The 57671-nt window shown below is 70.1% G+C and carries 46 protein-coding genes and 1 pseudogene (1 of these 47 running past the window's edge); 15 read left to right on the top strand and 32 right to left on the bottom strand.

Annotated features, from left to right (window positions below; translation table 11 throughout):
- On the top strand, positions 1-599 hold the 3' portion of the coding sequence (locus ACGFY9_RS20885) for a FadR/GntR family transcriptional regulator (RefSeq protein ID WP_393756073.1). Its footprint begins 130 nt before the window's first position; the window shows 599 of its 729 coding nt (coding positions 131-729); its start codon lies off the left edge, out of view; the stop codon is at positions 597-599.
- 309 nt (positions 600-908) lie between these two features.
- Here ACGFY9_RS20885 and ACGFY9_RS20880 read toward each other — a convergent pair whose 3' ends face one another.
- Genes ACGFY9_RS20880 through ACGFY9_RS20850 form a run of 7 tightly spaced genes read right to left on the bottom strand, consistent with a single transcriptional unit; the run spans position 909 to position 9065 of the window.
- Entirely contained in the window at positions 909-1376 is a 468-nt protein-coding gene (locus tag ACGFY9_RS20880) for a DUF4231 domain-containing protein (RefSeq protein ID WP_393756071.1), read from the bottom strand.
- A gap of 47 nt (positions 1377-1423) precedes the next feature.
- Complete coding sequence (locus ACGFY9_RS20875) at positions 1424-4438, bottom strand: alpha-mannosidase (protein WP_393756069.1); 3015 nt, start codon at positions 4436-4438, stop codon at positions 1424-1426.
- A 56-nt stretch (positions 4439-4494) separates the two neighbouring features.
- The gene (locus ACGFY9_RS20870) at positions 4495-4674 is read right to left on the bottom strand and encodes a hypothetical protein (RefSeq protein WP_393756067.1); all 180 of its coding nucleotides are present in this window, start codon (positions 4672-4674) and stop codon (positions 4495-4497) included.
- Complete coding sequence (locus ACGFY9_RS20865; protein ID WP_393756066.1) at positions 4671-5927, bottom strand: glycosyl hydrolase; 1257 nt, start codon at positions 5925-5927, stop codon at positions 4671-4673. Before ACGFY9_RS20865 ends, ACGFY9_RS20870 begins: the two co-directional genes overlap by 4 nt.
- Before the next feature lie 50 nt (positions 5928-5977).
- Positions 5978-6880: a carbohydrate ABC transporter permease gene (locus ACGFY9_RS20860; RefSeq protein WP_393756064.1), complete on the bottom strand. Its 903-nt coding sequence runs from the start codon at positions 6878-6880 to the stop codon at positions 5978-5980.
- The gene (locus ACGFY9_RS20855) at positions 6877-7764 is read right to left on the bottom strand and encodes a carbohydrate ABC transporter permease (protein ID WP_393756062.1); all 888 of its coding nucleotides are present in this window, start codon (positions 7762-7764) and stop codon (positions 6877-6879) included. The genes ACGFY9_RS20860 and ACGFY9_RS20855 overlap by 4 nt, the downstream gene beginning before the upstream one ends.
- 8 nt (positions 7765-7772) lie before the next feature.
- Complete coding sequence (locus tag ACGFY9_RS20850) at positions 7773-9065, bottom strand: ABC transporter substrate-binding protein (protein WP_393756060.1); 1293 nt, start codon at positions 9063-9065, stop codon at positions 7773-7775.
- A gap of 271 nt (positions 9066-9336) precedes the next feature.
- Between ACGFY9_RS20850 and ACGFY9_RS20845 the strand changes: the two genes are divergently transcribed.
- Positions 9337-10344, top strand: coding sequence for a LacI family DNA-binding transcriptional regulator (locus ACGFY9_RS20845; protein ID WP_393756688.1), 1008 nt, complete (start codon positions 9337-9339; stop codon positions 10342-10344).
- Positions 10345-10416: 72 nt separating this feature from the next.
- A complete protein-coding gene (locus ACGFY9_RS20840) occupies positions 10417-11220 on the top strand; it encodes an SAM-dependent methyltransferase (RefSeq protein WP_393756058.1) in 804 nt (267 codons plus the stop codon).
- A 66-nt stretch (positions 11221-11286) separates the two neighbouring features.
- On the opposite strand, the gene ACGFY9_RS20835 is transcribed toward ACGFY9_RS20840, so the two are convergent.
- A complete protein-coding gene (locus ACGFY9_RS20835; RefSeq protein ID WP_393756057.1) occupies positions 11287-11835 on the bottom strand; it encodes an ATP-binding protein in 549 nt (182 codons plus the stop codon).
- Between the two features lie 210 nt (positions 11836-12045).
- On the opposite strand from ACGFY9_RS20835, the gene ACGFY9_RS20830 reads away from it, so the two are divergent.
- Positions 12046-12297, top strand: coding sequence for a DUF397 domain-containing protein (locus ACGFY9_RS20830; RefSeq protein WP_393756055.1), 252 nt, complete (start codon positions 12046-12048; stop codon positions 12295-12297).
- Between the two features lie 160 nt (positions 12298-12457).
- Positions 12458-13363, top strand: coding sequence for a helix-turn-helix domain-containing protein (locus ACGFY9_RS20825; RefSeq protein ID WP_393756053.1), 906 nt, complete (start codon positions 12458-12460; stop codon positions 13361-13363).
- Positions 13364-13384: 21 nt separating this feature from the next.
- Here ACGFY9_RS20825 and ACGFY9_RS20820 read toward each other — a convergent pair whose 3' ends face one another.
- A complete protein-coding gene (locus ACGFY9_RS20820) occupies positions 13385-14932 on the bottom strand; it encodes an alpha-L-fucosidase (RefSeq protein WP_393756051.1) in 1548 nt (515 codons plus the stop codon).
- A 22-nt stretch (positions 14933-14954) separates the two neighbouring features.
- Complete coding sequence (locus tag ACGFY9_RS20815) at positions 14955-16622, bottom strand: glycoside hydrolase family 20 zincin-like fold domain-containing protein (protein ID WP_393756049.1); 1668 nt, start codon at positions 16620-16622, stop codon at positions 14955-14957.
- Positions 16623-16927: 305 nt separating this feature from the next.
- On the opposite strand from ACGFY9_RS20815, the gene ACGFY9_RS20810 reads away from it, so the two are divergent.
- A complete protein-coding gene (locus ACGFY9_RS20810; protein ID WP_393756047.1) occupies positions 16928-18271 on the top strand; it encodes an amidase in 1344 nt (447 codons plus the stop codon).
- A gap of 48 nt (positions 18272-18319) precedes the next feature.
- On the opposite strand, the gene ACGFY9_RS20805 is transcribed toward ACGFY9_RS20810, so the two are convergent.
- Positions 18320-18802, bottom strand: coding sequence for a GNAT family N-acetyltransferase (locus ACGFY9_RS20805; RefSeq protein ID WP_393756045.1), 483 nt, complete (start codon positions 18800-18802; stop codon positions 18320-18322).
- Between the two features lie 54 nt (positions 18803-18856).
- On the bottom strand, positions 18857-19030 hold the full coding sequence (locus ACGFY9_RS20800) for a hypothetical protein (protein ID WP_266865392.1): 174 nt from the start codon (positions 19028-19030) through the stop codon (positions 18857-18859).
- Between the two features lie 1211 nt (positions 19031-20241).
- Here ACGFY9_RS20800 and ACGFY9_RS20795 point away from each other — a divergent pair.
- Positions 20242-21558 (top strand): glycoside hydrolase family 16 protein, encoded by a 1317-nt coding sequence (locus ACGFY9_RS20795; protein ID WP_393756043.1) that lies wholly within the window; start codon positions 20242-20244, stop codon positions 21556-21558.
- Between the two features lie 44 nt (positions 21559-21602).
- On the opposite strand, the gene ACGFY9_RS20790 is transcribed toward ACGFY9_RS20795, so the two are convergent.
- Positions 21603-23066 (bottom strand): DUF6351 family protein, encoded by a 1464-nt coding sequence (locus ACGFY9_RS20790; RefSeq protein ID WP_393756041.1) that lies wholly within the window; start codon positions 23064-23066, stop codon positions 21603-21605.
- Between the two features lie 134 nt (positions 23067-23200).
- The gene (locus tag ACGFY9_RS20785) at positions 23201-23800 is read right to left on the bottom strand and encodes a molybdopterin dinucleotide binding domain-containing protein (protein ID WP_393756039.1); all 600 of its coding nucleotides are present in this window, start codon (positions 23798-23800) and stop codon (positions 23201-23203) included.
- A gap of 184 nt (positions 23801-23984) precedes the next feature.
- Here ACGFY9_RS20785 and ACGFY9_RS20780 point away from each other — a divergent pair, with 184 nt between their 5' ends.
- Positions 23985-24653: a Type 1 glutamine amidotransferase-like domain-containing protein gene (locus ACGFY9_RS20780; protein ID WP_393756037.1), complete on the top strand. Its 669-nt coding sequence runs from the start codon at positions 23985-23987 to the stop codon at positions 24651-24653.
- A gap of 40 nt (positions 24654-24693) precedes the next feature.
- On the opposite strand, the gene ACGFY9_RS20775 is transcribed toward ACGFY9_RS20780, so the two are convergent.
- Entirely contained in the window at positions 24694-25545 is an 852-nt protein-coding gene (locus ACGFY9_RS20775) for a serine hydrolase (RefSeq protein ID WP_393756035.1), read from the bottom strand.
- A gap of 306 nt (positions 25546-25851) precedes the next feature.
- On the opposite strand from ACGFY9_RS20775, the gene ACGFY9_RS20770 reads away from it, so the two are divergent.
- Complete coding sequence (locus ACGFY9_RS20770; RefSeq protein ID WP_393756033.1) at positions 25852-26427, top strand: HD domain-containing protein; 576 nt, start codon at positions 25852-25854, stop codon at positions 26425-26427.
- 25 nt (positions 26428-26452) lie between these two features.
- Positions 26453-27259, top strand: a complete 807-nt coding sequence (locus ACGFY9_RS20765) for an SDR family oxidoreductase (protein WP_393756031.1) — start codon at positions 26453-26455, stop codon at positions 27257-27259.
- Positions 27260-27272: 13 nt separating this feature from the next.
- Here ACGFY9_RS20765 and ACGFY9_RS20760 read toward each other — a convergent pair whose 3' ends face one another.
- The 8 genes from ACGFY9_RS20760 to ACGFY9_RS20725 form a co-directional block, all read right to left on the bottom strand.
- Entirely contained in the window at positions 27273-27506 is a 234-nt protein-coding gene (locus ACGFY9_RS20760; RefSeq protein WP_393756029.1) for a hypothetical protein, read from the bottom strand.
- A gap of 72 nt (positions 27507-27578) precedes the next feature.
- Positions 27579-29072: an SDR family NAD(P)-dependent oxidoreductase gene (locus ACGFY9_RS20755; RefSeq protein ID WP_393756027.1), complete on the bottom strand. Its 1494-nt coding sequence runs from the start codon at positions 29070-29072 to the stop codon at positions 27579-27581.
- Between the two features lie 106 nt (positions 29073-29178).
- A complete protein-coding gene (locus ACGFY9_RS20750; protein WP_393756025.1) occupies positions 29179-30504 on the bottom strand; it encodes a wax ester/triacylglycerol synthase family O-acyltransferase in 1326 nt (441 codons plus the stop codon).
- A gap of 155 nt (positions 30505-30659) precedes the next feature.
- Entirely contained in the window at positions 30660-32975 is a 2316-nt protein-coding gene (locus ACGFY9_RS20745) for a GH92 family glycosyl hydrolase (RefSeq protein ID WP_393756023.1), read from the bottom strand.
- A gap of 29 nt (positions 32976-33004) precedes the next feature.
- Positions 33005-35620, bottom strand: coding sequence for a PA14 domain-containing protein (locus ACGFY9_RS20740; RefSeq protein ID WP_393756021.1), 2616 nt, complete (start codon positions 35618-35620; stop codon positions 33005-33007).
- 186 nt (positions 35621-35806) lie between these two features.
- The gene (gene glgC, locus ACGFY9_RS20735) at positions 35807-37027 is read right to left on the bottom strand and encodes a glucose-1-phosphate adenylyltransferase (RefSeq protein WP_393756019.1); all 1221 of its coding nucleotides are present in this window, start codon (positions 37025-37027) and stop codon (positions 35807-35809) included.
- A 51-nt stretch (positions 37028-37078) separates the two neighbouring features.
- Complete coding sequence (gene glgA, locus ACGFY9_RS20730) at positions 37079-38230, bottom strand: glycogen synthase (protein WP_393756017.1); 1152 nt, start codon at positions 38228-38230, stop codon at positions 37079-37081.
- 39 nt (positions 38231-38269) lie between these two features.
- Entirely contained in the window at positions 38270-39019 is a 750-nt protein-coding gene (locus ACGFY9_RS20725) for a (2Fe-2S)-binding protein (RefSeq protein ID WP_393756015.1), read from the bottom strand.
- A gap of 209 nt (positions 39020-39228) precedes the next feature.
- Between ACGFY9_RS20725 and ACGFY9_RS20720 the strand changes: the two genes are divergently transcribed.
- A complete protein-coding gene (locus tag ACGFY9_RS20720; RefSeq protein ID WP_393756013.1) occupies positions 39229-40368 on the top strand; it encodes a DMT family transporter in 1140 nt (379 codons plus the stop codon).
- Here ACGFY9_RS20720 and ACGFY9_RS20715 read toward each other — a convergent pair.
- Positions 40358-41578, bottom strand: a complete 1221-nt coding sequence (locus ACGFY9_RS20715; protein WP_393756011.1) for a transglycosylase family protein — start codon at positions 41576-41578, stop codon at positions 40358-40360. The two genes, ACGFY9_RS20720 and ACGFY9_RS20715, sit on opposite strands and share 11 nt — an antisense overlap.
- Before the next feature lie 318 nt (positions 41579-41896).
- Here ACGFY9_RS20715 and gndA point away from each other — a divergent pair, with 318 nt between their 5' ends.
- Complete coding sequence (gene gndA, locus ACGFY9_RS20710; RefSeq protein WP_393756009.1) at positions 41897-43336, top strand: NADP-dependent phosphogluconate dehydrogenase; 1440 nt, start codon at positions 41897-41899, stop codon at positions 43334-43336.
- Positions 43337-43360: 24 nt separating this feature from the next.
- On the opposite strand, the gene ACGFY9_RS20705 is transcribed toward gndA, so the two are convergent.
- The 5 genes from ACGFY9_RS20705 to ACGFY9_RS20685 form a co-directional block, all read right to left on the bottom strand.
- Complete coding sequence (locus tag ACGFY9_RS20705; protein WP_393756005.1) at positions 43361-43714, bottom strand: VOC family protein; 354 nt, start codon at positions 43712-43714, stop codon at positions 43361-43363.
- Between the two features lie 751 nt (positions 43715-44465).
- Positions 44466-45113, bottom strand: coding sequence for an aspartate/glutamate racemase family protein (locus tag ACGFY9_RS20700; RefSeq protein WP_393756003.1), 648 nt, complete (start codon positions 45111-45113; stop codon positions 44466-44468).
- A 47-nt stretch (positions 45114-45160) separates the two neighbouring features.
- Positions 45161-45505 carry a GNAT family N-acetyltransferase gene (locus ACGFY9_RS20695; RefSeq protein WP_393756001.1) on the bottom strand — a complete coding sequence of 115 codons (345 nt, stop codon included), beginning with the start codon at positions 45503-45505 and terminating at the stop codon, positions 45161-45163.
- A gap of 22 nt (positions 45506-45527) precedes the next feature.
- A complete protein-coding gene (gene panD / locus ACGFY9_RS20690; RefSeq protein ID WP_393755999.1) occupies positions 45528-45947 on the bottom strand; it encodes an aspartate 1-decarboxylase in 420 nt (139 codons plus the stop codon).
- Between the two features lie 302 nt (positions 45948-46249).
- Positions 46250-47149, bottom strand: a complete 900-nt coding sequence (locus ACGFY9_RS20685) for a transcriptional regulator (protein WP_393755997.1) — start codon at positions 47147-47149, stop codon at positions 46250-46252.
- A gap of 636 nt (positions 47150-47785) precedes the next feature.
- On the opposite strand from ACGFY9_RS20685, the pseudogene ACGFY9_RS20680 reads away from it, so the two are divergent.
- Positions 47786-48860, top strand: a pseudogene (locus ACGFY9_RS20680) (ISAzo13 family transposase); the annotation flags it as partial.
- A 38-nt stretch (positions 48861-48898) separates the two neighbouring features.
- Here the strand turns inward: ACGFY9_RS20680 and ACGFY9_RS20675 are convergent.
- Together ACGFY9_RS20675 and ACGFY9_RS20670 are read right to left on the bottom strand one after the other, a co-directional pair.
- Positions 48899-49603 (bottom strand): response regulator, encoded by a 705-nt coding sequence (locus ACGFY9_RS20675; protein ID WP_393755995.1) that lies wholly within the window; start codon positions 49601-49603, stop codon positions 48899-48901.
- Entirely contained in the window at positions 49600-50895 is a 1296-nt protein-coding gene (locus ACGFY9_RS20670; protein WP_393755992.1) for a sensor histidine kinase, read from the bottom strand. The genes ACGFY9_RS20675 and ACGFY9_RS20670 overlap by 4 nt, the downstream gene beginning before the upstream one ends.
- 221 nt (positions 50896-51116) lie before the next feature.
- Between ACGFY9_RS20670 and ACGFY9_RS20665 the strand changes: the two genes are divergently transcribed.
- A complete protein-coding gene (locus ACGFY9_RS20665) occupies positions 51117-51809 on the top strand; it encodes an ABC transporter ATP-binding protein (protein ID WP_393755990.1) in 693 nt (230 codons plus the stop codon).
- Complete coding sequence (locus tag ACGFY9_RS20660; RefSeq protein WP_393755988.1) at positions 51806-54232, top strand: ABC transporter permease; 2427 nt, start codon at positions 51806-51808, stop codon at positions 54230-54232. Before ACGFY9_RS20665 ends, ACGFY9_RS20660 begins: the two co-directional genes overlap by 4 nt.
- A gap of 173 nt (positions 54233-54405) precedes the next feature.
- Here the strand turns inward: ACGFY9_RS20660 and ACGFY9_RS20655 are convergent.
- Positions 54406-57671, bottom strand: a 3266-nt coding sequence (locus ACGFY9_RS20655) for an amino acid adenylation domain-containing protein (RefSeq protein WP_393755986.1), incomplete at its 5' end; no start/stop codon positions are given.

The following is a 57671-nucleotide window of genomic DNA, read 5'->3' as shown; positions in this document are numbered from 1 at the left end:
CCACCGAGCGCGATCTCGCGGCCCAACTGGGCATCTCCCGCAGCTCGATGCGTGAGGCGATCCGCGCGCTCACGGTGCTGGGCGTGCTGGAGGCGCGGCACGGTTCGGGCATCTACGTCACGCAATTGGAGGCCGGTGACCTGCTGGAGACCTTCGGTGTCGTCGCCGATCTCTCACGGGGCCCGGGTCTGGTGGAACTCCTCGAAGTCCGCCGCATTCTGGAGTCGACGGCGACGGCCCTGGCCGCGGCCCGTATCACCCCGGACCAGTTGGCCGAGGTCGAGAAACACCTCACGGCGATGAACGCCACCGACGACCCGGAGGAGATCCTCGCGCACGATCTCGCCTTCCACCGCGAGATCGCGGCCGCCGCCGGCAACGACACCATGGCCGCGATCCTGGAGGGCCTGTCGTCCCGGACGTTCCGGGCCCGGGTCTGGCGCGGCTACCAGGAGGAGGGCGCCTTCGCCCGCACCCGCCGCGAACACGCCGCGATCCACCGGGCGTTGGTGGCCCGCGACCCGGAAGCGGCCCGCGCGGCGGCGGCCTCGCACGTGGGCGAGGTGGAGGAGTGGCTGCGGGCGCAGCTCGCCCCCTAGAAGCAGGGGTTCAGGCACCCTGGCATCCGCGCCGTGCCAGTCGTCACGGGCCCACGGGGAACAGCGGACAGGACAGCCACTCTGTGACTGTGCGCTCTGTCTCCACCCGCGCAGGGAGACCCGCCGGAGGAGGACTGAGCCCCAAAGGGGCGAGTCCTCCAGGGGCGCGGGGCTGCATCGACATGCGGCTCAGCCGCGCGGGCGCGACCAGCCCCCACGCACGCGCAGCGAACGACCGAGAGTATCCGCGCACTCCCCGCCCTCAGGAGCCCTCAGAGGACAGCGCCGGACATCCGCCCTGACCGACCTTCAAACGCCGGAGGCAGGCAGCGGCGGTTCGCCCCGCCGGCCCTGGACCTCCGCCCATCCGCGCAGTTCGCTGGTGCCCACCTCGTCGATCGCCCGGTGCAGGGCGGCCCGCGCTTCCGCGTCGCGCTCGCCCTGCGGGAGCAGCAGGTAGTGGTCGATCGCCCGCCGCAGGCTCTCCCGCGCCTGCGCTGCCAGGACCCAGCGGGAGCCCGGGCTGAACAGCTGGCGCATGCCGGTGAAGAAGACGGCGCTGCCCGCGATCAGGGCGGTGAGCCAGGCAGGCGCGTGCAGTCCGGCCGCCACGACCGTCGCGGACGTGGCGGCGAGTGCGCCGAGTTCCGTCGTGTAGTGCAGCCATCTGGCCCGGTCGCACGCTCCCGCGTAGAACTCCAACTCCTGCCGGGCAAGCCCCAGGAGAGGATCGGGTTGGGAGGCCCAGGCCTGGCCGACGACCGTTCTTCTTCTCATCGCCACATCATCGGGCGATCACGGCCGCCGGCGAAAGGCGTTCCGGCTCAGGACCGGCGAAGCCGCAGCGTCACCAGCTCGAACGGGCGCAGCTGCAAGTGGAGTTGATCGCCCTCACGGGTCACCTCCTCGGCCTCGGCCGACGGCCGCTCCAGCAGGTCTACGACCTCCACCGCGTCGAACGCGAAGCCCACCGTCAGTGTCGCCCTGGCCCGTCCCCCGTGCGCCTCGTGGAACCGGACCACGACATCCCCGCTCCCGTCATCGGCGAGTTTCACCGCCGTGACGACGACCGCGTCCCGGTCGACACTCACCAGCGGGGCGACCTCCTGCCCGCCCTCGACTCGTCGCTCCGGCAGGTTGATCCGCCACCCTTCCCGCACCGCGTCGCCGATGCCCGCGCCGGGCACCAGTGCGTGCCGGAAACGGTGGACACCCTGGTCGGTCTCGGGGTCCGGGAAGCGCGGGGCGCGGAGGAGGGAGACTCGGACCGTGGTGGTCGTCCCGTTGTCGCCGTCACTGCGGACCGTACGGGTCACATCGTGGCCGTACGTCGAGTCGTTGACGACTGCGACGCCCCAGCCGGGTTCCTCCATATGGACGAAGCGGTGGTTGCATGCCTCGAACTTGGCCGCCTCCCATGAGGTGTTGGTGTGCGTGGGCCGGTGGAAGTGCCCGAACTGGGTCTCGGACGCGTACCGTTCGGCGTGCACATCCAGCGGGAAGGCGAGCTTGAGGAACTTCTCGGTCTCGTGCCAGTCGACCTCGGTGTCGATGAGCAGTCGCCGCTCCCCGGGTGCCAGGGACAGGAGTTGGGTGACCTTGGACGCGCCGAAGGACCGTACGATCCGCACGGCGTTCCCGTCGGCCACGACCTCGTCGACATCCGTGAGGTCGGTGACCGTGTTGCGGTAGAACTCGTCGACGTCCCAGGCGTCCCACATGTTCGGGAAATCGGGGTGGAGTTGGAGCAGGTTGGCGGCCCGGCCGGGGGCGATCGTCTCGCGGTCGGCCTCGATGTCGTAGGCGGAGACGACGAGTCCCCGGCCGTCGATCTCGATGCGCAGGAGGCCGTTCTCCAGTACGTGTCCGCCGCCGACCCGGGTCGCGAGTGCCGACTCGCCGTGGACGGCCGGGGTCTGGGCGCCGCCTGCGGGGACGCCTTCGCGGCTGTGCGGCGCCGAGTTGAAGAGGAGAGGGGTTGTGCCCTCGCCCGCCAGCGCGTGCTGGGCCGCGTCGATGACGGCGTTCAGTTCCGCGGCGATCCGCTCGTAGGTCCGGCGGGCCTCGCGGTGCACCCAGGCGATGGACGAGCCGGGCAGGATGTCGTGGAACTGGTGGAGCAGGACGGTCTTCCAGATCCGGTCCAAGTCCTCGTACGGGTACGGGAATCCGGCCCGCACGGCAGCCGTGGCCGCCCACAGCTCCGCTTCGCGCAGGAGGTGTTCGCTGCGGCGGTTGCCCTGCTTGGTCTTGGCCTGGCTGGTGAGGGTGGCGCGGTGGAGTTCGAGGTACAACTCGCCCACCCAGACCGGGGGTTCGGGGTATTCGGCCTCGGCCTTCTCGAAGAACTCCTTCGGCGTCTCCCAGGCCACGGTCGCGGAGCCTTCGAGGTCGCGCAGACGGGCCGCCTTGGCGACCATCTCTCGCGTCGTGCCGCCGCCTCCGTCGCCCCAGCCGGTGGGCGCGAGGGAGTGCCGGGCGACGCCTTTGTCCTTGAAGTTCCGTGCCGCGTGGGCGATCTCGCGGCCCTGCATGGAGCAGTTGTAGGTGTCGACGGGCGGGAAGTGGGTGAAGATCCGGGTGCCGTCGATGCCCTCCCAACGGAAGGTGTGGTGCGGGAACTTGTTGGTCTGGGACCAGGAGATCTTCTGGGTCAGCAGCCACTTGGAGCCCGCCGCCTTGATGATCTGCGGCAGTCCGGCGGCGAAGCCGAAGGTGTCGGGCAGCCAGGCCTCCTCGTTCTCGATGCCGAACTCGTCGAGGAAGAACCGCTTCCCGTGGACGAACTGACGGGCCATCGCCTCCGAGCCCGGCATGTTGGTGTCCGACTCCACCCACATGCCACCGGCGGGCACAAACCGCCCGTCCGCCACCGCCTTCTTGACCCGGGCCCACACCTCGGGCCGGTGCTCCTTCACCCAAGCCCACTGCTGGGCTTGCGACATGGCGAAGATGAAGTCCGGCTCGTCCTCAAGGAGGGCCGTCATGTTGGACGTTGTGCGTGCCACCTTGCGGACCGTCTCGCGCAGTGGCCACAGCCACGCCGAGTCGATGTGCGCGTGCCCGGTCGCGCTGATGCGGTGCGCGGACGGGACAGCGGGCGTGGACAGGACGGCCGCGAGCTGTGAACGGGCGCGCTCCGCCGTGCCGTTGACGTCCTGGAGGTCGACGGCGTCCAGCGCCTTCTCGATCGCCCGCAGGAGGTCCCAGCGGCGGGCCGAGTCCACCGGCAGCTCGGCCATCAGCTCGCCGACGACCTCCAGGTCGAGGACGAGGTTCCACACGTTCTCGTCGAGGACCGCGAGGTCCATGCGGGTCAGCGTGTACTGGGGCTCGCTCCCGGCCGTCTCCTTGTCACCCAACTGTGTGGGCAGGAAGGGGTGGTAGTCGAGGACGACGGGGTTCGAGGCGGCCTCGATGTGCAGCCGCACCTCCTCGCCGCCGGCGACGGGCGCGCCGATCCTGACCCACTGGTTGCGCGGGTTGAGGCCCTTCACCGGGGTGCCGTCGGGCCGGTAGACGAGGCCCTCGCACTGGAACCCGGGCATGTTCTCGTCGAAGCCGAGGTCGAGCAGCGCCTCGACGGTCTTGCCGGTCCACTCCTGGGGGACGGTCCCGGTGACGCGGAACCAGCTGGTGCCCCAGGGAGCACCCCACCGGGCACCCACCTCGATCGGGTCAGGTGTGCCCGCGAGCCCCTCGGCCACGGGCACCGGCTCGTCGGGCGCGTGCCAGACGGCCACTTCCAGCGGCACGGACTCGGGGTACACGGCGGGACGGATGCGCTCTTCGAGGACGCGCTTGAGGCGGGCTTCGACCAGGCTGCGGTCGTCATGCATGTGGGGTGCTCCGTAGCTCGGTTGCGGGTTGGGTTACGGGTGTTGCCAGGCGGTGGCTACCAGGTGTGCGCGACGGTCACGGGGGCCGACGTTGTGTAGAGCTCCCCTGTCACGCGCAGTTCGAACCACGCCTGCGGCTCGCCCTGTTCGGCCTGCAAGCCTCCGACGGAGAAGGCGCGCCGGCAGGTGCCGCCGAGGAAGCGCGCGGTGCGTCTGGTGGGGCGTGCGGGGTTCACGCGCTGGTGCCTCCTTGTGGGGTGGGGAGTACCTGGTCGGGAGTGACGACTTCGGTGATGCCACGCGCGGTGAGGTGGTCCTTGTCGTCCGCGCGCACGTCCAGGACGGTCGCCGGGCGGACTCCGTCGGCGACGAGCCGGAAGTAGGCGTCGAAGACCGGGCCGCCGGGGCCGCAGACCGACCTGACCGACGGATCGGCGGGAACGACGAGCGCCGTGGTGCGGACGGCGGGTTCGTACGTGGGCTCGCGGGCCGCCTCGGCCAACACCAGCGCGATGTCCTTGGGTTGGCGGTCGTTGGTCAACAGGCCCAGCCCGTATTCGAGTTCGGGGAAGTCCGCGAGATCGCGGGACACGTCGTGCGAGCACCACCAGGTGATGCCCCAGAGGTCAGGACAGTCAAGGGCGTTGGCGATGGTCGCGGAGGCGAAGTCGGCCGCGTGCTCGGCGGGTACGAGCGGCTGGGGCGCACCGACCTCCTGGAGCCAGACGGGCCGGTGCGGTTCGTCGGCCCAGGCCTTGCTCAGCTCGATCAGGTACGCAGCGTGGTGCTCGGAGGGGACCGAACTGCGGCCGTGGCGTTGGGCGGTGCCGTTGAAGACCCAGGAGTGCACGGCCGTCATCGCTCCGTGCCGGGCGGCCTGGGCCGGGGTGAACGGCATGTCGTCCTGGTACCAGGTCGCGTCGTACTCGGCGTGCAGATGCGGCTTGCCGGGCGCGCCTTCCGCGCAGGCCGCGAGCATTCGCCCGAGCCAGTCGTCGATCTGGTCCTCCGTCGCCCGGTCGGGGTCCGGATGCGGGCCCGCCGAGAACTGGTTGACCTCGTTGCCGAGGGTCATGCCGATGAAGTTCGGGCGGTCGGCGAGGGCGGCGGCGAGCGTGCGCAGGTAGGCGGCCTGGCCGTCGAGGACGTCCGGGTCGGTGAAGAGGTTGCGCCGGTGCCAGGTCCGGGTCCACGCGGGCAGGTAGTCGAAACTGCTCAAGTGCCCTTGCAGACCGTCGACGTTGACGTTGAGCCCGCGTTCACCGGCCGCGTCGGCGAGCTGAACCAGCTGTTCTACGGCCTTGGTTCGGATCAGGGTCCGGTTGGGCTGGAAGTACGGCCACAGCGGGAAGACACGGATGTGGTCGAGGCCCAGCTCGGCGATCGAGTCGAGGTCGGCGCGTACGGAGTCGAGGTCGAAGTCGAGCCAGTGGTGGAACCACCCTTGGCTGGGCGTGTAGTTGACGCCGAAGCGCACGGCAGAAGACATCGGGATCCTGGTTCTGTAGTGCGTACGTGGGGGAAGTCGGCGCGTAGGTCTCAGCCCTTGACGGCGCCCTCGCCGACGCCCCGGAAGAAGTACCGCTGGAGGCAGGCGAAGAGGGCGATCAACGGTGCCACGGCGATGACCGTGCCGGCGGCCACCAGGCGTTCGTCGTTGGCGAAGGTGCCGTGCAGGTAGTTGAGGCCGATGGTGAGCGTGAACCTGGACGGGTCGCTGAGCACGATGAGCGGCCACAGGAAGTCGTCCCAGGCGCCCATGAAGGCGAAGATCGCGACGACGGCGATGGTGCCCTTCACGGACGGCAGTGCGATCCGAAGGAACCGCTGCCACACGTTGGCGCCGTCGACGAAGGCCGCTTCCTCGATCTCGTACGGCAGGTTGAGGAAGGCGTTGCGCATCAGCAGGACATTCATCGCACCGATGCAGCCCGGGAGGACCACGCCGATCAGGGTGTTGTTGAGGCCCAGCTCCCGCATGGTGGTGAACTGGGCGATGATGATGCCCTCCACCGGCACGAGCATCGCGAGGATGAAGACGAGGGTGGCCACGCGGCGGCCCCGGTAGCGCAGCCGGGCCAGGGCGTAGCCGGCGAGGGCCGAGCCGACGCAGTTCGTCACGACGTTGGCGGTGGCGACCTTCAGCGAGTTGAAGGCGTAGTCCCAGACGGGGATGGTGTCGGCGACCCGCTTGTAGTTGTGCAGGGTGGGGTGTTCGGGCAGGAAGGTCGGCGGTGAGCTGTAGATGTCCTCGGTCGGGCCCTTGAGCGAGGTGGACAGCTGCCAGACGAAAGGACCGACGGTGATGGCGAGGACGACGAGCAACAGCGTGTAACGCAGGGCGAGTTCCCAGACGCGGATGCGGCGGCCGTGCTCGTCGGTGATGCGGGGTTCGCGAACTGCCGTCTCCTGGATGGGCCTTGTGCGCTCGATGACGCTCAAGCGTCCTCCTTCCGGTCGGCCCGCAGTACGAGCAGCATCAGGGCGACGGTGACGACGAAGACGACGACCGAGAGCGCGGAGGCGTAGCCGACGCGGCCGGTCAGGCCGGTGCCGGTGCGCTGGACGAGCATCACAAGAGTGGTGTCCTCACCGGCCGGCCCACCGCTCGGGCCCGCCATCAGGTACACCTCGGAGAACACCTTGAAGGCGGCCACCGAGGACAACGCGCCCACCAGCACCATCGTGGACCGGACGGCGGGCACGGTCACCGTGAAGAAGCGGCGCACCGCCCCCGCGCCGTCGACCGAGGCGGCCTCGTGCAACTCGCGCGGCACACTCGCGAGCGCGGCCAGATAAATGATCATGTAGTAGCCGAGGCCCTTCCAGACCGTGACGGCCATGGCGCTCAGCAGGAGCAGCCACTGGTCGCTGAGGAAGCCGATCTTTCCGACGCCGATCGTCTCCAACAGCGAGTTGACCAGGCCGCGTTCGTCGAGCAGCCACACCCAGATCAGTCCGACCACGACGATCGACGCGACGACCGGCGTGTAGAACGCGGACCGGAAGAAGGTGATGCCGGGGATGTTCTTCTGCACCAACAGGGCCAGCAGCAGCGGGAGTACGACGAGTGCGGGGACCACCCCGACGATGTACAGGGTGCTGTTGCGCAGGCCGGTCCAGAACATGTCGTCGTGCCACAGCTCGCGGAAGTTGGCGAAGCCCACGAAGTGGCCCGGGATCAGGGTGCGCCGGTCCGTGAAGGAGTTGATCACGGTGGAGGCGAAGGGATACAGCACGAAGGCGCCGACGACGAGCAGCCCTGGGGCGGCGAACAGCCAGGGACTGGTGGGCAGTTGGCGCCGCACGCGGGACACGTCGGCCATGGAAACCCTCAGCCTTCCTGCTGGAGCAGCGTGTCGCACGCCTTGACAGCGTTGTCGAGAGCCGTCTTGGGGCTCTCCTTGCCCTGCAGCGCCTTGGCGACCTCGTTGCGCAGCGCGGTCTTCATCTGCTCGCTGAACAGCACCGGCGTGTAATTGACCGCGTTCTTCAGGGACTTGGCGGCGGCGATCCGTACCCGGGTCTCGTCGGAGCCGTCCTCCTTGGTGAAGTACGGGTCGTCGAGGGAACCGGCGGTGCTCGGGAAGATGGCGACCTTCTTGGCGAACGACATCTGCTGCTGGGCGTCGGTGACGTAGTGCGCGAAGGCCACGGACGCGGGCGTGTGCTTGGTCTTGGAGTTGACCATCACGCCCATCACGTACATGTTGACGTGCCCGGTGCTGGTGATCTGGTCCGTGATGCCGATGTTCTTGTACAGGGTCGGCGCCTGCTTCTTGAAGTTGTCGAGGTCCAGGGCGCTGCCTGGGTTCATCGCCACGGCGCCGGTGAGGAACTTCTTGCCGGACGACTCGGGGGTGGCGGTGAGCGCCTGCGGGTCGAGGGCCTTCGCGTCGTACAACTCCTTGTACTTGGTGAGGAGTTCGATGCCCTTCGCGTCGTTGAAGGCGAAGGCGGTGCCCTCCTTGTTCATGAGCTCGACGCCGTAGCGGCCGAAGTCCTCGACGGTGGGGACGTTGGCGAGGGTGGCGACCTTGCCGTCGGTCTTCCTCGCCAACTGGAGGGCTTGGGCGAAGAGTTCGTCGTACGTCTTCGGCGGCTGGTCGGCGTTGAGTCCGGCCTGCTTGAAGAGGGACTTGTTGTAGAAGAGCGGGCCGGTGTTGAGGTACCAGGGGAAAGCGTAGGTGCCGGTCATGCCCGGTATCTGGTGGCTGGCCCAAGCTCCGGGCAGGTACTCGCTCTTGTACTTCGCGGCGGACTTGTCGAGGTCGAGCGCGAGGCCCGCCTTGGCGAGCGGGGCGACCAGGTCCGGGGAGACGTTGACGACGTCGGGCAGGGTGCCGCCGGCGGCGTCGGCGCTGATCTTGTCGGCGTAGCCCTCGGCGGGCTGGTCGATCCACTTCACGTGCGTGCCGGGGTACTTCTTCTCGAAGCCGGAGATCACACCCTCGAAGTACGACTTGAAGTTGGCGCGGAGGTTCCAGGTCTGGAAGGTGATGTCGCCCTCGACCTTGCCCGAGGCGTCGGTCGATCCACCGTCGTCTCCCCCGGAACCGCAGGCGCTCAGCGGCATGAGGACGACGGCGGCGGCAGCTGCGGCGAAGGCTCTGCGGGAGATGCGCACGGCGAGTGGCTCCTTTGCAGTGGGGGTTGGCCAATCGTGCCGGGGCAGACCTTGCACGCTGTCCGGCGGGCGAGTCAATGGATTCCGCTCAGCTAAATTCATTAGTTGGCAGCATCCGGCCAACTGCACTGGTCAGCGAGGTACGTTCGCATTCTTGCGGTGGATCACTAATGCGCTTTAGGGTGTGCTGACTCAAGCGCATTAGTGCGCGGCACCGGTGGAATGGAGAGCAGGCTTGACAGGCAAGCGGTCGCCCGCGCGTCGGCCGACGATGAAGGACATCGCGCAGCGCGCCGGCGTGTCCGAGAGCGCGGTGTCCTTCGCGCTCAACGGCCGGCCCGGCGTCTCCGAGATCACCCGCGACCGGGTGCGCCGGGTCGCGGAGCAGCTGGGCTGGCGGCCCAGTACGGCGGCGCGGGCGCTCTCCGGGGAGGGTGCGGCGACGGTCGGTTTCGTCCTCGCCCGGCCCGCGGACACCCTCGGCGTCGACTCCTTCTTCCTCCAACTCGTCTCCGGCATCCAGGAAGTGCTGGCCGAACGCCATCTCGGTCTGCTCTTCCAGATGGCCGAGGACGTCGACGACGAGTGCGCGGTCTACCGGCGCTGGTGGGCCGAACACCGGGTGGACGGCGTTCTGGTGGCCGACCCGCGCACCGCCGACCCGCGGCCCGACCTCCTCGACGAACTCGGCCTGCCCGCCGTGGTGATCGGCGGCGCACCCGACGAACGGCATCCCGGTCTGTCGACGGTGTGGGCGGACGACGCGGGCGCGATGGCCTCTGTCGTCGACGAGTTGTCCGCGCGCGGCCATCGGCGGATCGTGCACATCGCCGGTCTGCCTGGCCTCGCGCACACCGAGCGCCGTATCCGCGCCCTGCGCGCCGAGGCCGCCCGCCGCGGGCTGACCGAGGTGCACTCGGTGACCACCGACTACTCGGACGCGGCGGGCGCCGCCGTCACCCGCCGGGTGCTCGAAGTCGCCGCTCCCCCAACGGCGTTGATCTACGACAACGACGTGATGGCCGTCGCCGGGGTGGCCGCCGCGACCGAACTCGGCTTCTCCGTACCGGCGGACGTGTCGGTGGTCGCCTGGGAGGACTCCGCGCTGTGCCGCATGGTCCGGCCGTGGCTGTCGGCGCTGTCCCGGGACAGTGTGGAGTTCGGCCGTACGGCGGCCCGGGAGTTGACCGCTCTGCTGGACGGTGGTCCGGCGCGCACGGTGCGGGTGCCGGTGCCGCGGCTCATCGAGCGGGACAGCACGGGGACGGCGCGGGCGTGAGCGTGCCGTGACTCCCCCGGTTCGCGGCCGAATCGCCGGACACCGCACGGTACTTCGTGTGAGGCTTTGCCCATGACCTCCGAAGACCCGCTGGCCGACCGGCTCCAACTCGACCGGCCGCACTCCGCCCGTGTGTGGAACTTCCTCCTGGGCGGCAAGGACAACTACGCCGCCGACCGCGAGGCCGGCGAGATGATTGTCCAGATGTTCCCGGACATCGCCCTGCTCGCCCGCCTCCAACGCCGCTTCCTGGTAAGGGCGGTGCGCTATCTCACCGAGGAGGCGGGCATCCGCCAGTTCCTCGACATCGGGACCGGCCTGCCCACCGTCGACAACACGCACGAGGTCGCGCAGCGCATCGCGCCCGAGAGCCGCATCGTGTACGTCGACAACGACCCGCTGGTCCTGGTGCACGCCCAGGCGCTGCTCACCAGCGCCCCGGAGGGTGCCTGCGCCTATGTCGACGCCGATGTGCGCGACCCCGAGAGGATTCTCGAAGCCGCCGCCCAGACCCTGGACTTCAGCAAGCCGATCGCGCTGACGATGCTGGGCATCCTGGGTCAGATCCCGGACTCGGACGAGCCCGAGGCCGTCGTGGCCCGCTTCCTCGACGCGCTGCCCCGGGGCAGCTATCTCGCGCTGACCGACGGCACCGACACCAACGCGGCGCTCAACCAGGCGATTTCGGTGTACAACGCCAACTCCGCCAGCTCCTACCACCTGCGCAGCCCCGAGCGGATAGCGGCGTTCTTCGATGGCCTCGATGCCATCGAACCCGGCATCGTCCCCATTTCGCGGTGGCACCCGGAGCAGGTCGACGTGGGCCGTGACCCGTCCGTCGAGAACACGATCTGCGGCATCGGCCGCAAGGCCTGATCACCAACGAGGAAGAGGGGCACCGGAGTTGCCGGTGCCCCTCTTCCTCGTCCTGTGTCCCCCGGGTCAGATCCGGAACAGCGCCCAGACCGTCTTCCCACCGGCCGCCCGCAGGTTCCAGCCCCATGACTCGCTGAGCGCGGAGACCACCTGCAGGCCGCGCCCGGACTCGGCGAACTCGTCGGGGTGCCCCTCCACGGGTATGCGATCACTGTCGTCGGTGACCGCGCACACCGCGTAGGGCAGCCGGTCCCACACCGCGAGCCACAGTGAAGGCTGCGGCTCCGTAAGGGAGTTGGGCGCCCGGCCGTAGCGCAGCGCGTTGCTCACCAGCTCCGACACGGCGACCGTCACGTCGTCGACGAGTTCGTCCCCGGCCCGGTCCGCGAGCGCGGCCCGGGTGAACTCCCGGGCCACATGGGCCGATTGAGGCATCGGCGGCACGACCAGGACCGAACAGAGAGCGGGATCGCGCCCGTCACCGACGGCGGGCACCAGGGTGACGGTCCGCCCCGGCTCGGGTGGGCCCACCTGATCGACGGCCCGGCACAGCCACTCCCAAGTCCCCTCGATCCGCAGGGTGTCGACCGGTCGTACGACTTGCTCTGCGGACATCGCGACCCCTGAGACCCCTGGGAAGAGAACTGCGCGCGCTACACCTGTCCGGAGCATCGTCCTCCGCCTGCCCCCGCGAACGCAAGTGCATCGGCAATTACCGCTGCAATTGCAGACGATCTTGCAAGCGGTCTCCCCGAGGGCTATCGTCCTCCGCATCACCGTGGATGCAATTGAAGCTGCAATTGCATTCGATCTTCCGGGGGAGCGATGAGGCCTCACATAGAGCACGCGAACGGCATGTCGGCGACCCTGCTGAGCGGCGCGCAGTGGCGCAAGAGCCACCACAGCAACCCCGAGGGCAACTGCGTCGAGTTGGCCGCGCTCCCCGACGGTCAGGTCGCCGTACGCAACTCGCGCCATCCCGAAGGTCCGGCGCTCGTCTACACCAGCGCCGAGATCTCCGCGTTCGTCCGCGGTGTGAAGGACGGCGACTTCGACGGCCTACTCCCCGGCCGCTGAGGTCAGGCAAACCCGCGGACTGGCCGGAAGGCGCTGGACACAGGCCGGCACCTTCCGGCTCCTTCACTCCCTGCAGTTATCCGGAACCTCGGTGCTACGATCCTCTTTTGAGTCCCGAAAACTTGCGGACGGTATCGGCGCGACCGCCGAGGGGATGAACATGACTGCAGCTCAACCGGAATACGCTCCCTCGGGTTCGGACGTACTGAGCCTTCAGCGCGGCGGTCCGACGGTCCAGCGCATCATGCTGGGTACGCGTCTGCGCCGCCTGCGCGAGTCCCTCAACATCACCCGGGACACGGCCGCTTCGGCGATACGCGCCTCGGACGCCAAACTCTGCCGCATGGAGCTGGGCCGCGTAGGCTTCAAAGAGCGTGACGTAGCGGACCTGTTGACCCTCTACGGCCTCCAGGAGCCGGACGCGCGCCAGGAGTTCCTCGACTCGGCCCGCCGTGCCAACGAACCCGGCTGGTGGCGTGCGTACGGCGACGCCTTCCCGACCTGGTTCGAGCAGCATCTGGGGCTCGAAGAGGCCACCTCACTCATCCGCACCTACGAAGTGCAGTTCATCCCGGGCCTGTTGCAGACCGCCGCGTACGCCGAGGCCGTCATCCGGCTCGGCCGTCCCGTCGACACCCCGGACGCGATCCGGCGCCGCGTCGAACTCCGTATGACCCGGCAGGAGTTGCTCACCAGGCCCGGTGCTCCGAAGCTCTGGGTCGTGGTGGACGAGGCCGCGCTGCGCCGTCCGCTCGGCGGAGCGGACGTGATGCGCGGGCAGCTGCGGCACCTCATCGAGACGGCCGCCCTGCCGAACGTCACGCTCCAGGTGCTGCCGTTCCACGTGGGCGGGCACGCCGCCGCCGGCGGTCCGATCACCGTGCTGCGCTTCCCGGTGCCGGACCTGCCGGACATCGTCTACCTCGAACAGCTCACCAGCGCCCTCTACTTGGACAAGCCCGAAGAGGTCGACCGCTATCTCGCGGTCATGGACCGGCTGAGCATGGTGGCCTCACCGGCCCCCGAGTCGGTGGCCTTCCTGGAGAAGCTCCTCCAGGAGATGTGAGGCCGGGCGGTCCGTGACCGCTCAGACCCGCGACCGGTACAGCCCGAACTCCGCTATCTTCACGGTGTCCCGGGCTGCCGTCACACGGACCCGCCACCGCCGGGCGCTCACCGGCGCGGCCAGCAGCAGGATGCGGCTCGCACCGATCGTCCCGGCGCGGGTCACCTCCGCCCAGGCCCCGTCGACGTATGCCTCGATCACGAAGGCCTCGACCTGCTGGCCATAGCGCCGTATGTCCTCCGCCAACCGGACGCGGTCCACGGCCAGTTCGGCGCCGAGATCGACGGTGACCCGGCCGGCCGAGGTGACCGTCCGCGCCCCGCGCGCCAGGTCCTCGGGCAGCTCCCGGTCCACCCGCTCGCGGAACTCGCCCAGGCGTGCCACGTCCGGGTCCGCCAGCAGACCGTCCGTGTCCGGTGGCACGTTGAGCAGCAGGACCGAGTTGCGGCCGACCGAGCCGAAGTAGATGTCGATCAACTCGTCGACGGTCTTGGGAACTTGGTCCGGGTGGTAGAACCAGCCGTCGTGGATCGACACATCGCACTCGGCGGGCCACCACTGCAGATAGTCGGTGTTCGGCTGCGCCGAGACGAGCGCGCTACGACTCCCCTCGTCGGGGGTGTCGTACGACAACGCCCAGTCCGTGCGCCCGTATTGCTCCTCCTTGACCGGGAGGACGCTCCACTCGTCCTCCCGCGCGATACCGCCCTCGTTGCCGACCCAGCGCACGTCCGGGCCGGTCACGGCGATCGCCGCGTCCGGGGCCAGCGACCTGACCAGGGTGTACCAGCTGTCCCAGTCGTAGTCCTCGACGTGGCCCGGCGGGATGCGTCCCTGGGCGCCGTCGAACCAGACCTCGTCGACCGGTCCGTACTCGGTCAGCACTTCGTAGAGGGTGTTGAGCATGTGGGCGCCGTAGTCGGTGGCGTCCAGCGTGTAGAAGGCGTCCGGGGAGCGGTCGTCGCCGTCGACGAGGGTCGGGATCGTGCGCGTGGCGCGTGCACTGCCGTTGGCGTAGACGCCGTGGAGGTACTGGTTCTCGTCGGCGGGTGAGAGGTAGACGCCGGCCTTGAGGCCGTAGCGCCGCATGGAGTCGGCGAAGGAGCGCAGTACGTCGCCCTGGCCCGCACGCCAACTGCTGTACGCAACGGTGTGGTTGGTGTAGCGGGAGGGGTAGAGGACGAAGCCGTCGTGGTGCTTGACGGTGAGGATGGCGAGCTTGAAACCGCCGTCGCGCAGGGCGCGGGCCCACTGGTCGGTGTCGAGGCCGGTCGGCTGGAACACGTTCGGGTCCTCGTCGCCGGTCCCCCACTCCAGGCCGGTGAAGGTGTTCACGCCGAAGTGCAGGAACGCGGTCTGCTCCAGCTGTTGCCAGGCCACCTGCCGCGCGGTGGGCCGGACTTGGGAGGCCTTGCGGACCAGTTCGTCCTCGGTGTCGTCGGCGCTGACGGGGATACGGGAGCGGGAATCGGACGGGGGTGGGCTCGCCGCGAGGGCGGATGCCGTGGTGGTGCCGGTCGCGGCGAGTGCGGTGGCCGAGAGGACGAAGAGACGTCTGGAGAGGGCCATGGGGTGGGACTCCTCTGGTTGCTCAGGGGGCGGTCAAGTGCCAGGCGGCGGGCTGGTGTTGGTCCGGCGGGTACTGCACGAGCCGGCCGTCGTCCGCGACGCTCAGCGTCATCTGCGTGATCGCGTTCACGAGCCGGTAGCCTCCCGCCGCTGGCGCCAACTCCCAGCGCTGCATGGTGTTCGCGGCATCGCAGGGCTGCGGGGCCGCCGAAATCCCGGGCTGGAGCGGCACGTTGAGGGTGAGCTTGCCGCCCTGGACCTCCAGGCAGCCGCCGGCGGTCCGCAGCGTCGCATAGCCGTCGGGCGTGCGCTGCACCGTGGCGGTCATGCTGGCGCCCGCCGTCCGGAAGGTGTACGTCCCGTCTGCCACCGGTACCCGGGCCAGGTCGCGCCACCCGGGCGCATGCCCAACTGCCGTGCCCCGCGCGGTGAATTCGGCGTACGTGGCATCGGGATGCGGATCGCCCCAGGTCGCCTGGGCCAGGTGCCGTAGCGCGGGCTCGGTGTCGGTGGCGACCTCGTTCTCGGTCTCGCCGCGGCCGTTGTCGGGCCAGAGGCTGATCTTCGCGCCGGTGATGCCGTCGCTGGAGGTGAGCTTCTCGCCCTCGAAGCTGCGCGGGTCCCAGCTCTGGTCGTACAGCGCCTCGGTGTCCGTGTGGAAACCGCCGCGGACGAGGTAGAGGGAGTCGATGTAGGCGTCCTGAGGGGTGGCGTTCGCGCCGTACTTCTCCTGGGCGTAGCGCAGCATCTGCGGGTACTTGGAGTAGTCGGAGCCGAGCATGTACTCGTCGGCACCCATGTGCCAGGACGTCGCGGTGAAGACCTGCGCGTACTCGTCCATCAGGCTCGTGTAGTAGTCGAACGCCGCCTGTTGCGTGACGTCGAGCCGGGCGGGCTGCTTGTTGCCGTCGCTGTCGGTGAGTTGGAGATCGGGACGGTTCTCTATCCACGGGTCCATGTGGCCCGGGGAGTTGATCTCGGGGATGATCTCGACGTGGTACTTGTCGCCGAGGGCGACGAGGCGGCGCATCTCGTCCGGCGTGTAGTAGCCCCAGGTGTCGGCCTCGGGGTGCGCGGCACTCTTCACCTTGAGTTCCAGGAGCAGTTGGTTGAGCTTGTGGTACGCCATCTCGCGCACCAGGTTCTCCAACCAGGGCAGGGAGATGTGGATGTAGCAGGCGCAGACTCCGACTCCGCGTTCCTCGTAACGCGGTACGTCGACTGTGCGTCCGGCGGGGATGTGGTCGCCCTGCGCGAGCAGTTGGAGGAGGGTCCGGGTGCCGTAGAAGGCGCCGGTCTCGGTCGCACCGGTCACCGCCAGGCGTTTGCCCGCCTGGAGTTCATAGCCCTCAGCGCCCAACGAGCCCTTGGTCGGCCGGACTTCGATCACGATGTCGCCGGGGCGGGTGGCACCGCCCCGCACGACGGGCACTGTTCCGTGACCGGCCGCCTTGAGGTCGTCGGCGAGGGTGTCGGCGACCTCGCGCTCGCTCCTGCTGTCGGCCACGAGTCGGGTTCCGGGCCCGAAGTCGTAACTCCCGGGTTGAGGCGTCCAGTTGGACAGCGCGGGCACGGTCACCGGCACCGCCCGTTCCTGCTGGACCGCGACCGCCGGCGCGGGTGCCGCGAGCAGTGCGAACACCGCCGCGAAGCCGATGAACCGAAACCGTCTCTTCCTGCGCTCAGCCATGCCACTCCACCGGTCGCGATTGATCGGACGACTGATGATTGGACTGCACTCAGGGGCTGTCAATGGGCGCCGGGAGCGGTCAAGTTGGGCCATTGATCGGATGACCAGCAGGTCAGTCGGCGCCCGTCCTGTACCCGCCCGCGAAAAGTCCAACAAGACGGCCCCGAATGTCCAAGACCGGCAGCCCTTGGTCTTCCACAACCAGCAGCCCTTGGCTTTCCACGCCCGGCCACCTCTCGACGCACCGCCCCTGCCGAGGCACAGTTCTCCCTACATACTCGCGAGTAGTGAGAAGGAGCGCGCCCGTGACCAGCTGGGTCGGCCGTACCGCCGTCGAGATAGCCGCCGCCGTACGCGAGAAGCGGGTCACGCCCCGCGAGGTGGTGGCCGAGCATCTCGCCCGGATCGAGCGGCTCGACGGGCGGATCGGCGCGTTCAGGGTGGTGCGGGCGGAGGCGGCGCTCGCGGAGGCCGACGAGGTGGGCGCGCGGGCCGATCTGGCCGAACTCCCGCTCGCGGGCGTGCCGGTGGCCGTGAAGGACAACCTCCCGGTGACCGGCGAGTCCAACCGGGCCGGCTCCGCCGCGACCCCGGACACCCCCGCCGACCACGACCACATCACCGTGGCCCGGCTGCGGGCGGCGGGTGCGGTGGTCGTAGGGCTCACCAACGTGCCCGAGCTGTGCGTCTTCGGCACCACCGAGGGCGTCCACGGGACCAGCCGCAACCCGTGGGACACGACCCGCACGGCGGGTGGTTCCTCCGGCGGCAGCGCGGCCGCCGTAGCCGCCGGCATGGTGCCGATCGCGCTCGGCAACGACGGCATGGGCTCGCTGCGCATCCCCGCGGCCAACTGCGGTCTGGTCACCATCAAGCCGGGGTTCGGGGTGGTCCCGGCCGGTATCGGCGACGGCGACTGGTTCGGAATGTCCGAGAACGGACCCCTCGCGACGACCGTCGAGGACGCCCGGCTGATGTTTTCGGTCATCGCGGACATCGAGGTCGTACGCCCCGACGAGCCCACCCGTCGGAAAGTCGCCGCCTCCGTACGCAGCCCGCTCGTCGGAGTCGCCGTCGGCAAGCCGTATACGACCGCCGTACGGGAGGCGGCCGGACTGCTGAACAGGGCCGGTCACACCGTGCACCGCGCCGACCCGCCGTATCCGCTGTCCCTGAGCACCACGTCCCTCGCGCACTGGACGGCCGGCACCTCGGTCGACGCGGCCGGGCTCGATCCGCGGAAGCTGACGCGGCGGACCCGGGTGCACGCGGCGATCGGCCGACGGTTCGTGAAGAGCGTGCGCACCGGCAAGGGCCAGGAACAGCTGCGGGAGCACCTCGCGCCGTTCTTCGCCGAGTACGACATCCTGCTGACGGCGGCGCTGGCCCGCCGCTCCCCCAAGGCCGGGCCGTGGCACGAGCGGGGCTGGCTGCGCAACGTGCTCGCGAACACCAACTACTCGCCGCTGACGCCTCCTTGGAACCTCACCGGCTGGCCGGCGATGTCGGTCCCGTTCGGCACCCTGCCCTCCGGCGCGCCCTGCGCCGTACAGCTGGTGGGGCGGCCGGGGTCGGAGGCGGCGCTGCTGGAACTTGCGGAGGAGCTGGAGAAGCTGCGGCCTTGGGTGCGGACAGCGCCGCTCGACTAGAAGGCGCCCTCTGAAGGTACTTCTCGAACGCGCCTCCAGAAGGTGCGCCTAGAGGGCGCGGTACATGACATGCAGGCCGACACGCCCGTCCCGGGGATGCTCGAACGCGTCCGGCACCGTGCCCAGGATCGTGAAGCCGAGGGAGAGCCAGAGCTTGACGGCGGGGTTGGTCTCGACGACGGCGTTGAAGACCATGCCTCGGAAGCCCTGGTCGCGGGCGGTGGTGAGGATGTGTTCGGCGAGGGCGCGGCCGATGCCGCGGCCGCCGTGGTCGGGGTCGACCATGAAGCCGGCGTTGGCGATGCGGTCGGCGGGGCCGCCGTAGTTCGGGGTGACGAAGGCCGAGCCGACGACGGTTCCGGTCTCGTCCTCGGCGACGTACACGCGCTTCGGCGGGCTCGTCCACAAGGCCCGGGCCGCCTCTTCGGAGGTGTCCCGGGCCCAGGTGTAGGTGTCGCCGGCGGCGACGATCCGGTGCCAGAAAGGCCAGATCCGCGGCCAGTCGTCGGCCGCGGCTTCTCTGATCGGCATGGGCGCGATTTTCGCACGCCCATGCTGTCGGCGATCGCGAAGGGTCCTGCGGGGTCAGTCCACGCTGGGCAGGATGTGGGGCTCGGCGAGGTCGTCCTCGTAGCCCGCGAGTCGGATGGGGGCGGACCGTGCCCACACGGCCAGGCTGCCGAGCTCGTCGGACCGGTGGCCCGCACGCTCCGTGTGTTCCTCGGGGCGTTGCTCGCGATTCGTCTTCTCCGGTGTCACCGCGCACTCCTTATGTGTCGGGTCACCCTCGGGGCACGACCGGCCGTCTCCGGTCCGGTACCTGGCCCGCTCGGGCGTGGGTTGAAGGCAGTTCGGACGCGGTGGCGCCGGTTACTCGTGTGAGAGCAGGCCGTTGTGACCGGCTTGTCCCGGGACGGACCATGGGTGTGGGTGGGACCCCTTGTCGCTGTCCGTCTGCCTCAGGTTAACCAAATGAGCGACCCGCCGCTCGATGGGGCTGAAAACATGGGGTAAAGATTAGAGACATGCGGCCATCGGTTCTTGCCTGCCCGGGCGCGGTGGGCTGCCGGAGTCGGTGCACATCGCGTGCACGCCGGCCCGCGGACAGGGCGCGTTCGGACTCTGCCGCCAGGTTCCGTCCGACGGTTCATGTGGCTGTAGGTTCGCCGGCTCGTGGGGCTCGGTGCGGGTCGGGGTGATCCGACGAACGTGGAGCGGGTACGGCCGACCGGCCGCGAGCATGGCTAGATCGAGCGCCTCGGCCTCGCGGACCCCGTCGGCGTCAGCGCGTTCGCGAGGTGGCCCCTCGCCTCTCGTCGGGCTCTGCGCATCCCAGGCAACAGCACGTTCGGGCCGACTCGCTGACCGTGCCGTGCCGGGTGCGTCGCAGGCGGATCCGTCGGGGCGGTTGCCTTCGACTCCTGAACCCGCCGTGCGAGGTCCGCGAACGGCATCAAAGGCCGCCGGCTCGACGACAGGACCTCCCTTCCGCCGCCGCCATCACAGACCCGCAGCTCACCGGGGACGAACCCGCGCTCGGCCGATCGCCGGAGAGCTCTCTTCAGCTGGCCGGAACTTGGTTCGGACCTTCACCGGAACTCCATAGGGCGTCGCCAGGAGACCTGCTCCTCAACCGATCACGTTGAAGCCATTGACGCATGAAGAGTCGCGCCGGACACTCCTGCATTGAAACGGCGATCCATGCCCGGCGAGCAGCCAACTCACGCCGCTCTCACACGGCATGACGGATCGTCCGTATTCAGCCCGCGCGCCAGGATCCACAGTGCGGCGGTGTCGACGCAGAGGAGGACAACGAGAAACCGCGGACTCATGATCGCCCTGAGAGCGCTCTCAAAGACGTCGGCAGACCATGTCGCCAGGCCACGGAGACGACCTGCTCCCCAGTCCCACCAGGAGGCAGGCCCCTGCAGCACTCCCACCCCGCATGCTGGACAGGGAGAACCACAACGATGACCACCTCCCCACCGCCCGCCGGTGCGCCGGCCGGCAGACAGAGAACCGTCCCCCTCGTTCTGGGCAGCGCTCTGGTGCTGCTCGTCGGCGCGCTCGCAGGCCTGATCGGTACCGGCGGCAGCGCCTCGGCGGCCGTACCGGGCGCTCCGACCGGCTGGACCACCCTCTTCTCCGACGACTTCAACGGCGCGTCCGGCAGCGCGCTGAACCGGACCGACTGGCTGTACGACCTGGGCACCAGTTACTCCGGAGGTGCCGCCAACTGGGGAACGGGCGAAGTCGAATCGGCCACCGACTCCACCAACAACGTCTACCAGGACGGACAGGGGCACCTGGTCATCAAGGCTCTCCGTGACGGGTCCGGCCACTGGACCTCGGGACGCATCGAGACCCAGCGCACCGACTTCGCCGCCCCGGCCGGCGGACAGATGGAGATGAGCGCGTCCATCCTGCAGCCCAACCCGCAGAGTGGACTGGGCTATTGGCCCGCGTTCTGGGCGATGGGCGGCGCGGCCCGTCCGGTCGGCGCGACGAACTGGCCGAGCATCGGCGAGTTCGACATCATGGAGGACGTCAACGCGCTGAGCAAGCACTCCACCACCTTCCACTGCGGCGTGTGGGCGGGCGAGTGCCACGACCCCGACGGCATCACCAGCGACCTTCAGCCGTGCGCGGGCTGCCAGACCGGCTACCACACGTACTCCGCGATCATCGACCGCACGAACACCGCCGCGGAGCAGCTCCGCTTCTACCTCGACGGCAATCTGACCTTCACCGTCAAGGAGAACCAGGTGTCGGTCGCGACGTGGCAGGCGGCCGTCGACCACGGATTCATGGCCATCTTCGACCTGGCGATCGCCGGTTCCTACCCCGACAAGGTCTGCGGCTGCAGTTCGGCCGCACAGGCGGGCAGCATCACATCAGGTGCCGCCATGAGCGTCGACTGGTTCGCCGTCTACCAGCAGAGCCCGGGCGGGAGCACCACCGGCGGCACGACGACCGGCGGCACCACAGGCAGTACGACGGGCGGAAGCACCGGCGGGAGCACGACGACGCCGGACTACACCGCCGGGGTGACACGCGTGAGCGCCGATCAGGCGCAGATCACGTTCGTCCCGACCACACCCGCGGCCTACGTCGATGTGCACTACCTCGTCAACGGCGCCGGCCAGCAGAACTTCCGGATGACCAACAGCGGCGGCACCTGGACACAGAACGTCACACTCGCCACCGGTTCCACCCTGACCTACTGGTTCACCTACGAGAAGAACGGGCCGCAGTACGACAGCCCGCACTACACCTACGTTCAGTGAGCCTCCCGGGCCGGTCCGACAGGGCCGACCCGGGACCCAACCGTTCAGGGAGCGATCCCGACGCCGTCGAGCCGGCTCCACGCCCGCTCCTGCGCCGCGGTCATGGCGGGCCAGGCGAGCCCGCCCGGCCGGGGGCGGATCCGTGAGGCGTACGGCGCGGGGTGGAAGGCCGGGTCGTAGAAGCATCCGCTGCCGTAGGTTCGGTCGAAGTCCGCGCAGGACGCCGCGACCGAGCGCGCGGTCGGCTTGCGTCCGTGGCGGACCCAAGTGTCCAGAGCCGCAATGGAGTTGGCGTACTCGGAGTCGCTCAGCGCGCTGTGCTCGGTCTCCTTCGTGAAGGTCTGGACGAGGTTGCCGCCCCGGCCGGCGCCCTGAAGCGTGGCGCGGTAGGCCGACTCGTGCTCGACGAAGGCCGTCGGGTCGTCGATCGCGTGCAGGGTGAGGACCGGGATGGAGACCTTGCCGGTCAGGTCGCTGTCGTAGGAGAGGTCGCGGCGTGCGGTGGGGTCGGCCGAGAACCGTTCGACACCCGCGTTGAGTGCCTTGTCGTCGTGTGAACCCGAGTACCGCACACCGCGGTTGCTGAAGGGATTGCGGCCGCCGAGGCGGGTCGACACGATGTCCCGGAACGTGAAGGTCGCGAACTGCAGATGGGACGCGAGCGCGCGCTCCGGGATGCGGGTGACGGCGAGGATGTCGTCGAGATTGCGCTGCTGGAGCGCGGTCCGGTCCGCGGGATCGGAGGCGTATCCCGTGCACTCCTGCAGGCGGGCGCGGAGCCCGGCGCTCGTCATGGTGGAGTCCGCGCGCAGGCCCTGCCACAGCGGGTACTGCGGCTCGGTCGGGCGGGGGTGGTTGTGGCAGTAGTACTGGTAGACCACCCGGAGGTCGACACGGTAGTCGTAGCCGCGTGAACCGCCGCCGAGGACGCCGCTCGTGAGCAGTACGCCGTCGTAGACGCCGGGCTGTCTGCCGTAGGTCTCCGCGACCTTGGCGGCCACGTCGCCGCCCCAGGACTGGCCGTGCACATAGGTCCGCCTCGGCTTGCCGAACTCCGAGACGAACAGTTTTCGTACGTTCTCGGTGTCGGCGGCGGCCATCCGGGTCCCGTAACCACCGCGGCGGTACGACGAGCCGGCCCAGGCGTAGCCCTCCTCGACCATCACCGCCCAACGGTTCAGATCGTCGGTGCTGCGTGCCGGGTCGGAGGAGTCGCCGAGGTCGGGTCCGCCGTGCGCGTGCACGACGAGGGACCCGTTCCAGCGGGTCGGAACGGCCATCGAGTAGTACGCCCCGCTGGTGTCCTGGCCGGTGTAACAGGTCGCCTTCCCCAGCAAGTTGGGCGGGCAGGGGGCCACCGCGGGCCGCTCGGCCTGTGCCCGTTGCGCGGGGGCGTTGCCGAGCGTGCCGAGGAGTGCCGCGGCCGCGCCGGCGGCCAGTACGGCCCGACGATGGCGAGGGGCCGGGCGTTTCCGGCGTACCGGTACGGGCGCGTCAAGTGTCGTCACGGGAGCGGCTCCTATGAATTCGCTGTGCGAAGTTGCCCTGCGCACCGTGATGTTAGGAACCGGCGTGTGTGGGGACTACCCGTCGATCATTGCGTTCATAGTGTTCGTCCGCCCCGTTTCCGTCGGCCGCGCGATCATCTGCCGTGTGACGGGGTGACGGTGACGAGTTGGTGTTTCATCAGGGGCTGGTGGCTCTGCCTGCTGTAGTCGTCGAGCCCGCAGGGGATGGTGAGTTCGGGCATGTGGCTCGCGACGCTCGCGGGCGGGATGTCGTAGGCGATGACACGGTAACCGTAGACCGCCCGGGTGCTGCCGTCGCGTGCGTGGCTCATGATGTCGATCAGGTCGAACTCGGCCAGGCCCCGGTCGGCCATGTCTTTAGGGTTCATGAAGAGCAGGGGGCGCAGGTTCTTTACCCTGCGGCAGCGGTCGTCGTCGGAGTACACGGTGGTGTTCCACTGGTCGTGCGAGCGCATCGTGGAGCGTACGCGCATGCCCTGGGGCGGGGTCACGTCGGGGAGTTCGCTCGTGTGGAACTCGGCGCGGCCGGAGGCGGTGTGGAACTCGCGCCCTCGGGCGGCCTGCACGATGCGGAAGCCGAGCGGTTCACGCACCCGCCGGTTGAAGTCCTCGAAGCCCGGGAGGACTCGGGCCATGGCGTCGCGGACCCGGTCGTAGTCCTCGGCATACCACTCCCACGGCGTCTTCGAGTCCGGCAGCGTCGCCCCCGCCATCCCGGCCACGATCGCGCACCCCGGACAGCGGCGGCGAACTAGTGTGACACGCAAGGGATTTCGGGGCTGGAGGCTCTCGGAGAACGGCTGCTGGAGTATCTGTTCCTGAAGCGGCCACGCCATGACGGTATGGGCGGATCCCGACTTCGTTGCGCGCGCACGTCAGCCGTGCTTGGCTCGCCCGATGAACCTTCTGCTGACGGCGAGTGGCCTGCGCAACGAGACACTGCGGGACGCGTTGCGGGACATGCTGGGCAAGCCGTTCGGATCGGCGAACGTCGTGCTCGTTCCCACGGCGTCGGTCGCCGAGCCCGGTGACCACGGGTGGTTCGTCGCGGACATGAACCGGCTGCACGGCCTCGGCTGGCGGGAGTTCGACGTCCTGGAGCTGAACGGCCTGCCCCGCCGGACGGTGCTCGACCGGCTGCTGCACGCCGACGTCATCTACGTCGAGGGCGGCAACCAGTACCACCTCGCGCGCAGCATCACCGGCAACGGCCTGGCCGACGGCTTCCTGGAGGCGCTGGAGGACCGGGTCTACGTCGGGGTCAGCGCCGGATCGATGATCTTCAGCCGCAATCTCACCGCACACTCCGCCGACGTCATCGGCGACACCGCGGACCTCCACGTACTCGGCGCGACGACCGTGGATCCGCCGTTCGGCCTCTTCGACTGGTACCTCAAGCCTCACCTGTACTCGCCGAACTTCCCCGAACGGGACGACGCCTGGGCCGATCGCGTCACCGCGCGGGCGGACTTCCCCATCTACTTCATCGACGACGACACGGCCGTCCGCGTCAGGGACGGCAAGCTGGATGTCCTCTCCGAAGGCCGGTGGCGGTTCCATCCATGACCGGGATCAGGGACTGGGGACGACCAAGAAGTCCGTGCCGTCAGCCGGTCGCCCGCGCCGAGGAGACCGCGGTACGGGCGGCGCTTTCGACGGCCGCGATGCCGCCCGTCATCGACGTGTTGCCGTCGGAGAGCACCGCGACGAGGTAGTGGTGCGTTCCCGACGTGACCCGTCCGACGCTGTTGATGTCCCACAGGCCGGTGGTGCTGCGCTGCAACCAGCCGTTCTTGAGGGCCCATCCGGCGCCGGAGTCGGAGGCCGCCGAGACGCCCCACGACTGTCCGGCGGCGATGCGGGTCATCAGCGTACGGATGTAGCCCTGGGACGCCGTGGTCAGTGCGGACCCGCTCGCGGACGACGTCCCGCTGTCGGCGAACACCGCGCTCAGCAGACGGATCTGGTCACTGACCGTGGTGCGCGTGAGCCCCCACAGGCCGCCGGTCCCGCCCACGGTCGAGGACAGACCGAGCCGCTTGTTCACCGCCTCCAGGCCGGGCGCCAGGCCGATCTCCCGCCAGAGCGCGTTCGCCGCGTCATTGTCGCTGCGCTCGATCATCGCCTCGGCCAGGGTGCGCTCCTTCTTGGTGAGGCCACGACCGGCGTCCTGCGCCTGGACGAGCAGCGCGGAGAGGATGTCGACCTTGACGATGCTGGCCGTGTCATAGGGGACGTCCTTCCCGCGCACCTGCGGACTCCGGGCGGGATGGTCCAGATCCAGCACGGCGGTCGTCACACGCGCCGGCGTGGTGACGGCTGCGGAGGCTGGGCCGACCACGCCGACCGCGAGGAGGGTGGCCACGGATCCGGTGACCAGCGCCGCCCAGAGGCCGGGGCGCCTGCCGGGCGTGCTCTCGCTCTGCGTGGTCGGTCGGCGACTCGGGCGGTACGGCATGAGGCCTCGGCTGGTTCGGGGGCGGGGAACAGACCTGCGAACGTAGGCGAGGCTGAGGTTCCGTGAAGTGACCGGTGCCACGAAATGGACCTGGAAAGTTGATTTGTGAGGATAGACACAACTTCATGCGCCATCGTCCCTGGCGGGTTCACACCCCTGCCGGACCGCCTCGGGTTTGGAGATGCGGCACACGGTGAGCAGGGCGTCACTCAAAGCGTCGCGCAGTTCAGGTCCCGTTGGCTGAGTCGAAAGCTCGCCATGATCTCCTGGCGTTCCGCACGGGCTGTCTCGCGGGAGGACTGACGCATGGAGTTGCGCAGCGTCGAGGAGCTGATGGATCTGCTGTACGCGTGTCGGGGCGCCTGGGACACCCCCGACCGGAGCGGCGATCCGGTCGATCTGCACGACCACGCACTGCAGACGGCCGCGCTGCTGCGCCGAAGTCGCCCCGCCGACAAGGAACTTCAGGTCGCCGGCCTGGTCCACGACATCGGGCATCTGATGCAACCCGGTGACGACGCCGGGCACGCGGACCACGCGGCGGACGCCGTCCGGGCCCTGCTCGGCGAACGGGTCGCCCGCCTCGTCCGCCTGCACGTACCCGCGAAGCGCTATCTGGCGACCTCCTCCCCCGGCCGCGACCTGTCCGCGCAGAGCACGCTGACCCTCCACGCACAGGGCGGCCCCATGTCCCCTGCCGAGGCCGCCACCTTCGAGCGCGACCCGCTCGCCGACGACGCGATCACCCTGCGCCAGGCCGACGACGCGGGCAAGGTCGTCGGCCTCGACGCCGGGGTCCTGGAGGACTGGCGCACGGTACTGGGCATCGTCGCCGCACGAAATTCGCGGCTCCCCAACTCCCGCCTGGGGGCTGTCGACTGACGGTCCGTCATGAGACGGTACGGCGATGACGTCGTCGTACGGTCTACGAGGTCGGGCCGCCCTGGTCACCGGGGGCACACGCGGCATCGGGCGCGCGGTCGCCGAGGCGTTCGCCGGGGCCGGGGCGCTGGTGTGCGTGAGCGCGCGGGACGCCGACGAAGTGGCGCGCACAGCTGACGAGTTGGGCGGTGTCGGTCTGGCCGGGGATGTCGCCGACCCGGATCACCTGCGCGAGCTGACCAAGTTGGCGCTGGGCGCGTTCCGGCGTATCGACGTGGTCGTCAACAACGCGGCGACGAACCAGCCGTACGGCCCGCTCATGGACGCCGATCCGGACGCGTGGCGGACGGCGTTCACCGTGAACGTCGAGGCGCCGCTGCGGTTGGCGCAGTGCGTGTGGCGGGCCTGGATGCGGGAGCACGGGGGTTCGGTGGTCAACGTGTGCACGGAGGGTGCCGGGCATGTCGGGCCGAACGTGGGGGCGTACTCCACCAGCAAGGCGGCGCTCCTTCACCTCACGCAGCAGCTCGCCGGCGAACTGGCGCCGAAGGTGCGGGTCAACTCCGTCTCCCCCGGGCTCGTCCGCACCGACATGGCGCGGTTCGTGTGGGAGCCCGGTGAGGCGGAGGTCGCCGCCGGGCTACCGCTCGGCCGGATCGGGGAACCGGCCGACATCGCACGGGCCGTGCTGTGGCTGGCCTCCGACCAGGCCGAGTGGATCACCGGGGCGGATCTGCTGGTGGACGGCGGGACACGGGTGCGGGCGGCGTACACGTCGGGCGGGTACGCCGGCCATGACCGGCTGAGGTCGGCCGCGCCGCCTCACTCGTGACGGCGCGGGTTCCTCACGGGAACAGGGCGATCCCGACGAGGATCAGCAGGACGATTCCGGCGACCAGCGCGACGGTGGCCCAGGTGCCGCGGTGCTTCACCGTGGTCGTGGGCCCGCCGCCGCGCGGGCGGTCCTCCGGCAGTACGGGGTGTGCCGGGCGGTCGCTCGCGTAGAACTGGTCGTCGGTCGGGTAGTGGTTGCGCGGGTCTTCGAAGGCCCTCGGATCGATGCCGTGTGCACTGGGCATGGGAACTCCTCGCGCGGTCCTCACCAGGGCCGGGACCCGGCGGTCACCGGGGCTCGGGTCCAGGGTGGCGGGTTACCACTTGCCGGGCGCGTAGTCCTTCAGGAAGACGCCGTACAGGTCCTCGCCCTGCTCGCCGCGCACAATCGGATCGTAAACCCGGGCGGCTCCGTCGACCAGGTCGAGCGGTGCGTGGAAGCCCTCCTCGGCGAGGCGGAGCTTGTCGTAGTGGGGGCGTTCGTCGGTGATCCAGCCGGTGTCGACCGAGGTCATGAGGATGCCGTCGGACTGGAACATCTCCTGGCCGCTGGTGCGGGTCACCATGTTCATCGCGGCCTTGGCGGCGTTGGTGTTGGGGTGCCCGGCGCCCTTGTAGCCGCGGCCGAAGACGCCTTCCATCGCGGAGACGTTGACGATGTACGCGCGTCCGCTCTTCGCGGCCTTGGCGGCTGCGGCCATGGCCGGGCGGACCTTGCTGATGAGGATGAACGGGGCGGTGTAGTTGCAGAGTTGGGTTTCGAGGAGCTCCACCGGGGAGATCTGCTCGATGGTCTGCACCCAGGTGTTGGTGTCGACGACGTCCGGGACGAGACCGCCGGCGTCGATGGCGGTGCCGTCGAGGTGCCGGGCGACGCTGGCGTTGCCCGCGACCAGGGCGAGGTCGGCGACCTGCTGGGCGTCGAGGCCGCTGATGCCGACGGGCAGCGCGGCCAGGCCGTCGACCGCGCCGGAGCCGAAGGCGCCGATCACGTGGTGGGCGGGCAGCTCACCGGCGGGCAGCGGGGCGCTCTCGCCGTCGACGAGGGCGGCGTAGGCGGAGGGCAGGCGGCGTACGGTCTGGGTCGCGTTGTTGATGAGGATGTCGAGGGGGCCCGCCTCGGCGACCTGGTCGGCGAGGGCCACGGCCTGGGCCGGGTCGCGCAGGTCCATGCCGACGACCTCCAGGCGGTGCAGCCAGTCCGCCGAGTCGTCCATGGCCTTGAAGCGGCGGATGGCGTCCTTCGGGAAGCGCGTGGTGATCGTCGTGTGGGCGCCGTCGCGCAGCAGCCGCAGCGCGATGTACATGCCGATCTTGGCGCGGCCGCCGGTGAGCAGGGCGCGCTTGCCGGTGAGGTCGGCGTGGTCGTCGCGCTTCTCGCGGTTCAGGCGGGCGCAGTCGGGACAGAGCTGGTGGTAGAAGTAGTCGACTTCCACGTACCGGGTCTTGCAGGTGTAGCAGGAGCGGGGGCGCTGGAGTATCCCGGCGATCCGGCCCTCCTCCGTCACCGACGACGGGAGGAGGCCCTCGGTCTCGTCGTCGATGCGCTGGGCGGAGCCGGTCGCGGTGGACTCGGTGACGGCCTTGTCGTGCGCGGTCTTCGCGGCCCGGCGCTCCTGGCGGCGGCGCTGCTTGACGCTGCGGTAGATGCCCGCGGTGGCGCGACGGACAGTGATCGCGTCGGGGTGGTCGACGTCGATCTTCTCGAGTTCGTCGAGCACGCTGAGGCAGACGGCCAGCCGCTCGGGGTCGATGCCGGGCCCGTACACGACCTCGTCCGGGGTCGTGGAGCCGTCCTCTGTCACCGTCATCGCGCTGCCGTTTCCTTGGGTCATCCGCGGCGGCGCTCCGATCGCGCACACCGTCGAACCGGGAATTTTACGGAGCGCCGGGCCGCAGCACCAAACCCGCTCCAGGTCACGACCCACAGGCGGTGATGAGTGTCTCCACCTCCTCGGTGAGCGCGCGGGCGAAGACGTCGAGATCGGGTACGGCTTCGGCGTCCGCGACAAGGCCGTAGTGGACCTGTCCGCGGAACGTCGAGACGGCGACCGCGAGGGACTGGCCGTGGGCCAGCGGGGCGAACGGGAAGACCGCAGTGACCGGGTTGCCGCCGAGCTTCAGGCCGATGCCGGGCAGCGGGACGCTGGTGACGAGGATGTCGAACCAGAGCCGGGCGGCCTGCGCGGCGAGGGGACCGCCGAGGCGGTGGCCGAGCGCGGGGACGTGGTCGGCCAGCAGGGCGACGGCGCCGGCGCCGCGGTTGGGGCCCGCGTCCTTGTTGCGGTCCATGGCGGCGCGCACGGAGTCGAGCCGGGCGAGGGGGTCCGGGTCGTCGACGGGCAGCCGTATCAGGTAGCCGGAGAGCCGGTTGCCCTGGGGGTGCGCGGTGCGAGGGCGGCGCTTGGAGACGGGGATCAGGGCGCGGGGCGAGACGCCCTCGCTGCCGTCGCCGCGTTCGTCGAGCCAGCTGCGCAGGGCGCCCGCGACGACCGCGATGAGCACGTCGTTGACGGTGCCGCCGACGGTCTTGCGGATGCGGTGCACGTCGTCGAGGTCGACGACGACTCCGGCGGTACGACGGGTGCCCGAGGGCTCGGAGGTCAGCGCCGACGACGAACGCACGTCCAGGGTGGAGCGGGCGACGGACGCCCCGATGTCGAGAGCCCGCCCGACGTCGGACAGCGCACCCCGGACCAGCCCGGGCAGCTTGCGCACGTCGGGGATCAGACCGCGCGCCGGTTCAGCGGGGCGCGGGCGGCGCTCGGGCATGTCCATCGGGTCGAGGATGGCGGCGGCGAGGGCGAGGGCTCGCAGTCCGTCGGCCAGGGCGTGGTGGAACTTGAACAGCACCGCGAACGACACGCCGTCCTCGCCGGGCAGCACATGCGCTTCCCACGGGGGCCGGCCGCGCTCCAGCGGGCGTTCCATGAGCCGGCCCGCGTCCGCCTGGAAGTCGGCGGTCGGGGCGTGCAGCCGGACGTGGTGCAGCGGGTCGAAGTCGGGATCGGCCTCGCGGGTGGCGCTGCCGAAGGACAGGGACAGCGGCTGCCACACGTCCCGGATGCGCATCCGTAGCCCGGGGACGGCGGCGGCACGGGCGGCGAGGAGGTCGGCGGCGTGGGCTCCCGCGGTCGGCGAGTGTGCCGAGAAGACGCCGAGCGCGCCCAGGTGCATCGGGTTCCGGTCGGACTCGATGTTCCAGAACGCAAGGTCGAGAGGAGCGAGCAGGTCAGAAGTCAATTGCTTGCCTCGCGTCGACTAGGGGTGAACCAGCAGTCAAGCGGTGACAAGCGATTACGGTCAAGTACGATCAAGCTACGCACAGTTAACAGCAGATTACATCCGGCCCCGGTCCCACCCCTCTGAGAGGGGCGGGACTCTAGAGGCACACGGGATCACTTCAGCCCAGGTGGCGCCCCCTGGGGTGATGTACCCCACTCCGACGGGTGCGGGCCGACCGTGAAGTCGAGCGACCGTACGGAGCGGAGATCGCCGGTCGTCAGATACGTCCGGTCGTACGACGCCCCGTCGGTCCGGGCCCCCTGGATGTAGCGGTCGGAGGCCGAGGTGCCGGGCGCCTTGATGGTTAGGGCGCCGTGCGGGTAGTAGCGCCGGTCCAGGGTCAGGTCGACCCGGTCGAAGACGGGCGTGGACAGGCCCCAGGTGTCGTAACCGGGCTGGACCGGGAAGATCCCGATCGACGACAGCACGTTCCAGGCGGACATCGTGCCGAGGTCGTCGTTACCGGTCATGCCGGTCGGGCCGTCCGTGAACAGGGTCAGCGCGGCATGGACGACGTCGGTCGTCTTCCACGGCTGGCCGGTGGACAGGTAGGTGTACGGGGCGATCAGGTCGGGCTCGTTCTGCGGGTTGTACTTGTCCGCGTTGTAGTAGTCGTACGGCCCGTTGACCCACACCTCGCGCGCGGTCTTCGCCGGGTCGGCCAGCAGCTGGTCGTAGGCGAAGAAGGAGTCGAGCCGGTCGTTGGCCGCCTGCCGGCCGCCGATGAGGTCGACCATGCCGGGCAGGTCCTGCGGCACCAGCCACTGGTACTGCCACGACGTGCCCTCGTGGAAGCCCTCGCTCTGCGCCGGATCGGCAGGACCGACGAAGGCGCCGGAGGCGTCACGGGCGCGGAAGAAGCCGGTCGAGGGGTCGAAGATGTTGCGGTAGCTCTGGGCGCGGGCAGCATAGCGGGCGGCATCGGAACCGTGCCCGAGGTCGCGGGCCATCTGCGCGAGCATCGCGTCCGAGAGCGCGTACTCCAGGGTGGCCGAGGCCCCGTGGTCGTAGTCGGAGTCACCGGGCTTCGCGTGCGGGCGGTCCTTGATGTACGGCGCGAACCCGTTCGCGAGGTACTCCTTGTTCGCCTCCCGGCCCACGGCCGCCGAGTCGGTGGGCGGTACGCCGTCCGCGTTCTGCTTCAACGCCCGGTAGGCGCGCTCCTCGTACCCCTTCAACAGGCCTTGCTGGTAGGCGTTGGTGAGGAACGGGGTGACCGGGTCGCCGGTCATGATGTTCGTCTCGACCGTGCCGTAGCCCCACTTGGGCAGCCAGCCGCTCTCCTCGTCGATCTTGATCACCGAGATCGCCATGTCCCGGGCCTCGCGGGGTGCGAGCAGGGCGAGGAGTTGAGACTGGGTGCGGTAGGTGTCCCACAGGGACCAGTTCTGGTAGTACGTGAAGTCCCTTGCCCGGTGGACCTGTTGGTCCCAGCCGGTGTACCGGCCGTCGGCGTCGCTGCCGATGTTGGGCGCGAGGAAGGACCGGTACAGGGACGAGTAGAAGGTCCGGCGCAGACTGTCGGAACCGCCCTGCGCGCGCACGTCGTCGAGCCGGTCCTCCCAGGCCCGTTGGGCACGGTGGCGTACCGCGTCGAACGAACTCCCGCCCTCGGCACGGAGGTTGACGGCCGCGCCGTGCGCGTCGACGTACGACAGGGCCGTGGTCGCCTCGACCGTACGGTCCTTGCTCGTGTCGAAGCGGACGTACGCGCCGCCGCTCCCGGTCCTGGAACCGGCGGTCACCGTTGGACCGTTCCAGGTGCCGTACGCGGTGAAGGGCCGGTCGAAGTGGGTGACCGTGTAGACGGTGTACGGCTTGGTGTCCTGGCAGAAGCCGCGGCCGGTGATGGAAGTGCGCACCGTCCGGTTGTCGAGGACCTCCACCTTCGAGGTGACCCCGCTGTGCAGCGACTGGGCCGCGTTCAGCAGGACGTTGGCCTTGTCGGTGGCCGGGAACGTGTAGCGCTGGACGCCGGTGCGCGCGGTCGCGGTCAGTTCGGCCTCGATGCCTGTTTTCAGGCCGACTTGGTAGTAGCCGGGGCTCGCGTGCTCGTCGTCGTGGCTGAACTCGGCCGCGTACTGGGCGTAGTCCGTCTGCGTCACGTCGCCGGTCGTCGGCAGTACGGGCAGGTCGCCGCCCAGGCCGCAGCCGACGCCGGAGAGGTGCACGAGGGAGAAGCCGCGGATGTGGTTCTGGGAGTAGTCGTATCCGGTGTTGTGGCCGGTGTCCGGCGAGAACTGCACCATGCCGAAGGGCACGGCGGCGCCGGGATAGGTGTTGCCGTCGTTCTCGGTGCCGATGAACGGGTTGACCAGATCGGTGAGTTGACCATGGACAGAGGCTTCGGCCGTGCCGGGGACGGCGAACAGCGCGGACGCTGCCACCGCCCCCGCCACGCACAGGCGCAGGCGCCGGGTCCATCTCATGCGGGTGGGCCTCCAGTTGGCGAAAGGGGTCAGGCGGTGGGGCAGTTCGCGGGCGTCGCCTGCGAGGCGTCACGGATCAGGGCCTGCTGAGCGGCCTTCACCCGCTGCGCGTCGGGCTTGAGCACCCGTCGGTCGTACGTCATGAGCCCGTTCAACTCGCCCTCGACGTCCGATATTTGGGTGTAGACCGCGCCGTTGCTCCCCTGGCAGGTCAGGGCGTGCACCTCGGCGAGCTTGGCGAGGTAGTCGTCGGTGTAGGCCGCCGGATCGACGTCCACGTACGACTGCTGGACCGACCACGCGTGTCCCGGCACCGCGAGCCCGAGACCGCCGTACTCCCCACTCACCAGGGCGCGTTGACCATCGGGATGCGGTGGCAGGGCGGGACTGGGATAGCCGTGTTCGTCGATGATGTCGCCGGTGCCGCCGTCGACACCGAGGTTGATGCCGGACATGCTGTTGACGAGCCGCGTCGGGTCCCAAGCCTTCGCCTGGTCGGCGATACGGGCCTCGTCGTACTGGCCCCAACCCTCGTTGAACGTCACCCACATGACCACCGACGGGCTGCTGATGTGCTCGTCGATCATCTGCTTCATCTCGCGCTCGTACTCGGCGCGAGCGGCGGCCGACGGGTTCACCCCGGCGGTCATCGCGGGCATGTCCTGCCACACCATGAGGCCGAGCCTGTCGGCCCAGTAGAACCAGCGGTCGGGCTCGACCTTGATGTGCTTGCGCACGGCGTTGAAGCCCAACTCCTTGTGAATCCTGAGGTCATGGGCGAGCGCCTCATCGGTCGGAGCCGTGTACAGGCCGTCCGGCCAGAAGCCCTGGTCGAGCGTGGCCATCATGAAAATGGGCTTGCCGTTGAGGACCGTGCGCGGGACACCGTTGACCTTCTCGACGGCGATCGAGCGCATCCCGAAGTAGCTGCCGACGCGGTCCTTGCCGACGGTGACCTTCAGGTCGTAGAGGAACGGGTCGTCGGGTGACCAGAGGCGCGGGTTCCTGACGGTCAGGGTGAGCGGGCTGCCGGTGCGGCCGTGCACGGTGGCGACCTGCCGCTTTCCGGCGTACGCCGTCGCCGTGATCGGTACGCCGTCCCGGACTCCCTGTGCCTCGACGGTGAGTTGGCTCCTGCTCACGTCGGGGGTGAGCTTGAGGGAGTCGACGTGGTCGGGGGCGACCGGTTCCATCCAGACCGTCTGCCAGATGCCGGAGGTCGGGGTGTACCAGATGCCGCTCGGGTCGAGGCGCTGCTTGCCGATGGGCGGGTTCTCGCCGTTCGCCGCGTCGGTGGGGTCGTAGACGCCGACGATCAGCTCCTGGGTGCGGCCGGGCTTGAGGGCGTCCGTCACGTCGGCGCTGAACTTGTCGTAGCCGCCCTGGTGTTCGGTGACCTTCGTGCCGTTGACGTAGACCTCGGCCCGCCAGTCGACGGCACCGAAGTTGAGCATCAGCCGCTTGCCCGAGCCGATCCTCCAGTCGGCGGGGACGGTAAAGGTGCGGCGGTACCACATGCGGTCCTCGTGGCGTTCCAGGCCCGAGAGCTGGGACTCGACGGGGTACGGGACGAGGATGCGCTCGGCGAGGTTCCTGCCGACGGGCGGCTGCTCGCCCGCCGTGGCCGCGGCGAACTGCCAACTCCCGTTCAGGTTGCGCCAGTCGGTGCGGGTGAGCTGGGGGCGCGGGTACTCGGGGAGCGCGTTGTGCGGGCCCACCTGGTCGGCCCACTGGGTGCGCAGTTCGTAGGTGGAATGGTTCGGGCCGGTGCTCCAGAAACCGTTGATAACGTTGCCATCGGCCGAGGCGAGGCCGGCTTCGCCGTCGTAGCGGATGTCCGCGGTGCCGGATGCGGTGCCGGTCTTGTTGCCCACGACGGGCTGCGTGAGCGGGATGAGCAGGGTCCGTGGGTCCGCCGGGTCCAACTTGGCAGCCCCCAGGGGCCATTTGGCGCCGCCGATCACCGCTTCGAGGTGGTCGGCCAGGTCGGCCGGGGATGTGGCGAGGGGCTGGGCGAAGTCGAGCTTCAGGGTGCGGCCGGTGCTGGTGACGGTGGCGGCGAGGGCGCCGTCGTACTCGTAGCCGTCGGGGAGCCGGAAGGCCGACTGCGGGATGGCCACCTTGGTGCCGCCGGGCTCGGTCCAGCGCACGTGGAGGTTGGAGCCGCCGTAGTGCTCGAAGTACTCGACCTTGATGTCGTAGGCCGTGCCGGCGGTCAACTCGACGGGGGCGGAGGTCTGTTCGGTGTCCCAGTCGTCGACCCAGTGGTCGATGACGAGCTGTCCGCCGATCCAGAGGCGGAAGCCGTTGTCGCCGGTGATCGAGAAGGTGTGGGGACCGGTCTTCGTCGGGACGAGCTTGCCGGTCCAGCGGACGCTGACGTCGTCCGACTGACCGGTGGTGAAGGCGAGCCGGGGTTCGAGGTTGTCGAAGTCGAGGTTCGGGTCGACGCCGGTGGCCTTGAGGTCGGCGAAGTCGAAGGCGCCGGGGGCGGACTGGGTGTAGTACTCGCCCTTCAGGCCGTGGATCTCGACGGGGTCGTCCGCGGCGGTGGCGCTCGCGGTGGGGACGGCGGCCAGCCCGGCGATGCCGAGGGCCAGGGCGAGAAGTAGCGCGAGTCGGTCTCTGAGTCGTCTGATGCGCACGGAACCTCCATAACAACGTTGTCATAGGCGGCAGTTGGCATGACAACACGGATTCCGCCTTCCGTCCAGGGACATGACAAGCACGCGCGGGGCCTCGGCGGGACGGTGGCACGGCTGGCGCCCGGACAGCGCGCAGCCCCGGTGCGGCCGAAAAGCACCGGGGCTCCGCATCGCCAGGACGAGGCGCTACGTGACCAGTTGGCCCTTCCCGAGTGCGATGACCCCGCCTTTGGAGACCGTGTACAGGTCGGCGTCCCGTTCCGGGTTGACGCCGATCGTCGCGCCCGGGGGTACCTCGACGTTCTTGTCCAGGACGGCGCCCCGGACCACCGCGCCCCGGCCGATGTGGACGTTGTCGTGCAGGATCGAGCCCTGGACGACGGCTCCGGGGTCGACCACCACGCCCGGGGACAGCACCGACCGCGTGACCTGGCCGCGGATCAGGCACCCGGAGCTGATGATCGACTCGCTGGCCATGCCGCCGGCGTTGAAGCGGGCCGGGGAGAGCTGGCCGGAGTGGGTGTAGATGGGCCAGTTGCGGTTGTAGAGGTTGAAGGCGGGGCGCTCTGCGATGAGGTCCATGTGGGCGTCGTAGTACGCGTCGAGCGTGCCGACATCCCTCCAGTAGCCCTGATCGCGGGTGGTCTCGCCGGGGACGTGGTTGGCGGTGAAGTCGTAGAGCGCGGCCTCGCCCCGGTCGGTGAGCGCGGGGAGGATCGAACCGCCCATGTCGTGCACGGAGCCGAGGTCCTCCGCATCGCGCTGGAGGGCCTCTATCAGCGCCTTCGTGGTGAAGATGTAGTTGCCCATCGAGGCGTAGACGCACTCCGGGTCGTCCACCAGACCGGGCGGGTCGGCGGGCTTCTCCAGGAAGTTCTCCACCGTCTGGCCGTCCGAGCCCGGGGTGATCACGCCGAACTGCGAGGACTCGGCGCGTGGGACGCGGATACCGGCCACCGTGACGCCCGCGCCGCTCTCGATGTGCTGGGCGAGCATCTGCCGCGGGTCCATGCGGTACACGTGGTCGGCGCCGAACACCGCCACGTACTCGGGACGTTCGTCGTAGATCAGGTTCAGCGACTGCAGGATCGCGTCCGCGCTGCCGAGGTACCAGCGCGGGCCGAGGCGCTGCTGGGCCGGGACGGGGGTGACGTAGTTGCCGAGCAGGCTGGACATGCGCCAGGTGGTGGTGATGTGGCGGTCCAGCGAATGCGATTTGTACTGCGTGAGGACGCAGATGCGGAGGATGTCCGCGTTGACGAGATTGGACAGTACGAAGTCCACGAGGCGGTACGTTCCGCCGAAGGTGACCGCGGGTTTGGCCCGGTCGGCGGTCAGGGGCATCAGCCGCTTGCCCTCACCGCCCGCCAGTACGATCCCGAGCACCGAAGGTCCGCCACGACGCATGGCCGCTCCCCTCACCCTGGTTGACCCCAGCCTGCCCCTGAGCAGCGCACACTAAGCCTGTTTGGCGATCTCCCCGTAGAGCCGCGCGGTGCGCAGCGCCACGGCGTCCCAGCCGAACTCGCCCACCGCGCGCTCCCGCCCGGCCTCGCCCATCCGTTTCGCAGTCTCCGGGTCGGCGAGCACGGAGTCGAGAGCCCGCGCCAGGTTCGCCTCGAAGTCGTCGTCGACGGACACGAGCAGCCCCGTCTCCCCATGTGCCACCACCTCCGGGATGCCCCCGACGCGGGAGGCGACCACGGCCGTTCCGCAGGCCATCGCCTCCAGGTTCACGATCCCGAGGGGCTCGTACACCGAGGGGCAGGCGAAGACGGTGGCGTGGGTGAGGAGCTGGATCACTTCCGGGCGCGGCAGCATCTGCGGGATCCAGTGGACGCCCGCGCGGACACTGCTCAGCTCCTGGAAGAGATCGCGGAACTCCCGGTCGATCTCGGGGGTGTCGGGTGCGCCCGCGCACAGCACGACCTGTGCGGCCGGGTCGATGTCCCGCACGGCGCGCAGCAGATGGGGCACGCCCTTCTGGCGGGTGATCCGGCCGACGAACAGCACGTAGGGGCGGTCGGGGTCGATACCGAGCCGGGTGAGGACGTCGGTGCCGTGGTCGGGCTGGTAGAGCGTGGTGTCGATGCCGTTGTGGACGACCTGCACCTTGGCGGGGTCCAGCGTCGGGTAGCAGGTGAGGATGTCCTCGCGCATGGCTCCCGATACGGCGATCACGCCGTCCGCGGCCTCGATCGCGGTGCGCTCGGCCCAGCTGGAGAGCGCGTAGCCGCCGCCGAGCTGCTCGGCCTTCCAGGGGCGCAGCGGCTCCAGGGAGTGGGCGGTCATCACGTGCGGGATGCCGTACAGGAGCTTGGCGAAGTGGCCGGCGAGGTTGGCGTACCAGGTGTGGGAGTGGACGAGTTCGCGGCCTTCGAGGGCGGCGGCCATGGAGAGGTCAACCGAGAAGGTGCGCAGCGCGTCGTTGGCGCCGTCGAGGGTGGGCCAGGAGCGGTGGCGTACGACGCCTTCCGTGCGGCCCTCACCCCAGCAGTGCACGTCGAGATCGACCAGGGGCCTCAACTCCCGGGCGAGGAACTCCACATGGACGCCCGCGCCGCCGTACACATCCGGCGGGTACTCCCGGGTCAGCAGTCCCACTCGCACCCGAAACCCCTTGTTCTCGGCGGCTGATTGCACTCATGGTCACCCAGAAGCCGCGTTCGGGGAAGAGCCCGGCGGCTGTGTGAAGCAGCAGTCACCGCACACCCCGCCACCGGGGATCCGATAGTAGAGGCAGCAGCTGCGGCGCCGGAAGGAGATGCCGGTGAACGTTCCGGTTCCGGCGAGGAGCGGGTGGGCGAAGAGTTCCGCGGTGAGCGCACGCGCGCGCGTGGCCACGTCCGTACGGCCACGCGTGCGTGCCCAGCGGTCCAGCTCCCGGGCGGCGCCCGCGAGCGCGGAGGCCGCGTTGCCCCACAGGAGGCCGGCGGCCATGCGGTGGCGGGCGACCAGGGCCGCGTTCAGCGGTTCCAGGTGGCCGTGGAGCACGGTTTCAGCGAGGGCGTCGGCCGGCAGTGGGCGCACCTCCGCGAGCCACAGGTCGTCCGGTGCGCCGCGGTCGGCGTCCCAGTGCAGCAGCCGGGGGTCGAGGTCGGGGATCCGGCCGTACAGGGCGGCACAGCCGAGCGCCACGGACCACAGCCGGGCGGCGAGCGCCTGCTGGGCGATCGAGGCGGCAACGCGCAGCTCAGGGGCTTGGAGGCGCTCCGCGACGACATGAACACGAGAAGTCAGGGAATTTCCGTAAACATCCGGTGCCGGGTTTTCGTAGGTCCGCGCGAGTGTCGGCGACGAGTCGTGCGGGGCTCCGCCCGTGCGTAGTACGAAGAAGCCGCCGAGGGGGCGGAGCGCGGCGAGTTCGGGGTCGAGGTCCACGAAGAGCAGTAGTACCAAGGCTCTTAGGGGTTTCACCCAGGGGGTGTCGTCCGGTGTCACCCACCTTGGGGAGGACAGAGGTCCTTTCGTACTCCATCGGTAGTACTAGCCAATAGGTGCTCAGGTACGACGACGGGAAGAACATCAAGCGGCATCGTGTTCTGTATGAAAGCCGACCGTTCGCCGCGTGGTGCCAGAGGCGCCCGCCTGACGCAGAGGAGCTGCCGATGAGCGCCCTCGCGTTGTCCATCGTGCTGTCGCTCGTCTCCGCCGTGGCCTACGCCGGCGGGGCGATCGTGCAGGAGCGCGTCGCGGTGTCGTCTCCCGACCAGGAGTACGCGCCGCTGCGCCGACCGAGCTGGTGGGCGGCGGTCGCGTTGAACGGCACGGGCGGTCTCCTGCACGTGGTGGCGCTGGCCTACGGCCCGCTGAGCCTGGTGCAGCCCCTCGGCGCCCTGACGATCGTGTTCGCGCTGCCGATGGCGGCCCTGTTCGTCGGCCGCAAGGCCGGCTCCACCGCCTGGCGCGGCGCCATCATGGCGACGATCGGTCTCGCGGGTCTGCTGTCCCTGGTGGGTACGTCCGACGGTCAGTCGCTGAGCACCGCCCAGCGGGTGTCCGTGGCCGTGTTCACCGGTGCGGTGGTCGTGACCCTGATGATCGCGGGCCGCGCGGCACACCGGCACCCGGCGGTGCGCAGCGTGCTGCTGGCGACCGCGTCCGGCATAGCGTTCGGCATGTCCTCGGTCTTCACCAAGGCGGTGACGGTCGACTGGGACAACGGCGCGGTCTCGGCGACCGACATCCCGTTCCTCGGTGTGATCGCGGTGTTCGCGGTGGCCGGTCTGATGCTCTCGCAGGCGTCCTACCGGGGCGCGGGCCTGGCGGCTCCGCTGGCGGTCCTGACGGTCGTGAACCCGGTGGTGGCGGCCGCGGTCGGCATCACGATGTTCGGTGAGACCTTCCGCTACGGCACGACGGGCACGCTCCTCGCCCTGTCCGCCGGAGTGGTCGCCGCGGGCGGCCTGATCCTGCTGACCACGGAGCGCCTGGAGAAGTCCGTACCGGCCGACACCACCGCGGCTCCCCTGGCCCCCTCGCCCGTCGAGGAGTTGCTGGACGCCCTCCCTGGACAGCCCGTCGGCGTGAGCGCGAACGTCGACGTGCCGGCCGCGGACATCACGGCCGGCACACCGGGCGGCGGAATCCTCGTCCCGGCCCAGGCGGCGATTCCGGCCGGCGAGGGTTACGAGACCCTGGAGCCGGCCGGCTCCGGTGAACCGGTCGGCTACTTCGGTCCGTTCCACGCCGGGCTGTACGTGATGATGCCGGTCCACGACCGGCGCCGTACCCGAGTCAAATCCTGACGCCGCCGGCCCGCAGATAGGCGAGCGGGTCGATGTCGGTACCGAAGCCGGGCCCCGTCCGCACCTCGAAGTGCAGATGCGGGCCCGTGGTGTTTCCGGTGGAGCCGGAGCGCCCGATGCGCTGCCCCTCGCCGACCGACTGGCCGTCCCGCACGGAGATCGCGGACAGGTGCGCGTACTGCGAGTACCGCCCGTCGGCGTGCCGGATCACCACCTGGTAGCCGTAGGACCCCGCCCACCCCGCGCTGACGACCGTCCCGTTCTCGATGGCCTTCACCGACGTGCCGGTGGGGACGAGGAAGTCGACGCCGGTGTGGTAGCCCTTCGACCAGGAGGAGCCCGACGCGTGGTACGCGGTGCCGATGGGGGCGTTCACCGGGGCGACGAGGGAGTGACTCGTCGTCTTCTTGTGGGTGACCTTCTCGGCGGTCTCCGAAGGGGCCTTCTTCTTGGGGGACTTGGTGGCCGACGACTTGGTGGCCGGTTTCGTCGTCGTGTGGGCCGCAGGGGCCGCCTTGCCGTGCAGGCTGAGCCGCTGGCCCGGCAGGATCAGGTCGGGGTCGCTGCCCACGGTCGTGCGGTTCGCGGCGTAGAGCCCGTGCCAGCCGCCGTCCACGCGCTCGGTGTCGGCGATTCCGGAGAGGGTGTCGCCGCGCACGACCGTGTACATCTCGGCGGTGCCCGCGCGGGACTGCGGTGTGGTCTGCGGCTGAACGTCCTTCACGGACCGCTTCACCACGGTCTGCGCCTTGGAGGCCTTGGCCTTGTGCGCCGTGGTGCTCTCGGTCTTGGTGCCGCCGACGTGGATGTCGGGGGTGCCGCCGCCCCGGGTGAGCCCGGCGCGCACCGAGCACACCGGCCAGGCGCCGGGTCCCTGGCCCTTGAGCACCTTCTCCGCTATGGCGATCTGCTGGTCCCGGGTGGCCAGGTCCGCGCGGTGCGCGTACGCCGTGCCGCCGTAGGCCTCCCAGGTGGACTGGGTGAACTGGAGCCCGCCGTAGTACCCGTTGCCGGTGTTGATGCTCCAGTCGCCGCTGGACTCGCAGGCGGCGACCTTGTTCCAGGTGCTCACATCGGCCGCCTGGGCGGTACCCGCGCCGACGGTCGCGAGCGGGATCGCGATGCCCGCGCCGCCCGCCGTGACCGTGAGCAGCGAGGCCCGGTTGATCCTGCTCGGCTGATACCGGCGGTGCCGGCCGCGTACGGCCATGGGGAATCCCCCTCCACATGCGTCAGGAGGGCCAAAAGTAAGCGCCCCGAACAGGCCATGACAAGGCGGCAACCGGCCGCTCTGTGACTCAAGTGACCGGTAATCCACGCCAGTTGGAAACGGGTGGGGCTGGTGTGATTGGGCGTGCGTTTCCGCGGAAGGAGCCCGGGTGGAACACCGACGCAAGGCGGACAACTCCGCACGGCCAGCACGTGCGGTCGGGGTACCGGCGGGCCAGGATGGTCAGTGGGGCAATACTGGCGAGCACGACCGGTACCACCGATGTCAGGACCTTCCTGATCTTTAGGAGCCAACCGAATGAGCACTTCAGCGCAGATCGGCGTCACGGGTCTCGCGGTCATGGGCCGCAACCTCGCCCGCAACTTCGCGCGCAACGGCTACACGGTCGCCGTGCACAACCGGACCGCGTCCCGCACGCGCGACCTGGTGGCGGAGTTCGGCGGCGAGGGCGACTTCATCGCGGCGGAGACCGCCAAGGACTTCGTGGCGGCGCTGGAGCGGCCGCGCCGCCTGGTCGTCATGGTGAAGGCCGGTGACCCGACGGACGCGGTGATCCAGGAGTTCGCCCCGCTCCTCGAACCGGGCGACATGATCATCGACGGTGGCAACGCGCACTTCGCGGACACCCGGCGCCGGGAGCGCGACCTGCGCGAACAGGGCATCCACTTCGTCGGTATGGGCGTCTCCGGCGGCGAGGAGGGCGCGCTGCACGGGCCGAGCATCATGCCGGGTGGCCCGAAGGAGTCGTACGACTCGCTCGGTCCGATGCTGGAGAAGATCTCCGCGAAGGCGAAGGACGGGGCGCCCTGTGTGACCCATGTGGGTCCCGACGGCGCCGGGCACTTCGTGAAGATGGTCCACAACGGCATCGAGTACGCCGACATGCAGCTGATCGGCGAGGCGTACCAGTTGCTGCGCGATGTCGCCGGGTACTCCCCCGCGCAGATCGCGGACATCTTCCGCACCTGGAACACGGGCCGGCTGGACTCCTACCTGATCGAGATCACCGCCGAGGTGCTGTCCCACGTGGACGCGGCCACCGGCAAGCCGTTCGTGGACGTGGTCGTCGATCAGGCGGAGCAGAAGGGCACGGGCCGCTGGACGGTCCAGATCGCCCTCGACCTCGGCGTCCCGGTCTCGGGCATCGCGGAGGCGGTCTTCGCCCGCTCCCTCTCCGGCCACGCGGCGCTGCGCGAGGCATCCCGTGGTCTCGCCGGGCCCACTGCCTCACCCCTGAGCGAGTCCGAGGCGGGAGCCTTCGCGGACCGGGTCGAGCAGGCGCTGTACGCGTCGAAGATCGTGTCGTACACGCAGGGCTTCCACGAGATCGCGGCGGGCAGCGAGGAGTACGACTGGAACGTCGACCTCGGCGCCGTCTCCTCGATCTGGCGCGGCGGTTGCATCATCCGCGCGGCCTTCCTCGACCGCATCCGCGCCGCGTACGACACCCGCGCGGACCTGCCGAGCCTGCTGTCCGACGAGACGTTCGCGCAGGAGATCGCGGGGGCGCAGGACGACTGGCGCGAGGTCGTCGTCGCGGCCACCCGGCAGGGCGTCCCGACGCCCGGTTTCTCCGCGGCCCTCGCGTACTACGACGCGCTGCGCGCCGAGCGGCTGCCCGCGGCGCTCACCCAGGGACAGCGGGACTTCTTCGGGGCGCACACGTATCGCCGGGTGGACCGGGACGGGGCGTTCCACACGCTGTGGGGCGGGGACCGGTCGGAGGTCACGGCCTAGGGGGCGTCAGCCGCCGGGGCGCGGTCAGGCGGGCTGCCACAGTTCGACGCGGTTGCCTTCGGGATCGGTGACCCAGCCGAAGCGGCCGACGCCCTCCATGTCCTGTGTCTCCTCCGCGACGTCCGCGCCCTTGGCGCGCAGCTGCGCGAGCATCGCGTCAAGGTCGCGGACGCGGAAGTTGAGCATGGTCTGCTGGGTCCGGGACCCGAAGTAGTCGGTCCCGGACTCGAACGCCGCGAACACCGTCGGCCCGGCCTCCTGCCGCCACAGCCCGTGCTCGTCGAGGTCCAGGCCCAGACAGTCCCGGTACCACGCGCTCAGAGCCTCCGGGTCGGTGGCCCGCAGGAAGTATCCGCCGATTCCCAGCACACGTTCCATGGGGTCATCGTGCCAGGACGGTGGGGCCGGTGCCGGGTGATCCGGTTGAGGCCGGCCTTCAGGTGAGCGGCGGCCCCGGTTCCGGACTCGGCACCGGTTCCGGCCCCGGTGGAATCGGGGACGGTGACGGCTCCGGGGTGGGCCCGGGCCGCGGCGGTGGTGGTGCGGGGAGCGGTGTCGGAGGCTCGGGGTCCGGGAACGGGGTGGGGACGGGGCCCGGCGTCGGGCCCGGGGGTACGGGGTCGGGGTACGGGTCGGTCATCGTGTCCTCCAGCCAGTGGCTACGTCGGCTCTGGACTATTCCCCCGCCTACCCGTCACCCGCGCCGCCACTCACCCGGCTGGGCTCAGCGGACCCACGCGACGCCTGCCCCGGCAGCGGAGCGGGACGGAGCTCGACAACACCGGGGGCGGACGGAGGCCACCGGACCTGCACCGCCCCGCGCCACTCGTCACCCGCTCCCCCACTTACCCGGCTGGTCTCAGCCGACCCGCGCGGCCCTGGCACCGGCGGCCAGCCCCGGGCGCGTGCTCGACAGGACCGGGAGCGGGAGGGTGCCACGGGACCTGCATCGCCCACGCCACTCGTCACGCGCGCCACCACTCCCCCGGCCGGTCTCAGCCAACCCGCGCAGCGTCTGTCCCAGCGGCCGCCCGGGGCAGAGCCCGACACCACCGGGAGCGGACGGAGGCCACCGGACCTGCACCGCCCGCACCACTCGTCACCCGCGCCACCACTCCCCCGACTGGGTTCAGCCGACCCGCGCGGCCTGGGCGCCGGCGGCCAGCCCCGGGCGGGGGCTCGATAGGACCGGGATCGTCGTGGTCGTCAAGTGCTGGGCCGGTGCCATGGAACCCTGCGCGAGGACGATCGCGTCGGCGCCGGTGACCGCGTCCACGGCGGCCGCCACCAGCCGGGCGCAGCCCTCGGTGTCGCCGGCCTCGAAGCGGGCCCAGGCGCCTTCGACGAGCAGTGTGCGGACTTCGGGAAGTCCCGCAGGGTGGCCGAAACGCCTCCCCTCCTCCTCGACCAGCGCCACGGTCGGACCCAGCGTGCTCTCCAGCGTCGCGGCCACGACGACGTGGGGACCGGCGGCCACGGCGGCGGCTGCCATCGGGCGGTCGGCGCGCAGCACCGGTACGCCGACCCGCGCGCCGGCCGTCTCCGCGACCCCGCCGATGGTCGAGCACGTGCACAGCACCGCCCGAGCCCCTTCGGCGACGGCCGCGTCCAGCACGTCCCGTACCGCCCCTGCCACCGCTTCCGGCCCCTCGCGTCGGGCCCGTGCCAACAGCTCCTCGTCGACGAAGTGCCGTAGTTCCAGGCCTTGATGGTCCTCGTCGCGCAGGGCGTCGAAGACCGGGATGTGGGCGGGAGAGGTGTGCAGGAGGGCGAGCACGCGGGCGGGGCCTTTCTTCGGTGCCCGCACAGGGCGGGACGTCGGTTCTAGAAGCGGCCCGGATGCGCCCTGAGCCACTCCATCGCCGCCCGCAGCAACGCCGGGTCCGCGGCCGGTGCCTCGTCGGGATGCCGTTCCGCCCACTTGACGACGTACGGGCACAGCGGGGCGACGACGATCCCCTCGCGGGCCGCGATGCCGTACAGCTCGCGGGCCAGTGAACCCGCGATGCCCTTTCCCTCGTGGGCCGGTTCCACGATCGTGTGGACCGGGACGAGGGCGCGCGCGGGGGCCTCAAGGACGAAGTACTCGATGTGGCCCACGACTTCACCGCCACCGACCGCCTCCAGACGGCCCGCCGCCCGGTCGTCGCGGATCTCGATCTCGCTCATCGGCTTCCTCCTGGTGGGCTGGTCAGGCCGTGACGGCCTGCGGGCTGCGCGTCTGCTCCGAACCCGGCACCTGCTCGGACGGATCGGCACCCAGGCCCACGATCCGGTTGGCGGAGTCCACATGCACGACCCGGGGCCGAAGCGCCCGCGCCTCGGCGTCGGACACCTGAGCGTAACTGATGATGATCACCAGGTCTCCGGGATGCACGCGGTGCGCTGCCGCCCCGTTGATCCCGATGACGCCGGAGCCCCGCTCGCCCTCGATGACGTACGTCTCCAGGCGGGCGCCGTTGGTGATGTCGACGATGTGGACCAGCTCGCCGGGCAGCAGATCCGCGGCGTCCAGCAGGTCGGCGTCGATGGTGACGGAGCCGACGTAGTGCAGGTCGGCCTGGGTGACGGTGGCACGGTGGATCTTCGATTTGAATACTGTACGAAACACGAAGAAACTCCCTGTTTGTCTGCTCCCTGCCTGTCTCTGCAGGTCAAGGGCGGTCTCCGGAGGCTACATCCTTACGCGTGGTCGGTCAGCTGCGGCCCGGTGTTCAAAGGGCCTTGGCGTGCTCCGGCGACGCACGACTGCCCACTCCTTGCGCCGCACGGGAGGCGTTCCCGTTCACACGTCGCGAGCCCATGGACAGAAAGGGCGCCCGACCATTGCCGAGGCAGGTCAGGCGCCCTTACCGGCGCACATCTGGGGTCCGGGGGATCTACTCGTAGTCCCCTTGCTCGCCCACGGTCCGCTTACTCGCCCGCGGTCCGCCGACTCGACAACTGCATCTGTTCATCGAGGTTCTGGGCAAACTGCAGCCAGGTCTCCGCGTACTGGCGGGCCAGTTTCATCACCAGGGCACCGCAGTGCGGCGGGACCGCCGCAGAGAGCTCGAACCACTGCTGCATACCGACGGCGTTCTGGTGCAACAGGCGCAGCAGGTTACGTCCCTCCTCCTTGTGGCGCAGGGACGGGTCGCGCAACAGCTTCTCCAGCAGGTCGTGGGGATCGCTGTCGCGCGTGTCGTCCGTGCGGCCGGTACGCAACGAGCGCACCACTCCGGCGGGCTGGGCCACCTTGTCCTGGTGCGCCGCCTGTCCGTGTCCGACCACCGGCGCCTCTCCGGCCTGCAGCCGTCTTTTGACATCGCTCACGGTCGCCGGGGAGAGTCCCGCCAGACGAGCGATCTCACGGAGTGAGGCGTCCGGGCGCTCGACGATCAGCTCCGCCGCCCGCTTGCGCCCCTCATCACTGCTGAGCGGGCGGACCTTGCCGTCCCTGCCCACTCTGGCGTGCAGTTGCAGCACGTCGTCGGACTGTCGGCGGATGGCGGCAACGGTCTTGGCTCCGAGACCGGAGGCGCGCGCGACCGCCCGGTCCGACAGATGGGGGTGCGACTTCACGATCTTCGCCGCTGCGGCCCGCCGGTCGGCCTGCGAGAGCGGCAGGCCATGTCTGACGTTCGCCTGTACGGCACGCAGAAACGCGTCCTCGGTGCTGCCTTCGAAAAACTCCACACCGATGACCCGCTGGCCCCTGACGAAGGCGGCCATCAGGCGGTGCATTCCGTCGATTACGCGCATGGTGCGACGGTCGACGAGAATTGGCGGAAGTGACCCTTCCATTTCCGCCAGACGTTCCACGTGCTCCACGTCCGGCCCTCGTGACCGCAGAGAGACGCCGGGCATGATCGAGGATATGGGGACGTCCTCCACCGCCGATGGTTTCGCCTGCGCGGATTCGGATGTCGCACACGAGCCGGGGTCGCGAGTGGCGACTCCGGCAGTGGCCACTCCGGTTAAGTCCGCAGCCACGGATTCGTGAGAGACACCGAGCACCTGATCCATTCTGTCCACCCCGTTGATTGACAGCTCACAGAACCTGACACACGTAGCGCCCGGACGGCTCAGCACCACCGGGCCGCACTGCCGGACCGCGCCTGGCCGCGGTCTCGGTCGGAGTCCGGGCACAACCGACAGGCGGAATAAAGAATTCCGTTCATCTCACCCCGTTCTTGAGGCGTTGCCCGTGCCTCACTGCCCATGCTCACGCGTCGCTCTGGTCATTGTCGAGCCCTTTGATGTCAGGAACGCACAGTTACAAGCATCCATGACGAGTGATTAGCTGTGGTTTTGTTAGACGGCTCGTCAGTTCGACGGGGGGCACTTTCCTCCCGGACTCCGCCCCGGACCGGCCGGCTAAGGGCTTGCAGAGAATCAAAGTGTTGCTTCCCGTCGAAGTTCGCGGTGTTGCTCCCGTATCCGGACGAGCGCCGGCGACACCTGTCAATGGCTGCGGAAGGCCCGGGGACTCGGGCACGGCGGCGGCGTCCGAGCCGTGGCACAGGCCGCTGCGGTCAGTGAGACGACCGTCCGCAAAGGCGCGTTCGAACTCGATGCCGGTGAGCAGCCGTTGGAGCGGGTGCGTCGTCCGGGCGGGGGCCGCAAACGAGTCGTGGATCTGAATCCGGGCCTGCGGCCTGCGCTGTTGGCGCTGGTCGAACCGGACGTACGGGGTGACCCGATGTCGCCGCTGCGGTGGACGGTGAAGCCCACCCGCACACTGGCGCACGAGCTGACCCGGGCCGGCCACCGCGTCAGCGCCGACACCGTCGCCGGCATGCCGTGGGAGGAAGGCTTCAGCCTGCAGGCCAACGCCAAGACCATCGAGGGCAGCCAGCACCTGGACAGAGATGCCCGGTTCCGCTATCTCGACGAGCAGGCCCGCGCGCAGCGCAACGCCGGCCAGCCGGTCGTCAGCGTGGACACCAAGAAGAGAGAACTCGTCGGCGAGTTCAAGAACAACGGTCGCCAGTGGCGGCCGACGGGTGAGCCGGTGCCGGTGAACGTGCACTACTCGCCGACCCCAAATCACCATGAACTGGCGGGGCCGCCCGCTGACCAGCCACGAAGTCGTTCTGCAGACCATCGCGGCGACCACCACCCGCACCGGACTGCCCGTGGGCGCAGCACTGGGCACCAACACGTACCCGACCGGAGTCCGTACCGGTGACGCCGAGATGGCCGCACTGCCGCTGACCCGGCACGCATTCCACGGCGAGTGGAACGCCCTCCACCCGCAGCCTCACCCTGCCGTTCCGATGGCCCGGGCTCCACAGGAGCCGACCCCGCGGTGGGACCAGGCTTTGCTGTCCGATCCCGCCCTGACCGGCATGTCCCGGCAGCAACTGGCCGACGTCACAAGGACGTTGATCCCCGACGGCGATGCCCGACGCGGCCGTCCCCCAGGCTCGCCTTCCCCGAACAGATCCTGGCCACCGTGATCCATCTACGGGTCGCCCTGGCCGCTGAACCCCTCGCCGTACTGTTCGGCAGCAGCCGGACCGCGATGCACCGCACCCTTCAAACCGGCGAGCCCCACAACAAGATCAGGACGACGCGTCAATGATCTGCAAGCCCTTGGGCGCCTCCGCCCGGGGCGATCAGACCCGTCTCGTAGGCGAAGACGACGGCCTGGACGCGGTCGCGCAGGTCCAGCTTCGACAGGATGCGGCCGACGTGGCTCTTGACAGTGGTCGGGCTCAAGAACAGCCGCGAGGCGAGTTCGGCGTTGCTGAGGCCCGTGGCGAGCAGGCGGAGCACCTCAAGTTCACGAGGGGTCAGGCCGGAGAGATCGCGGTGCGGGGTGACGGTCTGCGGTTCGTCGTGCTGGGCGAAGCGCTCGATCAGCCGACGAGTGATCGTGGGTGCGAGGAGAGCGTCGCCGGATTGCACCAACCGCAGGGCGGACACCAGGTGTTCGGGGGTGACGTCCTTGAGCAGGAAGCCGCTGGCGCCGGCCGTGAGCGCGGCATAGACGTACTGGTCGAGGTCGTACGTGGTGAGGATGATGACCCGGGTCTCCGACGACCCGTCACCACCGAGGATGCGCCGGGTGGCCTCGATGCCGTCCATCACCGGCATCCGGATGTCCATGAGGACGACGTCGGGCCGCGTGCGGCGCACCGCTGCGACAGCCTCGGCCCCGTCAGCGGCCTCGGCCGCCACCTCGATGCCGTCCGCAGCCAGAATCATCTTGAAACCGGTCCGTACGAGGGCCTGGTCGTCGGCGATGACGGCGCGCAGCGGCGGCCGGTCCTCTGTCATGCCGCGCTCCACGGGATGCGGGCGGTAACCCGGTAGCCGCCGGTCGGCGTCGGACCGGCCGTCAGTTCCCCCTCGTACACGGCCAGCCGCTCCCGCAGCCCCATGTGGCCGCGACCGTTGCTCTCCACCGGCGAGGCGTCCTTCGCGCCTCCTGTGTCCGTGACCTCGATCTCCAGGCAGTGGTCGGTGTACCCGATGGCGACGGACGCCTCCGCGCCGCGTGCGTGCTTGATCGTGTTGGTCAGTGCCTCCTGTACGACCCGGTACGCCGCGAGGTCCACCCCCGACGGCAGCGGTTCCGACGGCAGCGACACCCCGACGCTCACGGGCGTTCCGGCGGCCCGTACCCGGGCGACCAGCGCGTCGAGCTGCGCCAGCCCCGGCTGCGGCTCCAGGCCGTCGGGCCTCTCGTAGTCCGGAGCCGCCAACAGGCCCATCACGTGCCGCAGTTCGGCCATGGCGGCCCTGCCGCCCGCCTCGACGGCCAACAACGCCTCCTTGGACTGCTCGGGCACCACGTCCATCACTTTGCGGGCCGCGCCCGCCTGGATCACCATCACGCTGACATTGTGGGTCACGACGTCGTGCAGTTCGGCGGCAATGCGCGCACGCTCCTCCGCGACAGCCCGGCGCATGGCCTCCTCCTGTGCCTGCTGCAGCTCGGTGACCCGGTCCCGGCTGGACGCCAGCCGCAGTTGCAGGAACCGGACGAGACTGGCCAGCATCCCAGCCACCAGCAACACGAATCCCGGGCTGGACCAGCCCGGGAGCAGGGGATGGGCGTTGCGGAACGCGTAACCGGAGAGCGCGGCGGCCATCACCAGGACGACGATCGCCAGTATCCGGTAGCGGCTGTACACGACGGCGCTGTAGGCGCCGACGACACAGACCAGGATGGTGATCCAGGAGGCGGAGCCGCCGATGGCCAGCGCCGCGACCAGCACCGTCACGAAAGCGGCCAGCGGGTACAGGCGCCTCAGTCCGATCGGCAGTGTCGACAGGATGACCATGGCCCACGGGACGGGCGGAACGTCTGCCTCCACGGGCGCCTGATCGGGGCCGGGCAAGGGCGGCGCCGGCACACCGGTTCCGACGTCGATTCTTGGAGGGGGCGCATCGTCCAGCCCGTTACCGGGGTACCGCATCACCACGTACAGAGCGACGGCGGTCAGCACGACCGCCAGCACCACGTCCACGCGCACCGCCCGCTTCGACTGCGGGGCGGACTTCGCCTCGGGGCGCAGCGCGTCGATGAGCTGGTGAAGCCGGCGGCGCCGGTCTTGCGTCTCCATCCGTCCATTGTGGGGCGCTCGTCGCCCGGTCCGCGTCCACCTGTCTGATCAGTGCATTGTCTTCGAGGCCTACTCCTCAGGTAGGACTCCCTGACCGAATCATCCGCTGGGAGGGGCCGATGTTGGTTCCGCGGCCGACGCGCCGCGCGGGCGGCAACCCCTAGGTTCACAGGGTCGGCAACGGCATGTGTCTCTCGCGACCGTAAGGACGGACAACCCGCATGAACCAAGTGATCGAGCTGGAAGGTGTGGCGAAGCGCTACGACACCGCCGGTGCGCCGGCGCTCGGACCGCTCACGCTCAGCGTCGCCAAGGGTGAGGCCCTTGCCGTGACGGGCCCTTCCGGCAGCGGCAAGTCCACGCTACTGAACCTCATCGCCGGCCTGGACAAGCCGACCGAGGGCTCCGTGGTCGTCGCGGGGCTGCGGATCGACCGGTTGAGCGAGCACGCCCTCGCCAAGTTCCGTCGCGAGCACATCGGCATCGCCTTCCAGTTCTTCAATCTCCTCGACGACCTCACGGTCACCGACAACATCCAGCTTCCGGCCCAGCTGACCGGGACGAGCCGGCGCGCGGCCGCGGCCCGCGCGGGTGAGCTCATGGAGATGCTGGGCATCCAGAAGCACGCACGCGCCTATCCGGGCCGGCTGTCCGGAGGTGAGCGCCAACGCGTGGGTGTCGCACGGGCGTTGATCAACCGTCCCGAGCTGCTGCTGGCCGACGAGCCCACGGGTGCGCTGGACTCCGCCTCGGGCGCCGAGGTCCGCAAGCTGCTGATCGATTTGCATCGCGGTGGCCAGACCATCGTGCTGGTGACACATGACCTGGCACTGGCGGAGGCGTGTGCGAGCCGCACGATCCACCTGGTGGACGGTCACCTCGCCCTCGACACGTATGCGCAGGCCGTCCGATGAGCCTCTTCGGTAACGGCGCGCTGGGCCGGGTCGTGCGCTCCGGGGTCGGGCGGCGGCGGGTGCAGACCCTGGTGATCGCCGTGGCCACGATGATGGCCGTGGCCTCGGCCGTGGTGGCCGGGGCCCTGATGGTCGCCGCGGCCGCTCCCTTCGACGACGCCTTCAAGAAGCAGCAGGGCCCGCACATCATCGCGCAGTTCGATCCGGCCAAGGCGAGTGCGGCGCAGCTGGAGCGCACCAAGAAGCTGGCCGGCGTCACGGCGAGCGCCGGGCCTTACGCGTCCACCGCGTTCCGCCCGGTGGACAGGTCGGGCTTCCGGATGCCGACGCTGACCGTGGTCGGGCGGTCCGGCGCGGACGCCGCCGTCGACCGCGTGGAGCTGAAGTCCGGTCGGTGGGCGCAGAAGCCCGGCGAGATCGTGGTCGACGCGTCCTTCCAAGGCCCCTCCGTCGACATCGGCTCCGCCCTCAAGACGTCGGACACCACGAACGCCCAGACCCTGTCGGTCGTCGGGTTCGCCGTGTCGGTCGGCAAGTCCGCCGACGCGTGGGCGACCTCGGAGCAGGTCGAAGCGCTGGCGGCGCTGGGCAACCCCCTCACGACCCAGATGCTCTACCGCTTCGACTCCGCGAGCACGAACCAGCAGATCCTCGCCGACCGGGCGAAGCTCGGCTCCTCCGTGAACGCCGGGGCCCTGCTGGGCACGCAGTCCTGGCTGGACACCAAGCGGGCCGCGGATCAGGGCGCGGCGGCGACCGTCCCGTTCGTGATGGCCTTCGGTGTGCTCGGCATCGTCATGTCGGTGATCATCATCAGCAGTGTGATCAGCGGTGCGGTCGGCACGAGTCTGCGCAGGATCGGCATCCTCAAGGCCATCGGTTTCACGCCTCGCGAGGTCGTCCGCGCGTATGTGGCGCAGGCACTGATCCCGGCCACGGTCGGCATCACCCTGGGTGTCGTACTGGGCAACCTGCTCGCGGTGCCGCTGCTGGCGGACACCGAGTCGGTGTACGGCAACATCTCCCTGTCGGTGGCCTGGTGGGTGGACGTCGCGGTGCCCGCCGCCGCGCTGCTCGTGGTCGGCCTCGCGGCGCTGATCCCGGCACGGCGCGCCGGACGGCTGAACACGGTCGAGGCCATCGCGGTCGGCCGGGCGCCGCGCCCGGGCCGCGGGCAGTGGGCGCACCGGACCTTGGGACGGCTGCCGCTGCCCCGGCCGGTGACGTACGGGCTCGCCACTCCCTTCACGCATCCGGTGCGTGCCCTCGCGATGCTGCTCGCGGTGGCGTTCGGCACGATCGCGGCGACCTTCGCGGTGGGACTGACCTCGTCCCTCAACGAGGTCGGCAAGTCGCAGGATCCCGAGAGCCGTGCCGCGGTCACGGTCACAACGGTCAAGATGAACAACATCGCTCCCCCGCCGCCACCGCCTCCCGCGGGGGGTGCGGCTGCGGCGAGCCCGTCTCCGGTGACCCCCAGCCCGGCGGCCGGCTCGTCCAAGGCCAAGGTGGCCGACCCGGCGAAGGTGCGGGCCGCCGTCAAGTCCGAGGCAGGGCTGAAGTCGTACTACGGCAAGCTCCAGACGGAGGTCGCCGTGGCCGGGATCTCCGGCGCGGTGCAGGCCAGCCTCTACGAGGGCGACTCGCGCTCCGGCAGCTACGAGATGCTCTCGGGGCACTGGATCACCGGGAAGGGCCAGGTCGTCGTGCCCACGCGCTTCCTGGAGCGGACCAGCACCAAGGTCGGCGACACGGTGCGGATGACCTTCGAGAAAGAGAGCGCCGATCTGCGGATCGTGGGTGAGTCCTTCGACACCTCCGGCAATGAGCTGGAGGTCCACGCGGACATGGCCAACTTCCCGTCGGCCCAGCCCGAGACGTTCCTCGTCGACGTGAAGTCCGGTGTCTCGGCCGACGAGTTCGCCCGGAAGCTCGCGGCGGTGGTGCAGCCGATGGGCGGCGACGCCACGACCGCCGTGGAGCCGGATCAGAGCGGCGTCATCCTCATCATGGACGCCATGGCGGTGCTGCTCACCATCATGCTGATCACCGTGGCCGGTCTCGGCGTGCTCAACTCCGTCGTCCTGGACACCCGCGAACGCGTCCACGACCTGGGCGTCTGCAAGGCGATCGGCATGTCGCCGCGGCAGACGGTGAGCCTCGTGCTCGCCTCGGTAGCCGCGATCGGTGTGGTCGGCGGGCTGCTGGGCGTGCCGGCGGGGTACCTGCTGCACGGCGTCGTCCTGCCGGTGATGGGGCACGCCGTGGGCACCGGAATGCCGTCGCCGGTCCTGGACGTGTACGGGCCGGTCGAGCTGCTCCTGCTGGGGCTGGGTGGCGTCGTGCTGGCCATGCTGGGCGCGATGATCCCGGCCGGGTGGGCGGCCAGAGCCCGTACGGCCACGGCCCTGCGCACCGAGTGAAGCCGGACACGACACGGACAGCGTGAAAGGACAGCCCGGCCCGGGAAGGGCCGGGCTGTCCTCATGCGTACCACTCCGAGCCGTGCGCAGGGTTGCCCGGATGTGCCGCCGGGCGGGCCGGGCCTCCGCTCATCAGCGGGGGCCCGGCCGTCACCTGGCGGCCGTGGGACGGCTCATACGCCGTCGGGCCTGCGCATGCGCCGCAGCGCGGGCCTGGCCTTCGGCCGCCGGTCACCCTGGTCGGCGAGCCAGCCCGCGAGTGCGGCCGGCGTGGGCGAGGTGAAGACGGTACGGATCGGCAGCTCCTCGCCCAGCACCGTACGCACTCGGCTGACCAGGCGTGTGGCCAGCAGCGAATGACCGCCGAGGGCGAAGAAGTCGTCGTCCGCACCGACCGTCGGCAGGCCCAGCACCCGTGCGAACGCCTGACAGAGGATCCGCTCCTGTTCCGTGGCCGGTTCCCGGCCGGCCCCCGCCGACGCGGCGACATCCGGCTCCGGCAGCGCCGCGCGGTCCAGTTTGCCGTTGACCGTCAGCGGAAGCGCGTCGAGGACCACGACCGCCGACGGCACCATGTACTGCGGCAGAGCCCGCGCGACGTGGTCGCGCACCGTCCGGCCGAGCGCGCCGTCGTCGGCGTCCGAGCGGTCGCCCGCGGGCACGACGTAGGCCACCAGACGCCGCTCGCCCGAGGCATCCGCGCGTACGGTCACCGCGGCCCGCGCCAGCGCGGGGTGTCCGGTCAGTACGGACGCGATCTCCTCCGGCTCCACCCGGAAGCCACGGATCTTCATCTGCGCGTCGTCCCGCCCGGCGAACATCAGCCGGCCGTCGGCCGTCCACCGCACCCGGTCACCCGTCCGGTACATCCGCTCGCCGGGCCCGGTGTACGGGGACGCCACGAACCGCTCGGCCGTCAGGTCGGGCCGCCCCACGTACCCGCGGGCCAGGTTGGAGCCCGCGACGTACAGTTCGCCCGCCACCCCGACCGGGACGGGGGCGAGCCGGTCGTCGAGGACGAACGCCCGCACACCGCTGATCGGACCGCCGATGTCCGGGTCGTCGCCCACTGACAGCGGCCGGGACATCGTCGCGCACACCGTTGTCTCCGTCGGCCCGTAGGCGTTGACGAGCCGCCGCCCCGGCGCCCAGCGCGCCACCAGCTCCCTGCCCAGCGCTTCACCGGCCGAGACCAGGGTCGTCACCGGTGCCAGGTCCTCGGGCGTCATCTCGGCCAGGACCGCCGGCGGCAGGGTCACGTGCGTCACCGCGTGCCGGGACAGCACCCGCGCCAGCCCGGGCCCGGGCAGAAGCTCGTCGGCCCCGGCCATGACGAGGCGGGCACCGCAGGACAGTGCCACGACCACGTCCGACACCGCCGCGTCGAAGCTCATCGACGCGAACTGCAGCAGACGGCTCGATCCGTCCACGGCGAACCGGTCCGTCTGCGCGGCCGCCAGGTTCGCCAGCCCAGCGTGCGACACGGCCACGCCCTTGGGGCGACCCGTCGAACCGGACGTATAGATCACGTAGGCCATCCGGTCGGGTGTTCCGGCCACTCGGGGAGCGGTCACCGGAGCCGTCTCCAGGGCGGTCTCCAGGGCGGTCTCCACCCCGGGATCGTCCAGGTTCAGCACCAGAGGCCCCGGAGCGGAGAAGCGCCGCGTCAGGTCGCTCCGGCCGACGACGACGTCGGCCCCGCTGTCCGAGAGCATGAACGCCAGCCGCTCCCCCGGGTACTCCGGATCCAGGGGAAGATACGCCGCCCCTGCCTTCCACACGCCGAGGATCGCGGCCACCGCCTCCACGCCCCGCGGCAGGCACAGGCCCACCACGGACTCCGGCCCCACCCCGTGGTCCCTCAGGAGATGTGCCAGGCGGCTGGCCCGCGTGTCGAGTTCCGCGTACGACACCTCGGTCGCACCGGCCACGACCGCGACCGCGTCGGGAGTCCTGGCCGCCTGCGCCTCGAACAGCTCCGGCGCCGTCACCGCGACGGCCGGCCCGCCGGTGTCGTTCCACTCCGTCAGCACCCGCCGCAGTTCGTGCGCGGGCACCGCCTCGACGGCCACGAACCGTGTGTCGGGTGCTTCTTCCAGCGCGGTCACCAGGTTGCCGACGGTGGTGTGCAGCATGGAGCACAGGGCGTCGGCGTCCACGGAAGCCACCGCGTCGACGGTGAGGGCGAACCCCGAACCGAGGTCGTCCACCGCCACGGCGACCGGATAGTTGGTGCGTTCCCGGGTGAGCAGCAGGCTCACGCCGTCCGGCATGGTGCCGCTGCCCCGCTCCGCTGTGCGGGCTGCGGCCTGATGGTGCCGGTAGTTGAAGATCGAGGTGAACAGCGGGCTGCCGCCCGGGACGCCGCCGGCCCGTTGCGCCAGCGCCAGCGGGGCGTGCTCGTGCACCAGCAACTCGGCCAGCTGGTCCCGCAGTCCGAGCAGTACGTCGCTCACCTTCGACGATCCCACGCGTACCCGCACGGGCAGGGTGTTGATGAAGGGCCCCTGGACGCGGTCGGCTCCGGCCCCGGCGTTCATCCGGCCGAAGAGCACGGTGCCGAACACCACGTCCTCCCGGCCGCTGACCGTCGCGAGGACACGGGCCCACGCCAGGTGGAACACCGTGGCCGGGCTGACACCGAGCGACCTCGCCACCTCGCGCACCCGACCTGCCAGTCCGTCGTCGACGGACCACCGTGCGCGGTCCGCGTCAGTGCCGTCACCGTGGACGTCCAGCAGCCCGTACGGGGCCGTAGTCTCCTCGACGTCCCCGAGCAGATCCCTGAAGTACCGCTCGTGTTCCTCCCTCGTCACGCCCAGCCGGGCCTGCGCCACGAAGTCCCGGAACGGAAGCGCCTCGGGAAGCGTGTCGCCCCGGCCCGACAAGAAGGCGCCCAACTCTCTCAGCAGGGCTTCCTGACTCGTGTGGTCCCGGACGGTCTGGTGGATCCGGATGAGGCACACCCATCGGTCAACGCCCGGCCGGGCGGCGATGTGCGCACGGATAAGCGGAGCGCTGCTCAGGTCCATCCGGCCCCCGGCGTGCGCCAGCAACTGCCTTACCGTGTCGCCGCCTTCGGGGTCGGCCACGAACTCCTCGACGGGCAGCTCCACTTCGCGCAGCACCACCTGGACAGGCTCGCGCAGTTCCCGCCACAGAATCGCGGTCCGGTAGATGTCGTGCCGGTCCACCACCCGCTGCAACGCCCCGAGGAACGCGTCCAGCCGCTCCCGCGACTCCAACTCGAGCACGATCGGCAGCACATAGACATCGCCGCCCTCCTGATCAGCGACCAGGTGGTGGAATAGGATGCCCTCCTGGAGCGGGGCGAGCGGGTAGATGTCGGCGATGTTGGCCGCGCCGCCCGGGATCCGCGCGACGATGTGCGCCAGCTCGGCCTCGCTCAGCTCGACGAGCGGGAGCATGTCCGGGGTGA

It is taken from the genome of Streptomyces sp. NPDC048504, from assembly GCF_043200035.1.
Taxonomy (GTDB): domain Bacteria; phylum Actinomycetota; class Actinomycetes; order Streptomycetales; family Streptomycetaceae; genus Streptomyces.
The sequence above is the reverse complement of the archived record's forward strand: the minus strand, read 5'-3'. Positions and strand labels throughout refer to the sequence as shown.

What these genes read in the sequence shown, in the direction of transcription:
- ACGFY9_RS20825 (WP_393756053.1), top strand. Translation starts at nt 12,458, where the DNA reads ATGACTGCAGCTCAACCGGAATACGCTCCCTCGGGTTCGGACGTACTG.
- ACGFY9_RS20760 (WP_393756029.1), bottom strand. Translation starts at nt 27,506, where the DNA reads ATGCCCAGTGCACACGGCATCGATCCGAGGGCCTTCGAAGACCCGCGC.
- ACGFY9_RS20675 (WP_393755995.1), bottom strand. Translation starts at nt 49,603, where the DNA reads ATGACAGAGGACCGGCCGCCGCTGCGCGCCGTCATCGCCGACGACCAG.
- ACGFY9_RS20785 (WP_393756039.1), bottom strand. Translation starts at nt 23,800, where the DNA reads ATGGCGGGGGCGACGCTGCCGGACTCGAAGACGCCGTGGGAGTGGTAT.
- glgC (WP_393756019.1), bottom strand. Translation starts at nt 37,027, where the DNA reads ATGCGTCGTGGCGGACCTTCGGTGCTCGGGATCGTACTGGCGGGCGGT.
- ACGFY9_RS20745 (WP_393756023.1), bottom strand. Translation starts at nt 32,975, where the DNA reads ATGAGATGGACCCGGCGCCTGCGCCTGTGCGTGGCGGGGGCGGTGGCA.
- ACGFY9_RS20865 (WP_393756066.1), bottom strand. Translation starts at nt 5,927, where the DNA reads ATGTCTTCTGCCGTGCGCTTCGGCGTCAACTACACGCCCAGCCAAGGG.
- ACGFY9_RS20880 (WP_393756071.1), bottom strand. Translation starts at nt 1,376, where the DNA reads ATGAGAAGAAGAACGGTCGTCGGCCAGGCCTGGGCCTCCCAACCCGAT.
- gndA (WP_393756009.1), top strand. Translation starts at nt 41,897, where the DNA reads ATGAGCACTTCAGCGCAGATCGGCGTCACGGGTCTCGCGGTCATGGGC.
- ACGFY9_RS20805 (WP_393756045.1), bottom strand. Translation starts at nt 18,802, where the DNA reads ATGCCGATCAGAGAAGCCGCGGCCGACGACTGGCCGCGGATCTGGCCT.
- ACGFY9_RS20795 (WP_393756043.1), top strand. Translation starts at nt 20,242, where the DNA reads ATGACCACCTCCCCACCGCCCGCCGGTGCGCCGGCCGGCAGACAGAGA.
- ACGFY9_RS20770 (WP_393756033.1), top strand. Translation starts at nt 25,852, where the DNA reads ATGGAGTTGCGCAGCGTCGAGGAGCTGATGGATCTGCTGTACGCGTGT.
- ACGFY9_RS20855 (WP_393756062.1), bottom strand. Translation starts at nt 7,764, where the DNA reads ATGGCCGACGTGTCCCGCGTGCGGCGCCAACTGCCCACCAGTCCCTGG.
- ACGFY9_RS20665 (WP_393755990.1), top strand. Translation starts at nt 51,117, where the DNA reads ATGAACCAAGTGATCGAGCTGGAAGGTGTGGCGAAGCGCTACGACACC.
- ACGFY9_RS20830 (WP_393756055.1), top strand. Translation starts at nt 12,046, where the DNA reads ATGAGGCCTCACATAGAGCACGCGAACGGCATGTCGGCGACCCTGCTG.
- ACGFY9_RS20755 (WP_393756027.1), bottom strand. Translation starts at nt 29,072, where the DNA reads ATGACGGTGACAGAGGACGGCTCCACGACCCCGGACGAGGTCGTGTAC.
- ACGFY9_RS20765 (WP_393756031.1), top strand. Translation starts at nt 26,453, where the DNA reads ATGACGTCGTCGTACGGTCTACGAGGTCGGGCCGCCCTGGTCACCGGG.
- ACGFY9_RS20705 (WP_393756005.1), bottom strand. Translation starts at nt 43,714, where the DNA reads ATGGAACGTGTGCTGGGAATCGGCGGATACTTCCTGCGGGCCACCGAC.
- ACGFY9_RS20875 (WP_393756069.1), bottom strand. Translation starts at nt 4,438, where the DNA reads ATGCATGACGACCGCAGCCTGGTCGAAGCCCGCCTCAAGCGCGTCCTC.
- ACGFY9_RS20780 (WP_393756037.1), top strand. Translation starts at nt 23,985, where the DNA reads ATGAACCTTCTGCTGACGGCGAGTGGCCTGCGCAACGAGACACTGCGG.
- ACGFY9_RS20670 (WP_393755992.1), bottom strand. Translation starts at nt 50,895, where the DNA reads ATGGAGACGCAAGACCGGCGCCGCCGGCTTCACCAGCTCATCGACGCG.
- ACGFY9_RS20695 (WP_393756001.1), bottom strand. Translation starts at nt 45,505, where the DNA reads ATGAGCGAGATCGAGATCCGCGACGACCGGGCGGCGGGCCGTCTGGAG.
- ACGFY9_RS20815 (WP_393756049.1), bottom strand. Translation starts at nt 16,622, where the DNA reads ATGGCTGAGCGCAGGAAGAGACGGTTTCGGTTCATCGGCTTCGCGGCG.
- ACGFY9_RS20715 (WP_393756011.1), bottom strand. Translation starts at nt 41,578, where the DNA reads ATGGCCGTACGCGGCCGGCACCGCCGGTATCAGCCGAGCAGGATCAAC.
- ACGFY9_RS20840 (WP_393756058.1), top strand. Translation starts at nt 10,417, where the DNA reads ATGACCTCCGAAGACCCGCTGGCCGACCGGCTCCAACTCGACCGGCCG.
- ACGFY9_RS20845 (WP_393756688.1), top strand. Translation starts at nt 9,337, where the DNA reads ATGAAGGACATCGCGCAGCGCGCCGGCGTGTCCGAGAGCGCGGTGTCC.
- ACGFY9_RS20720 (WP_393756013.1), top strand. Translation starts at nt 39,229, where the DNA reads ATGAGCGCCCTCGCGTTGTCCATCGTGCTGTCGCTCGTCTCCGCCGTG.
- ACGFY9_RS20775 (WP_393756035.1), bottom strand. Translation starts at nt 25,545, where the DNA reads ATGCCGTACCGCCCGAGTCGCCGACCGACCACGCAGAGCGAGAGCACG.
- ACGFY9_RS20835 (WP_393756057.1), bottom strand. Translation starts at nt 11,835, where the DNA reads ATGTCCGCAGAGCAAGTCGTACGACCGGTCGACACCCTGCGGATCGAG.
- ACGFY9_RS20820 (WP_393756051.1), bottom strand. Translation starts at nt 14,932, where the DNA reads ATGGCCCTCTCCAGACGTCTCTTCGTCCTCTCGGCCACCGCACTCGCC.
- ACGFY9_RS20660 (WP_393755988.1), top strand. Translation starts at nt 51,806, where the DNA reads ATGAGCCTCTTCGGTAACGGCGCGCTGGGCCGGGTCGTGCGCTCCGGG.